We start from the raw sequence: 57671 nt of genomic DNA on the forward strand, positions 1-57671 counted from the left end.
CCCTTCTGTTTCTGCCGGATGGCGGTTGACGGAAGAAGCATTCTTCAAGAAATGGTTGGGCAGTAACAGCATCCTCACGGAATTGAAAGTCCGTGGTTCTTATGGAGAACTGGGTGACGATGATATAGGTATTGGCGCATACGATTACCTGCCTGGATATACCTATGCTACTTCTACCGTGATACTGGATGGTACTGTAATTAAAGGTTCCCGTGATAAAGGCGTACCTAATAACCGCCTCTCCTGGTTTGTCAGCAAGATCGCGGATATAGGCCTGGATTACCAGTTGTGGAATGGTAAAGTATACGGCTCCCTGGATTTCTTTAACCGTAAACGTTCCGGGCTTCGTGGTCGCAAGTATGACGTGCTGGTGCCCAGTGAACTCGGCTACAGTTTACCGGATGAAAACGTAAACAGTGATCAGCAGAAAGGTGGAGAATTTTCTGCTGCCTATACTGCCAATGTGGGTAAAGTGAATTTTGTGATCGGCGGTAACGTGTCTTATTCAAGAAGTAAATTCCTGGAATCTTACAAACCGGTATGGGGTAATTCGCTGGATCATTACCGCTCTTCTATTGAAAACAGGTGGAATAATATTTACTGGGGATATGAAGCCATCGGGCAGTTCCAGTCACAGGAAGAAATCAACAAATATCCTGTCAACGTAGATGGAAAGGGAAACAAAACATTACTGCCGGGAGATATTATTTATAAGGATTTAAACGGCGATAATGTAATTGACGGCTATGATGAAAGACCCATCGGGTACCAGACAACGGGTAATCCTACGGTGAACTTTGGTTTTAACCTGGGAGTAAGATGGAATGGATTTGATTTTGCAGCCGACTTCTCCGGTGGTTCTATGTATTCGTATAATCAAAACTGGGAGATGAGATGGCCTTTCCAGAATGGAGGTAATCTGCTGAAACAGTTTTATGATGATCGCTGGCATCGGGAAGATCCTTTTGATGTAAACAGTAAATGGATACCCGGAAAAAATCCGCCGTTACGATTCAATAAAGGAGATCACAGCAACTACAACAAAGCGTCTACTTTCTGGCTGCATAATGTGCATTATATACGGCTGCGTACCATGGAACTGGGTTATTCCATTCCTCCGCAACTGCTCGACAGGGTGAAGTTTAAGAAGGCCAGGATATATATCAACACTTATAACCTGTTCTCACTGGATAATGTGAAAGACCTTGGGATAGAGCCGGAGATAGCGGATGAAAACGGGTTGCAGTATCCGCAGAATAAGCTGGTGAATATTGGCCTGAACCTTACTTTCTAAGTAATAAATAGAATCATTATGAAAAAAAGTTTGTTATATATATGTCTGGCTGTATTTGCTGTAAATGCAGGGTGTAATGATAAAGATTTCCTCAGTGTAGCACCTTCCAATGTATTGCAGAATGATCAACTATGGAATGATGAAGGATTAATACTGTCTGTGCTGGCCGATTTGTATGACCGGTATCCGGATCGTCAAACCGATGCCAACGCCACAGGCATTCCTTCTATGGTGACACAAACGATAGATAACTGGGGTGAATTTGCGCGGTTTGACGAAGCATTTGCCTCAGAGAACGGACAGTATTGGAGGCATGGCACTACCGAGTATGATTATGTGTTTCCGGGGATGATAGCCCGGAATACCGGAGAAATTACTTATTGGGACTATGCCTATATCCGGGAGTTGAATATTTTCATCGACAAATGTGGTACTTCTACCAAGCTGAAAGCGGATGTAAAGAACCGGTTTATTGCAGAAGCGCGCTACCTGAGAGCCGTGGTATATTTTGAAGAGGTAAAAAGAGTAGGAGGTGTACCACTGGTGTTAAAGCCTATGGAATATAATTATGAAGGTGATCCTGCTTACCTGCAACATCCGCGGGCAAAAGAATCTGAAATATATGATTTCGTGATCAGTGAAATGGATACCGTGAAGAAATACCTGCCTGTTAGCCCGATTAGTAAAACCCGTGCAACCGTGGGACTGGCATTAGCTACTAAAGTAAGGGCTGCGTTGTATGCAGGTGCAATTGCAAAGTATGGTGTTACAACGCCGCAGGTAACTTTACCAGGAGGAGAAGTCGGTATCCCTGCCTCCGCCGCCAACGGATATTACACAACGGCGCTGAAAGCGGCACAAGAGCTGATCAGCAGCGGTACTTATTCCCTGTATAAAAAGAACAGTGATAATCTTACGCAAAACTTTATCAGTCTCTTTATCGATAAAGGATCAAATCCTGAAGTGATTTTTGCAAAGGATTTTAAACTGCAAAGCGGAAGAGTGCAGCCGTGGACGTTATGGAGCCAGCCACGTTCCAATGCGGAAGAGCAGCAGGGCGGCCGCTTAAACCCATCGTTGAACCTGGTGCAGTCGTTTGAGTTACTCGATAACACTTTTGCGCCATTGCCCACCAATGCAGCAGGTGGCGGATATGTATATTATAATGATCCATTGGATCTGTTTGCCAACAGAGATCCACGTTTAGCCGCGACCGTTATTTTGCCCGGCGCTGAATTTAAGGACAAAAAAGTAGATATCTGGGCAGGATATATGTTGAAAGACGGAAAGATCATCACCGGAGATAATTTCGGAGCTAAAGGAAAGCTGGAGCCGAATGGTCCGGATGTGCAGGTAGTAGGTTACGATGGGCCGGTTAATAATCTTGAGTTTAGTGCGCAGTCTGGTTTTATTATCCGGAAGTATATGGACCCTACCGTTGGTTCGGGTCGTATTGGTACACAGAGTGAAGTATGGTGGATCAGGTATCGTTATGGGGAAGTATTGCTGAATGCGGCAGAAGCAGCCTTTGAACTGGGACAGCGTGACGTAGCTGCTGGTTACATAAACCAGGTACGTGAACGGGCAGGGTTTAAAATTCCATTGACAGCAGCAGATATTACTTTCGACCGGATTGTACATGAAAGAAAAGTAGAACTGGCTTTTGAAGGTCATGAGTTTTGGGATATGAAGCGCTGGCGTTTGGCGCATAAAGTGTGGAATGGGGTAAAGACCAACCTGACCACCCAGCCGGGAAAAAGTGACGAGTCCAGCACCAGGGTATTTGCTTTGTGGCCGTATAAAGTATATGACCCGGGAAGTCCCAATAATGGCAAATATGTCTTTAAACAGGTATTGCCAGGTGCCGTAACCTCCGCACATTTATTCCGCCTCGGTAATTATTATGCGGCTATCGGAGATGATATCAGGAACAACAATCCTAAAATTGTTAAGAATCCTAACCAGTAAAGCGATGTATTATGAGAACTAATATTCAGTATACTTTATTCATGTTGGCGGGCTTCTTTTTAGCTTCCTGCAAAAAAGATAATTATAAAGCGCCTGCCAGTACATTCAGTGGGAGACTGGTATACCAGGGAGAGCCGGTGAATGTAAGTTACAACGATGTGTATTTTGAATTATGGGAGCCGGGTTGGGGAAAGCGTACGCCTATTAACGTTAGTGTAAGTCAGGATGGTAAATTTTCTGCCTTATTATTTAATGCGGCGTACAAGCTGGTTATTCCTGCTGCGCAGGGGCCATTTCGTTCGTTAACGGATAAAACCACCAATTCAGATACTATTCCGTTAACGATTTCGGGTAGTCTCACGCGTGATATAGAAGTATTGCCTTACTATATGATCCGCACACCGAAGTTTGTTGCTGCCGGCAGAAAGCTGACCGCTACGTTCGCGGCAGTGCAGATCATTAAGGATGCGAATGCGCGTAGTATAGAGCGGGTATCGCTCTATGTGTGTAAAACACAGTTTGTGGATGGACGGAACAGCATCGCCACGAAGGACCTGAGTGGTGGCAGTATTATGGATCCTGCGGGTATTAGTTTACAGGTAGATGTACCTGCAACAGTGCCTGAACAGAAAACAGTCTTTGCGCGTATAGGACTAAAAATTGCCGGTGTAGAAGATATGATCTATTCGCCGGTACGGGAAGTTACCTTGTAAAGGATGATGAATATTGACACGGCCCTCTGGTTTTCCGTAGGGCCTTTTTATGTACCCTATCTACACATATACCTACCTCATTTAACGCCCTTTCTGGCCCGTTTACGAATGTCATGCAATTGTGCCGTGATGGTTTCATGCAGGATGTCGATCAGTCGTTTAACCGCAGGAGAAGGCGTTTTTTTATGCGTGAGCATAAACACTGCAACATCCGGCAAAGCAGGCAAGCCGCTGGAGGGCGTTAATGCGATGCAGCCTGCCGGCATACCTATTTCGGTACGGATAGTAATACCCAGTCCGGCCTGGGCGGCTGCCCACATACCTGCTACGCTGCCGCTGGTGAGTGCAGGGCGCCAGGTACGTTTCACTTTTTCCAGTGCTGTCAGCCCGGTAGTACGGAACAAACAAGGGGCTTCAAACAGCAGTAGCGGTAAAGGTTGCTGTAATGCAGCTGTACTATTGGTACCACTTATCCACCGGATAGGAAGGGAGCCTACAGGCAGGGCATCTTCCGGTGTATCTTTTCCAAAGGAGATAATGACATCGAGTTTGCCGCTCTGCAACAGCTTTGCCAGCACAGCCTGTCGTTCCAGTGTGACTTCAATTTCCATTTGAGGATGTATGGCGGCGAAGCGGGCCAGCGCTACGGGAAGTCCACTCTCTGCAAAATCTGCCGGTAGTCCAAGTCTTACCCTTCCTGCTATATGTGTAGCCGTTAGCGCAGTAATAGCCTGTTGGTTAATCTCCAGCATCTGCCGCGCATAGCCGAGGAGCATCTCTCCATTAGCGGTTAACCGCCACCCCCGGCCCTGTTTCAAAAACAGCTGCTGTCCCGTGATTTCTTCCAACCGCTGCATTTGCAGGCTCACCGCAGACTGGGAGCGGGCCACCTGGTCTGCCGCCCGGGCAAAACTATCCAGATCCACCGCCAGCACAAAGGTGCGCAACAAATCGAGTTCCAGTAGGTCTGTTATCATAGTTTAGTTTTATTAAAGTGTAGTGTTAAATATTTCAATATTGCAAATGTATTAAAGGTTGGTAAGTTTGTCGTGAAATATTCTTTCGTATGAAAAAATTACTATTCATCATGTCCGTATTAATAGCAGGCAGCGCTGCGGCACAAACTCCGCCCGCACGTAAACAACTGTTACAGCAAATACTACCGGCAACCACCGTAGAGGAAGTACGGATGGATGAAATCACTTTTGCACCCGGGCAGGGTGCCCCGGTACATCATCATCCATGTGAAGTATATGGTTATATTGTATCCGGTGAAATATTGTATCAGCCCGCCGGAGAAGCTGCGGTGCTGCTGCATGCCGGCGATGCTTTCCGCGAAACCGCCGGCAGGGAAATCACCCTCTTCAAAAATGCACAGGACGACAAACCAGCTACGTTTGTAGCGGTTTACCTGTTAAAGAAAGATCAACCTGCTATCATCATTAAAAAATAAATTATGCCTTTCGTACAAATTTATCTCGGTCATCATCTCACCGCTGCCAATAAAAAAGATATTTCCCTGTCGGTACATCAAAGCCTGCAGGAACATTTCAACATCCCCGCAGATGACTATTTCCAGGTAATCCATACCATGCAGCCAGGAGATATCCTGTACCCGGACAGCTACTTTGATGTGCCGCACACGGACAACCTGATGTATATACGCATTACCGCCAGGGCCGGCAGAACGGTGGAACAGAAGCAGGCATTATATAAAAGTATTGCCACCCGCATAGCGGCTGCTACGCCCGTGAGTGCGGATGATGTGGTGATTATCCTGGTGGAAAATGATTTGGCCGGTTGGTCATTTGGCAGAGGAGAAGCGCAGATGGTGGTGAAGTAAATGATGTTTGTGTGGAGCGGCAACGCTCCACACAAACATTGTTATTTTAGTGAGCTGCTTTTTCATAGTGCAGTTCCAGCACACTGCTGCTGTAAGTTTTGGTAGCGCTTAGCTTAAATACTTTTTCCATCGGTATCCCTCCGAACAATGGTAAGCCATCTCCCAATACCACCGGTATTACATGGAGGATCATTTCATCTATCAGGTCTGCCTGTAATAGCGCACCATTCAGTTGTCCGCCTCCTGCCAGCCAGATATCTTTCCCGTCCGCTTTTTTCAGCCTGGCTACAAATTCAATGACGTCCCTGCTGATGAATTGTACAAACTCCGTATCTACATGTATGCTGTCGCTTGTAAAAACATAATTGGTTTTATCAGGGTAGGGGTATGTTTCACTGAGTGTCAGCACATCTTTATACGTATTGTTACCCATCAGTGTGGTGTCGATGGTAGCCAGGAATTCCGCATAACCGTAGTCGGTTCCCTCGGGATTGGGGAATCCGGTGAGCCATTCTATTTTTCCTTCCCTGGTAGCAATGTATCCGTCCAGGCTCACCGCAGTATAGACTTTGATTTTCCGCATGTTTTTTTTACAAAGGTGAGGCATTGGATGATAGGAAAATTGTACAAAATTTCCAGTTGTTTTGATCGGCGGAAAGTCAGTGTGAGAAATGGTTGTGTGAGATGATAGGGTGATAAAAAATATCTGATATCAGGTGTTTTTTGATTTTAGATAAGTATTAAATTTGAGGAATTAAAATTTTCTAAAGTATATGGAAACACAAGCTTTACAGGAGATTTTGGCGAGATTTGATGCCGTGGACAGAAGATTTGATGCCGTGGACAAAAGATTTGATGCCATGGACAAAAAAATTGATGCCATGGATGAGCGACTCGATGTAATGGAGGAGAAAATTGATCACAGGTTTGATTTGGTAGACCTGAGATTAACATCCATTGAGGAAAATATCGAGAAAATTGCGGAATGGGTACCTTTCAGGACACCTCCTTTTAAAGGACTTCCGAACGGCTAACCAACAAAACTGTATGTACTCCCCCTGTTAGGTGATTAATAGCCTTGCTGTTTTACAGTAAGGCTTTTTTATTACATGAAAATTGTGTTGGGAAAGGTCGTATGCACCCGTTGTTCCCTCACCGCTGATCTGTACGCGGACGGCGTCATCCCGGCAAATGATTTAAACACGCGGATAAAATGTGCCTGATCATAAAACCCATTATTATAAGCCACCGTTGTTAACGGCGTGTCTGGCGCAGCTGCTATTTGTGTCACTGCGGCATTCACCAAAGAGAGCTGTGTATATTTTTTCGGTGGCATGGCCAGAATGGTGCCACTGGTTTGAATATATTTTTTAGAAGAAATCAGTTTATCGGAAATATGTGATTTGATAAATCCCTTATGCAAGGATGGTTGCTGTTGCAGGGTCAGGATTTCTTCCGGAATAATATGTGGCCGGGCCATGTGCAACAGGAATTTTTCCAGGACACGGATTTTTTCTGTGGGAGCGGGCGTTGCTTCCAGTTCCGTGACTAAAGCCAGCGCAGCTTCTCCCCATATGCTTTGTAGTGTTAGTGGTTGTCCCTTCAGTTTCGCAGCAGAAAAACCAAATAAACGATAAAGGCCAAATGGCTTCAGCATAATACCGAGTGCGGCATAATGTCCCTGTGCCCTGGTAACTGTAGGCTGGGAAAGTACACCGGTGACGCCACCGGCGCGGGGATAGCCAAATCTTTGCCGCTGCCGATTAGTAATAGAAAGATGTGCTCCAAAATTAATAATCAGCTCCTGGTGCAGAAAGGGAATGTTATAGGCTTTTAATTGTACAGTTGCGGCTTCATGATACCAGATATAATCGATGGCTTCACGTAGCTCATTTTTGGGTATGTATATATGCGCATTCATGCTTGACAAAAGTAAGGATTTCGCTACCTGGTTTTACATTTTTAAATAATGACCAAATAATCAATATCAGCGTAATGAGCGCTGAAGGAAATTAATCAGTAAATTGGGCCTTAATCGGGCAGGCATGGAAACGGTTACAACAGAGAAAATTTTACCCCGCTGGCAGTTATTTCTGCTTTCTTTTAAAGACGCATATAAGGAGCTACAGGCGAATGACCCACTGCGTATGGCAGGAGCAACAGCATTTTTTACCACATTTGCTTTGCCTGCCATTCTTATTATTATCATTCAACTATTACGTATTATTTTCCGGATACAGCATCCCGGCAGGCGGTTGATGGTACAGTTGGAAGGTATGTTTGGTGTAGAAACTACGGAGGCTATCCTGCAAACGCTGAAGGCGTTCCGGAGCATTGCACAAAACTGGATTATTGCCATCTGCGGTTTTATTTTTTTACTATTTGTAGCCACCACACTCTTTAAAATTATTAAAGGTTCGCTCAATGAATTATGGAAAGTAAGAGCTATTCACAAAGAGAACTTCGGCCAGATCATGTTGTCCCGGCTGAAAGCGGTGCTGGTCATTATTTTTGCCGGCATATTATTTATCATTGACCTGGTAGCCGAAGCAGCCCGGATTTTTCTGGGTAAGTACGTTACACTGTATGTCCCGGCGCTGGGTATTTATTATGACAGTGCACTCAATTACGTTATCTCTATCATCATCGTTACCATTTGGTTTTTCCTGGTCTTTAATTTTTTACCAGATGGACGCCCGCAGTGGAAAGTAGGGATTACCGGCGCATTGGTAACCAGTATCCTGTTTAATATCGGTAAAGCCATCCTGAAGGTAATGCTTACCTACAGCAGTATCAACAGCATCTACGGCGCGTCGGCATCTACMGTTTTACTTCTGTTGTTTATGTTTTACTCCTCACTGATCTTTTATTTCGGGGCTTGTTTCACGGACTCCTGGGGAACCCGCACGGACCGCCCCGTACATCCACTGCACAACGCCAGCCGATATGAAATTACGGTAGCGGAAGAGTAATCCTTACCAATGCAGGCCCGCCTGGAGAAGAGGACAGGATGAGGATAGCTCGCGATTTTTTGCTTTGTTCAGTATAATCCTGAACAATGACAAAATTCGCTTCCGATACATAATTCACATTTTTTAATGGCTAATTCGCAATTCGCCTTTCCCGCTCCCGCTGCAACATTATTTTATATATCTTGATGCATATGAACTGCAAGCTATATTCCACACTACAAACTGCACTTTTATTGGGCGCATTGACGTTGTCTGCACAATCTGATGTAACCATACGTTTCAACGAACCTGCCAGTCATTTTACGGCATCTGCTCCCTTGGGCAATGGACGTTTAGGGGCTATGGTATTTGGAAATACCAACAGGGAACGTATTGTATTAAATGAAATATCTATGTGGACTGGCGGCATCCAGGACGCAGATAGTAAGGAAGCGGCGGCCTACCTGCCACAAATCCAGCAACTGTTATTACAGGGTAAAAATATTGAGGCACAGAAAATGTTGCAGCAATACTTTATCTGCCAGGGCCCGGGCTCCGGCAGTGGTAATGGCGCGAATGTAAAATTTGGTTGCTATCAAACGCTGGGCGATCTTTTTATTCAATGGAAAGACACGGTGTCGGCTGTACGTAATTATCAGCGTCAGCTGAAACTGGATAGTGCCATCAGTACCCTGAGCTGGGAGCGGAATGGCGTAGCGTATAAAGAAGAAGTACTGGTATCTGCCCCGCAGCAGGTAACGGTGGTACGTTTGCTGGCTAACAAACCTGGCAGCCTGTCGTTTACCACAGGATTATACCGTAAAGAACGAGCCAATATCAACCTCGTGAATGGTGCATTAACCATGAGCGGCACCTTAAATGGAGGCAATGGAGATGCGGGCGTAAAATATGCCGCTGTACTGAAAGTGATTTCCAAAGGCGGTACCAGGGCAGAAAACAAAGATCAACTAACGATTAATGGCGCAGATGAATGTATTTTGCTGATCGCTGCCCGCACCAATATGAACTGGCCCAATGTGGAAACACCGGGACCGGATCCGCTGCCGAAAACAGTGGCCGATATTACAAAAGCAGCTACTGTATCCTGGCAGGCACTGGTACAGTCGCATGTAAAAGACTATATTTCTTTTTTTAACCGCTGTCAGCTTTCCTTTACGGATAACAGCAACGATGCGGTAAAAGGCTTGTCTACCATTGATCGCCTGCAACGTTTGCAGCAGGGCGAAAAAGATGCTTCGCTGGTATCGCTGTACTTTAATTTTGGTCGTTACCTGCTCATCAGCTCTTCCCGTAACGGTGGTATGCCAGCTAATCTGCAGGGACTGTGGGCAGAAGAATACCAGACACCCTGGAATGGAGATTATCATCTCGACATTAACGTGGAAATGAATTACTGGCCGGCAGAAGTCACCAATCTGTCCGACTGTCACCAGCCGTTATTTACCCTGGCTTCGCAAATGGCCAAATATGGTGAGCGTACCGCCCGCACCTATTATAGAGCTAATGGATGGATGGCACACGTTATCAACAATCCCTGGGGATTCACTTCTCCTGGTGAAGGAGCCAGCTGGGGATCAGCATTAACCGGTGGTGCCTGGGTAGCTTCCCATCTCTGGAAACATTACCAGTATACCAACGATAGAAAGTTTTTGCAGGAAATATACCCGATATTGAAAGGGGCTGCCACCTTCTTTAAAGAGATCCTGATTACGGAACCTTCTCACCAGTGGCTGGTAACGGCGCCTTCCAACTCACCGGAGAATTCTTATATACTGCCCAACGGACAGGAAGGACAAACCTGTATGGGCCCTACTATGGACATGCAGATTTGCAGAGACTTGCTGGGGTCTAACCTGGAAGCAGCCCGTATCCTACAGACGGATAAAGCCTGGGCCGATAGTCTGAAAACAGTATTGGCCAGGCTGGCGCCTAATCAGATCAGTCCTACTACTGGTGGCGTACAGGAGTGGCTGGAAGATTACAAAGAAGCAGACCCGCATCACCGTCACGTATCCCCCTTATACGGCTTGTATCCTTACGATGAAATTACACCGTGGGATACCCCTGAAATGGCTGCTGCTGCGAAGAAAACGTTACTCAGAAGAGGGGATGGTGCTACCGGATGGTCACGTGCCTGGAAAGTGGCCTTCTGGGCCCGTTTGGGTGATGGTAACCATGCCTATAAAATGCTGAAAGAATTATGGGTGCCTGCTGCCGCCGGTAGCGATATCAGTATGAGTTCCGGCGCGGGTACGTACGCGAACCTGTTCTGCGCACATCCACCTTTCCAGATAGATGGTAACCTGGGTGCTACTGCAGGCATTGCAGAGATGCTGTTACAAAGCCATGGCAAAGAAAATGTTATCCGCTTATTACCTGCCCTGCCGGATGGAGAACAGTTTGCCGCCGGTCGCATTAAAGGACTGCGTGCGGTAAATGATTTCGTGATAGATTTTAGCTGGAAAAACAAAATAGTGCAGGAGGTAAGTATCCATTCCGGTAGCGGCGTAGCCTGCAAATTGTTGTTGCCAGAAACTGCTGTGGTAAAGGATCGTAATGGAGTGGCTGTGCCACATCAGTATAAAAACGGGGTGTTAAGCTTTAATACAACCAAGGGCATGAGCTATCGGATAAGGGTATAATCCTAAGAAAGACAAAAAATCGCATAATTAAAAAAAACAGATCTTTGCCATTCAATATCCTGACATGGAAGATCTGAAACAAGTGGCTGCAAAGGCAGCAATGGACTTTATAAAACCTGGTCAAATTATAGGTTTAGGTGCCGGCTCTACAATTGCGCACCTGGTTAATTTTTTGAAAGAAGAGGTAACATTAGCTAAAAGTATTACTACGGTTACCTCTTCTTTTAATACCCGGCAACTCCTGCTGGAGAATGGTTTTCATACCAAAGATATCAGTGAGGTATCCCAACTGGATATTTATTTTGATGGCTGCGATCAGTTTGATCATCAGCTGAATGCCCTGAAAAGCGGAGGTGGTATACATACCCGTGAGAAGCTGCTGGCGGCTATGGCAGATAAATTTATCCTGATTGGTGATGGCGCAAAATATGTAGGACAGTTATATACTACTTTTCCAGTGGTGATAGAAGTGATACCGGAAGCCATACCATTTGTACTGCAGCAACTGAAGAAAATATTTTCACTGGCCAATCCGGTGATCCGGATGAGTAACAAAAAAGATGGAGCCGTGATTACAGAAAATGGCAACCTGCTCATTGATATCTGGTTCCGTTCTTTCCCGCCATTAGACAGTCTTAATCATCGTTTAAAGGAAATTCCCGGTATCCTGGAAACTTCGCTTTTCTATAATATGGMGCATGCTGCCATCATAGCGGGAAAGAAAGGAATAGAGATTATCAGAAAGGATCCTGCTTATTTAATCTGAAACGTTTTTGTTCCAGCGGTAATATGATAGCGTAATCCTTTGTCGGTGTTTTGTGTAATCACCGGTCGATCATTTTCATATATTTTTTGTTTGGGAGAGATGTGAAAGTAAATGTCTGCACTGGCATTTGCAGGCACTGTTACATGGTAGCTGATCGCGTCGCCTTTTCTTTCCCAGGCAGAATTAACCGTGCCATAGGGACTTTCGTGGCTGGCTTCAAAATGATCGAGGCCATTTACAAAATTGGGTGACAGCAATATGTTTTTAAATCCGGGTGCAGCTTCATCCGGTTTAATGCCGGCAATGCCTTTATACATCCAGGCGCCTATTTCGCCGAACATAATATGGTTGCGTGACAGATCGGAGGCGGCGTTGATATCCCAGTTTTCAAACAGCGTGGTAGCGCCATTCATGATCCACCAGCCCCATGAAGGGAAACTGCGTTGAGCCGCTAATTTGTATGCTACATCTGCATATCCGTTTTCACTTAAGGCATTAAGAATACTTTTAGTTCCCAGCAAACCTACGTCCAGGTGGAAGTTATCTGCTGCAACTCTTTCTGCGAGTTTGGCGGCTACTTTACTTTTCATATTATCAGGAACCAAGCCCCAGTACAAAGCAACACTCTGTTCTGTTTGTACACCTTCTCCATAAATACCGGTAGTGGTATTCAGGTATTTGGCATTAAAAGCATTTTTGATCTTCGCTGCCAGTGCACTGTATTTCGTATAGTCAGCAGCGTTACCAAATAGTTTCGCGGCTTTTGCCAGGATTAATGCATCTGCATAGTAATAAGCAGAGGAGGTGAATTCTACCGGCGACTTTGATTTCACTGGTACCCAGTCGCCCAGGCCCCAGGTAGTTAGGCCGGATGGGCTGATTTCCGTGATATGATCTACATAGCGGCGTATGTGATCGTAGGAAACGGATAACAGGGTAGTGTCGCCGTAAAACAAATAGATGTTCCATGGAATAATGGCAATGGTGCTGGTCCAGTCGGGACCATTACCCCATTCATAACCCCAGCCACCGGTGGGAATAATAGAAGGTAACACGCCATTGGGTTGTTGCTCATCGCGATGATCTGCCAGCCATTTTTCATAGATGGTGATACCGTCAAAATTATACAGACCTGTTTCTATGGCAATCTGTGCATCGCCGGTCCAGCCATTTTTTTCACGTTGGGGGCAATCGGTCGGATAGCCGAACAGGTTGGAGAGATAGGCATTGTTGGTGGCCCACCATAATTTGTTGATCATGGTGTCGGAGCTATTTATTTTCCCGGCAGGGGGTACGTTGCTGTGCATGAAATAGCCGGTAAGACTTTCCTTCGTCAGCTTCACCGGTTTGTTACTGCTTACTTCCACATATTGAAAGCCTTTGTAGTTAAAGCGGGGCATAAAGGATTCCTCGCCTTTGCCGCTCAGGGTAAAGATGTCTGTTTGAAAAGGATCAGTATCATCAGTAGGGCGGTAATGCACTATGATGTTGGAAAGATCGACGAACCCTTTTTTATCCAGCTGTTCGCCGTGCTTGAGTTTAATGACAGTGCCTTCTGCGCCGCTCACCCGAATTTTGCTGACGCCGGCAATGTTTCTGCCGAGGTCAAACACCCAGGTACTGTCGTTGAGCTGGGTCATATTCGCCGCCGGAATTTCTTCCACATTTTCTATGGGATATAATTGTTGGGAAACAATATTTTTAGAAGGAGCAGAACGGAAAATAACGTGCTGCCATTTTTGGTCATCGAAGTTGGGGGTATTCCATCCTGCTTGTTCGCGGCGGGCGTCGTAATGTTCTGCTGTGTAGATGCTGTTGAAAACGATAGGGCCTGGTGCTGTTTTCCAGTCTTTCCCCGTGGTGATGGTTTCCACGCTGCCATCGGTGTAGGTAATGCGGAGGTCCATGCAAAAAGCGGGTCTGCCGCGCCAGGGGGCGTTGTGGAAGTTCCATACGGCGGTGGACTGATGATTATACCAGCCGTTGCCCAGCATTACGCCAATGGCGTTTTTGCCTTGTTGCAGGAGTGGGGTTACATCGTAGGTAACATATAGCGTGCGGCGGTCGAATCGTGTGTACATGGGATCCAGGCGATGGTTACCGGCTTTTTGTCCGTTGATATATAGCTCATATAATCCGGCTACCGCAATATAGGCCCGTGCTGACTGAATCGATTTAGCTGCTGTGAAATTTTTTCGGAAGTTGGCGGCGGCTTTCAATTTTACATTGTCGTCATCACTGATCCAGGCGCCTTTCCAGTTGCTGTTGTTCACCATGCCTGTTTCGAACCAGGAACGGGTAGCGGGTAGCTTGTGGCCGTCCTTATCCCATACTTCCACGCTCCAGTAGTATCTTGTAAAGGGCTGTAAAGTTTTACCGGTGTAGGCTACCAGCATGTCGGCAGTATTCACCTTGCCGGAGGTCCATACAGGTGCTGATTCCAGTTTAAGCGAGTCCGTTGCTACGCGGATCAGGTAAGCTGTCTGGCGTGCGCCGCTGCGGCTGTCTGCCAGTAACCACGACAGGCGCGGATGAACGGCGTCTATTCCCAGCGGGGTAGGGAGGTGTTCGCATTTTAAGACTGCAGGAGTGGCTGCAGCGTTGTTGTCCGGGGGAGTTTCCCGACCTGTCAGCGTACAGGCATCCAGGAATGTGTATCTGGCGGCCGTGAGTGCATGGCCACGTGCCTTTAAACCAACAAAAAAGATTAAAATAAAAGGAAGAACCAGGTTCCTGAATGTTGAATGCATGCTCGGCTTATGTTTAATTAATATTAATCTGCGACAAGATAATACAAGTCGCCCTTTTTTTACCTGTTTTATGTAAATGAAAATAAAGATAGATCGATCTGTCTTTTATGTACCTTTGTGAGATGAAAAAGAAGATAAGCGATCCGAAACAGCGTTTATTGGAAACTGCCACTAACCTGTTCTATAACCAGGGGTATCACGCCACTGGTATTAACCAGGTAATAGAAGAAGCAGGTGTGGCCAGGGCTAGTTTGTATATGCACTATGAATCCAAGGAATCCCTGCTGCTGGCATTTTTAAATCAGCGTCATGTGGATTGGATGGCGGGCTTAAAAGCTTTCACCGATAAGGCCACCAAGTCTAAGGAAAAGATTCAGTCGGCCTTTGATTTCCTCGCTGATAATAATGAGAGAGAGCATTTCAGGGGATGTGCTTTCCTGAATATCCTGTCGGAAACAACGGACAAAGATACAGCGGTGCTGACCGTGATCCAGGATCATAAAAAAGACCTGCGTGCTTTTCTGGGGGATATTCTTACCAAAGAAAAACAGGTCGTGAAGGATCATGTTTACCTGTTGTTCGAATCTGCGATAGTGGAAAGTCAGCTTTACCGTAGCCAGTGGCCGGTGCAGGAGGCGAAGAAGGTGGTGAGCGGTTTGTTGTAAGCAACGGGAAAGATTTGCTTCTTCCAAAAAGAAAAATAAAAAGATAGATCGATCTGTCTATTTTTAAAATATTCGCTTTATCTTTGTGAAGGAAATGAGCAAGAACGGATGACGCAAGGGACTTATTGATCGCCAGGATATAGGCGTATCAGCAGACATACAGATACATGCACAAAACCAAAAGATGCTATGGTGTCTTTTTTTAATCATCTTAAATAGACAGATCGATCTATCTAAATATTCACTACTTAAATTAAACTATCATGGAACAGAAATTCCCCCTTCCCCCATTTACACGCGAAACAGCCCTTCAGAAAGTACAGCTGGCAGAAGATGCCTGGAACAGCAGGGATCCGCAAAAAGTTTCATTAGTATATACACAGGATACGGTGTGGCGCAACCGCGATCAGTTTCTCAACGGCAGGGAAGAAGTGGTAGCTTTTCTCACTAAAAAATGGGAAAAAGAACTGGACTATAAACTGAAAAAAGAACTCTGGAGTTTCACAGATAATCACATTGCAGTATGCTTTGAGTATGAATGGCATGACCATGCAGGTAATTGGTTCCGGTCTTACGGCAACGAGCTCTGGGAATTTAATGAAAATGGTTTGATGCAGCGGAGATTAGCCGCCATCAACGATGTAGCGATCAAAAGCACCGAACGGAAATTCCGGGAACCGGAAGATATGGTGCTGGCCTGTTAAGTAAATGGAATATTGCCACGGGCCAGGCAGGAGCTGATATCCTGTCTGGCCTCTTTATAAACCATCATCTGTATCTCTATCATCCAGGGCAAGACAAAATCCGCATTGAATTTTGTAACTTTGATAAATGAGTAAGACAGAAACGTTACAGGAGTTTTATCAACACAAATTCAGTGCAGTGCCTGAAACGCTGCAGCAGGATATCGGTCATTTTAATGTGTTCCGTATGGAAGACTGTATTATTGACGGGCGTGTTATGGTGAAATACAGTCGCCGCGACTTCTATAAGGTAAGTCTGGTGAGAGGACATAACCTTTTCCATTATGCCGATAAAACGGTAGAAGTAAAGGGTAGTACACTAATATTCTTTAACCCACAGGTGCCTTATGCCTGGGAATCCTTGTCAGGAGAAAGCCAGGGCTATTTCTGTATATTCAAGGAGTCGTTTTTTACAGGTGCTGGCAGAAGTAATATTCATGACCTGCCTATGATGGTGCCGGGCGGAATTCCATCTTACCAACTTAATAAAACACAGGACAAAGAAGTAGCACAGTTATTTAAAAAGATGTTGTCCGAAATCAGCTCTGACTATGTGTATAAGTATGATCTGTTACGGAGCTACCTGACGGAAATTATCCACTATGCGCTTAAAATGCAGCCGTCTGAAATGCTGTACCAGCATGCAGATGCCAGGTCCCGTATCACCTCGGTATTTACCGATTTGCTGGAACGACAGTTCCCGATTGAATCGCCTGCACAGCGTTTTGCGTTGAGGTCGGCCAACGACTTTGCGAGGCAGTTATCCGTGCATGTAAATCACCTGAACCGTGCCATCCGGGAAACCACTGGTAAAACCACCACAGCACATATCGCAGAGCGGCTAACCAGCGAAGCCAAGGCCCTGCTGAAACATACCAACTGGAATATTTCAGAAATCAGTTACGCCCTTGGTTTTGAAGAACCTGCCCATTTCAATAACTTTTTCAAGAAACAAACCAACATTACTCCCGGTGCATTCCGAATTGTTTGAATTTTGCAATGAATGGTTTGATTAGCGTAACAACCGGGAAGTGTTCCTGATCTACTTTTGTGTTAACAAAAAAAGCACAAAGATCATGGACAACAACAAAATATGGTTTGTAACCGGCGCTTCCAAAGGATTAGGCCGTTCGCTCGTTCTTCAATTATTAGATCAGGGATATAAGGTAGCTGCTACTTCCCGTAGCATCGATGACCTGCGCAAGCTTTCTACTGCTGCCGATTTTCTCCCGCTGGCAGTAGACCTGAAAAGTGAAACCAGCGTAAAAGAAGCCGTAGCAGCTACTATCCGCCAGTTTGGCCGTATAGATGTATTGGTTAACAATGCCGGCTACGGACAGGTAGGTGCCCTGGAAGAACTGTCTGATGCTGAAGTACGCGCCAACTTTGACGTGAATGTATTCGGACTCTTAAATGTAACCCGTGCGATATTACCGCATATGAGGGCGCAACAATCCGGACATATCTTCAACATCTCCTCTATTGCAGGTTTCACCGGCGCTTTCCCTGGATTCGGCGTGTATTGCGCTACCAAATTTGCTGTAGATGGATTATCTGAATCATTGTCTGCCGAAACAAAGCCATTCGGTATCAAAGTAACCATCGTATCACCGGGTTATTTCAGGACTGATTTTCTCGCTTCCGGCTCACTGGGTGTGCCTGCACAGCCAATAGCTGCTTACCAGGCGGTACGCGATGTACAAAACGCGCATCAGCATGAGATCAATGGTAATCAGGCCGGCGATCCTGAGAAAGCAGTAGCTGCTATTATTAACGTAGCCGCTGCTGAAAATGCACCATTGCATTTATTCCTGGGTGAAGATGCTTATGGTATGGCTTATCAGAAAATGGATGCCATAAAAGAAGATCTGGAAACGTGGAAAGAAGTGACCGTGAATACGGCGATTTAAACAGGATAGGTTTTTGATAAAAAAAGCAGCGGAAAACTCCGCTGCTTTTTTTATTCTATACTGACATTAAAATCTGTTCCAAGTACCAGCTTCCCTTCTTTCTCCTCGCTGCTGCCGGGCATTTTCAGTCCCTTGATCTTAGCTGTTTTCCCTTTGCTAACCAGATCGGCTACCTGTTTGTCGTTGAGTTTTTTGCCCAGCATTTCAAAAGGAAGTTTGAATCCACATTCCTTGAAATTAGCGCAGCCGTAGGCCGTATTGCCTTTTTTGAGTAAATGTGTTTTGCATTTTGGGCAAGACATTTCTTCGATGACTACCACTTTTTTAGGCTTGGGTTCTTTTTTTACCTTTTCCTTTTCCGGTGGCGCCGGTGGCGGATCGGGCGCAATAGTGATGAACTTATAACTGGATGTTTTTACTTCTTTGGTCAGGTCTACCACCATCTGGATCAATTCATCCTTGAAGGTTTCCATAGCATACTCGCCTTTTTCTATGAGGCGGAGTTTGCGTTCCCACTGACCGGTGAGTTCGGGACTTTTCAGCAGTTCCGTTTGTATGGTATCAATGAGGTCTATGCCTGTTTGGGTGGCATAGATGTTCTTCTTTTTCTTTTCTATATATTTTCTGCGGAACAGGGTTTCAATAATATTGGCGCGGGTAGAAGGCCGGCCAATACCATTATCTTTCAGCATTTCGCGCAAATCTTCATCATCTACCTGTTTGCCGGCTGTTTCCATTGCTCTCAGCAAAGTAGCTTCTGTAAAGGCTTTGGGAGGAGTGGTTTTTCCCTGGTGTATCCTGGGGGTATGCGGACCACTTTCTCCTACTTCGAAGTGAGGCAATATTTTTTCTTCTTCTTCGCCTTCTTTTTTCTCTTTTACATCGTTGGCATATACTTCTTTCCAGCCGGGTTCCAGGATTTGTTTACCAGTTACTTTAAAAGGTACCTGCCCTACTTTTCCGAGTACGGTGGTGTTGGAGATTTTACATTCCGGGTAAAAAGCGGCAATAAAGCGGCGGGCTACCAGGTCGTAGATACGTTTTTCCTCCAGTGGCAAACCACCGGGGTGCATACCGGTAGGGATGATGGCATGGTGATCCGTTACCTTTTTATCATCGAAAACGGTTTTCAGCTTAGGGATAGGATTCGCCAGCAGCGGTGCGGTAAGCGCACTGTAGGGCGTCATATCTGTTAGTATCCCGGCAATTTTCGGATGCAGGTCTTCCGAGAGGTAAGTGGTGTCTACTCTGGGGTAGGTAGTCAGTTTTTTCTCGTAGAGGTTCTGGATATATTTTAGTGTATCGTCTGCAGAGAAACCGAATTTTTTATTGGCTTCTACCTGTAGGGCAGTGAGGTCAAACAGGCGGGGATTGCCTTCCTTACCATCTTTTTTTTCGAAAGAAGTGACCTCAAATGGATGCTCCTGCAGATAGGCCAGCCCTTTGGCGGCTTTATCCGGACTTTTGAGCCGGTCAATGGCGGCGGTGAACTCTGTCTCCCTGTAGATGGTTTTGAGCTCCCAGTAATCCTCCGACACAAACGCATTGATTTCCTTTTGCCGCTGTACCAGCATGGCCAGCGTGGGTGTTTGTACGCGACCGATGGACAATACCACTTTTCCCTGAGCAAACTTTTTGGTGAATAGCCGGGTGGCATTCATACCCAGTAGCCAGTCGCCGATAGCACGGGCACTGCCGGCAGCATAAAGGTTATTGTATTGTTCTGATTCCTTCAGGTGCAGGAAGCCGTCGCGGATAGCCTCTACGGTGAGGGAGGAAATCCAGAGTCTTTTAATGGGGGCTACACATTTTGCTTTCAGCAGTACCCAGCGTTGTATCAGTTCTCCTTCCTGGCCGGCATCCCCGCAGTTGATGACTTCTTCACATTGCTGTACCAGGGTTTCTATAATCTTAAACTGCTTTTGTACGCCTGAATTTTCAATTAGCTTAATACCGAAGCTGGGAGGTATCATGGGCAGATCTTCCAGTCGCCAGAACTTCCATTGCTCGTAATAATCATGTGGTTCCTTCAGAGTGCAGAAATGTCCGAAAGTCCAGGTTACCTGGTAGCCATTGCCCTCATAGTAGCCATCTTTGCGTTGTTTAGCTCCGATCACTTCTGCAATATCCCTTGCCACGCTTGGTTTTTCAGCAATGCAAACTTTCATAATCGATTAAAATTGGGTAACAAATGTCGGATAAATAGTTCAAATGAATAGGGTACATCGTTAAAGTGATCATGATATCATTTTAACTTCTTTTACTCAATAATACCCACTAATTTAAGGTTGAAAGACAAATTTAAAAAACGCTTTTTTGTTATGCGCCCATTATTGTTAATCCTGTTCCTGTTTTTTTCTATTACTGTTATCGCACAAACGCGTCTTGATTTTGACGGAAGTTTTGAAGGCAAAGCAGCTTACGCCGGTTTACCAAATGGTTGGATGAAGTGGGGGACCGGATATCAGGTATCTATAGATGATTCCATCTATCACAGTGGGCACCGGTCGTTGCGTATCACCTCCGTGGGAGATAAACAAAAGAGTGATTTTGGCGTTGGTGCTATTGCCATCCCGGTGGACTTTGCCGGTAGTTCCGTGACATTGAATGGCTATCTGAAAATGGAACAGGTGGAGAATGGAGAAGTAGGGCTTTTTATGAGGATAGATGGAAAAGGGAGAATACTGGAATTCAATGATATGAAACGCGAGCATATCCGTGGCACTGCCGACTGGAAGAAGTACAGCATCACGCTACCATTAAGGAAAGACGCCAGAACTATATATGTAGGTGCGGTCAGCAATGGCACCGGCAAACTGTGGGCCGATGACCTCGAAGTACTGGTAGATGGCAAACCGTTGAAAGATGCTCCACCAGCAGCGGTATACAAAGCAGATAGTGATACCGCTTTTGATAAAGGCTCCGGTATTCAGATGGCATCTCTTAGTCCCGAACAACTGCAGCATATGGAGGTATTGGGAAAAATGTGGGGCTTCCTGAAATATTATCATCCTGCAGTAGCCGCCGGCAATTATAACTGGGATTATGAATTGTTCCGGATTTTGCCAGCGATATTAAATTGCCATAGTAAGGCCGAACGAAATAATATCCTGCTCGCTTGGGTCGATAAATTGCCCGTGCCGGCTAATCGAAATAAAACCGCCCCTATTGCTAAGGATAAAATAAAAATGCCCGCAGACCTGGCATGGATAGCGGATGAAAAAGAGCTGGGTGTCGCTTTAACAGTGGTGTTGAAGAACATAGCAGACTTTAACAGAAGCGATGAGCATTATTACATTGGCACAGAATCCACAGGGAACGCGGAATTTAAGCATGAACGCAGCTATGGCGACATGCTGTACCCGGATGCAGGATTCCGCCTGCTGGCATTATTCCGCTATTGGAACATGATTCAATATTTCTACCCTTATAAATACCTGATCACCGAAGGATGGAATAATAAACTGGGGGAATATCTTCCTTCCTTTGTTGCGGCAACCGATGTAGAAGATTATCAAACTGCCATGCTGCGGCTGATTTCAGATATACATGATTCTCATGCTGGTTTTTTCGGCCCTAATCTGTTTATCCGCAATCCCAATAAAATGAAAAACCTGCCAGTGTTGGTGAAGTTTGTAGAAAACAAACTCATCATCATAAAAACAGGTGCCGGTGCAGGTGACCTGCGCAACGGAGATGTGATTACTGCAGTAAACGGGAAACCAGTAGCAGACATGATAAAACAACTTTTGCCGATAACGCCTGCTTCCAATTACGCTACGCAACTAAACAGATTAGAACGTTCGATTTTCAGAACAAAGGATAGCATATTGCAACTGGAATATGACAGGGACGGAAGTCTTCATACCACGATGATTACAACACTTCCTTCTGTACAGGCTACGGTGCTTCCTGATCGTCCGGCCAGCTCCTGGAAACTGATCAGTAATGATGTAGGGTATATTTACCCGGGACTTTTCAAAAATAACCAGATGGATAGTGTCATCGCAGCTTTTGCAGCAACCCGTGGGATGGTGATCGATTTGCGTTGTTATCCTTCAGATGATATGCTGAGTTCCCTCGCAGAATATGTATTGCCTGAACCGCAATCATTTGTAAAATTCACCGAACCCAGTATTGAGTATCCGGGCGTATTTGTGAATACATTTGATTCGAAAGCGGGACATAAGAATAAAGACTATTATAAAGGAAAAGTGATTATACTGGTAAATGCCAGCACACAAAGTAATGCGGAATTTGTGACGATGGCGCTGCGGCTGGCCCCTAAAGCGGTGGTGCTGGGTAGCACTACCGCCGGTGCAGATGGTAATGTTTCCTACATCAAATTGCCCGGAGGAGTAGAAACTATTATCACAGGCTTAGGCGTGTATTATCCCGATGGCAGGGAAACGCAGCGTGTAGGCATCATACCGGACATTGCAATGGAACCCACGGTGAAGGGTATACGTGAAAACAGGGATGAGTTGCTGGAAAAAGCATTGTCGCTGATCAGGGAGTAGCATCTTCTTTCGCGCTATCGTTTCGGCAAGGAATATTTCTTAGCCACCTTATTATACTTCTTCAGGTACTTCCGGTCTTTTTTAACACCTACGGCTGTTACGATGCCGGAAGTTTCTGCTTTTACCCAATAGTTAAAAATAAACTTTTCCCGGTCGCGTATAAAAAACATCCGCGTAGGCCGGTGATTGGTATTTCTAAGGAAAGCATTTGCCAGCAAAGTTTTCAGGTTAGCCATAAAACCTTGCCGGGTGGAGTCCTTTTTATTCAGTACCTGTACATTCAGGTTACGATAATAGAAATTCATATTGCCCAGTGTAGCATATTTATTCCCGGACCAATTAGAATAGATGGTATCAGCATAGCCCCGTCTTACTTTCACAGCGGCCATAGGAATGGATACCTCGTTGAATCTTTTCAGGTCCATTGGTGCCAGATAACTCTGTGCGTAAAATCCGGAAAGGGAATCACTGTACGACTCGTTATACGAAAAGTAATGAATAGGGCTGCCCAGTAATTTGCCGCTGGCCTGCACCCTTAGACTGTCGCCGTTAGGATGTACATTGCCAAAGTGCGTGATCAGCGCATTGATATCTGTAATGGGTACGGCCGACCACTTGTTGGTGGATTTAGAAGACTCATTCACTGTAACGGCGGCCTGCTGCAATACGATAGAATCTACCTGCAGCGCCCATGGTAAGGTGTTGATTAATTTGGTGGGCATGAATTTTTCTATGCCATGTTCAAAAGGAATTCGTTTATCCCTGGCCGTTGTCAACAACGTATTGGTAGCAGTAATCCTCCGGATATGCAGCGTGGTGTCTCCCGGCAGCAGGTTATTGGCGATGCCACTCAGTTGTAGCACATCTCCTTTTACAGTGATATAATCCCGCTGCCAGCGCGCCATACGGAAGGTTTCTTCAGCAGAGAGATTGGGTGTTACGCTGAAATCATTAACAGATAAAGTACGGTCGGTTGGATCCATTTTAATGCTGCCGGCCTGTGCATGTAGTTGTTTGTTCCGGTAAAACATACCACCTTCACTAATGGTGGTGTTGGCAACAAATGACTGCCAGGCCATTTTATGCTTCTGCCGGAACGTGAAAGCCGCATCATTGAACATGCCCGATAGCTTATTCACTGTCAGCTCCATGGTATCTCCATGATGCAGTGCCAGCTGTACATCCTGCCATTTCAGCGCCAGCCTGGAATGGAGACTCATCTGAGTTGACTTGTCTTTGCTGAGTAGTCCTTTTGTTAGTTGCAGCGACAGCCTCGGAATGGAAAGAGCGGTGCCTGTGCTATGGAATTGCAATGGTGTTGCTTCCAGTTGTATATGATCGTAATGCAATAATTGCTCACTACCGGTATGCAGGGCGAGTTTAGTGGCTGCCAGTTGGATATTCGTATGTAGCGTGTTGCTATCTTTTCCATTCACTTTCGTGTAATGTAATTCCGCATCGTTGACATTAAGTTGCGCAATGCTGGCCTGCAGTGGGGTAGCGGTACTTTGTTTTTGGCTTCCTTTTCCATTGCTGAATATATCTATCTGCGGATGATCGGCGGTGAGAGACTGTACCATCACGCGACTGAAATCTGTGCTGTGGATGCCTGTTTGTACGCTCAGGGAGGGCAGTACTATTTTAGTATATCCGTGTTCGTTATGCAGGGTGGCATGAGTATTTGTAAACGTAGTAGCGCTGTTGCTGTTAAGTGAAACAGCCGCCATGTCCAGCTCCATTTTTTGGCTGTGATGATGAATGTTGTAAAACTGCCCGGTTGCCGCTCCCCAGGTAATGAACCGTTGGTTGGTGCGCAGATCCCGGAAAGCTATTTTATTAGCGGTGAAACTGCTTTGCAGGACAGGTCCATTGCTACTGAATTGCAGACTGCCAATATCCAGACGGGCAATGCGTATTACCGGCAAATCTTTAGGAGGATTGTGTTTGGCTGCTGTTGTATTGTGTAATTGTATATTTAAGGCGGCGAAGCGTAACACGTCTACCTGTATATCCTTTGACTGCTGAAATACATCCCAGTCAAATACTTCCCAGTAAAGAGCGGTACCGGCAATGCGGCTGCCATTCGAGAGTGTTACCAGTAGTTTATCTGCTTTATTATGCCGGTGGGTGCCGTCAAAAGCATAATTGTTCACGGTGATATTTACTTTGTCGGAAGCTACGCTCATTTCCCGGATATGCAGATTGGGCATGGCATGTTTTATATCTACCAAAGAATCACTCAGAAAGAAATTATGTAACAGGATATCTGTGTTTACACTCTTTAACTGCAGCGTTAGCGGTGATTTTCCAGTGGACCTGAAGTTTACATTACCATCTGTGATACGGAAAGTATTCACCATGATCAGTTCACTCAGGCCGTGCAGGGTTTGATAAAACGCCGGCATCTTAATGGCGGTGCTGTCTATCGGTGGTTTCCCTTTAACGCCTTTTTTTCCTTTTGTCAGGAACGAAATGCGGGGGGAGTACAACTCCGCATCACTGGCTTTGAGGTGCTTTCTCAGCAGGTCTTCCAGGCTCACATTATTCAGTCGCAGGGAGGGTCCGGTAAAGGTTAGCCCTTTACCGGAGTGGTTTTGCGGCGTAGGTCCGTATTCCACATTGTTGAAAATAACATCATTTCGTTGCAGTATAAATTCGTCTACACTCAACTGGAACATGCTGTCCAGCGAGTAGAACTTTATTTTATTTAAGTTGAGAGCAATGCTGTCGGTAGTAATGCCGGGCGTAGTATCGTGTGCAATTGTGAGATTGTAAATCCGCAGGTTTGTTTTTTGAGTGGTACCGGTAGATACATTTCCTTTGAGTAACAGTTCCCCGTCTTTTACCGCAATATATTTGAAGTTCATTTTTTTGAACAGTGTATTGGGCAGACTGTCCAGCACTACCTGTTTATCTTTGACGGTGGCCTTTCTGCCGGGAAGCTTCAGTACCGGTCGTATACACACCAGGGTGTCGATCAGCAGTTCCTGCCGCATATAAATAGCGGGCAGGTGATGGGCATTGAAATAGAATTTATCTGCCTGCAGCGACATCTCGCCTTTGTTGGCTGTAGCCGCGCTGAAAATGGTACAGGAGTCCAGTTCAAAGACTTGTTTTTTTCCGGAGAAATGGAGGCGTTTAAAACTGATGGTATTCCTGCCATCGGGTAATATCCAGTGCTGTTGATCGAAGGAGAAGTCCACATCTTCAGACCCTAAAATATGGTTGTCGGCGTTGGTGACTTTGGAAAAATTAAGGATAGAGAAATTAAAGTGATCCACGCGTAACGGCGGTGGTCCATTTACTTTGCTGTATACAAGAGCTCCTTCCTGCAGATGTACGATGCGCGCGTTTACATATTGTAAAGTTTGTTCCAGGTGTTCCACGATAGAAGACAGTTGAAAGGTTTCCTGCCGCGGGCCGGGTGCCACGTGCTCATGAACGAAGAGGGATGGGCTGATCACAGAAAGACTGTCTACCAACAGTTTTTTATGCAGGATCAGGGCGCGCCAGGACTGTATAGATAAATAGATCCGGGGTATTTTTACATCGTAGTGAGCGTTGACGTGTACGGTATCTTTTCCGGTGAGCCGGGCGCCATGTACCACGATATTTTTTTCCCACAGAGAGAAATTGATATCATCCGCATCAAACTGGTAAGTGCCGCCGGACTCTTTGTTAACGATGTATTGAACAATTTTTACAAACTTATGCTGCACCAGGTAATAGAGCAAACCGCCGATGACTATCCTCGCTATGAGTAGAATCAGCAATATTTTGAACCATTTTTTATACCTGGGATTTAGTTTCATGAATTTGATTAACGGATTTACCTTTTGCTAACATATCTCCGGCGCTTCTGTTTAAAATTAAGCGACCAATCTGGCAATGCCGAAGGCCGCAGCAGCAGCCAGTATCCCGATCATGGTGACCTTCAACGCGCCCTGTACAGGCGGCTGACCAGTTACTTTGCTTTTGAAATAACCAAATACAAATAAGCAGATAATAGTGAGTGCCGTAGATCCGATCAATCCGCGTTGAGGCGTATCCGTGAAAAGGTAAGCCGATAAAGGCAGCAAGCCCCCCACAAAATAGGATGCACCAATGGTAAGGGCGCTCTGTCTGGCCCTGTTGGGATTAGGGGCTTCCAGTCCCAGCTCAAACTTCATCATGAAGTTAACCCACTTGGTTTTGTCTTTAGACAGTTCCGTTGCGATGATCTGCTGTGCCTCCGCACTTAATCCATATTCTGCAAATACCTCTTTTACTTCTTCCATCTCTTTTTCAGGCACCGTTTCAACTTCTGCATATTCTCTTTTTAATTCGCTTTCGTAGTGCTCCAGTTCTGTTTTGCCGGCAAGGTAGCCACCCAGGCCCATGGCAATGCAGCCGGCTACTATTTCAGCAATGCCTGCCGTAAGAATAATGTTGTTGCTGCTCACCGCGCCGCTGAGTCCTGCTGCCAGTGCAAACGGTACTGTTAATCCGTCGCTCATGCCGATGACCATGTCAGTGATAAAGTCCGAGCTTTTTAAATGTTCTTCCTGGTGCATTTTTTCCGGGTTTATAGGGGGTGTTAATGATATAAATATAAGTGCTTTATCGTACTTTGTATGGATTGTAAAGGTAAGCGCAGTTGATCATCACTGCTAATCAAAGTTGGAAAATTATGGCAAACGAAATAGTATGTTTTGGTGAAATGTTATGGGACATCCTGCCAGAGAAGGAATTGCCCGGTGGTGCTGTGATGAATGTTGCGTATCACCTGCAGAAACTGGGAGAAACGGTATCACTGGTATCGCGGATAGGAAAGGATCGGCGGGGACAGGGATTGCTGGATATGTTGCATGGTTTTGGACTCAATACTGCTTTTGTGCAGGTAGATGAAAAACAGGAAACAGGAAAGGTATATGCAGACATGACCAATCCCAGCGAGGTACATTATGACATCGTATATCCGGCAGCGTGGGACTTTATCCAATGGGAACCGGCACTGGCTGCGCTGCTAAAACAAGCCGGTACCCGCTACCTGGTGTTCGGGAGTCTTTGTTCCCGGGACGCGGTAACCCGGCATACGCTGGAACAGGCGCTGCAGCACGATCTGGTAAAAGTGCTGGACATTAACCTGCGGGAACCTCATTATACCCGTGCACATGTGGAGTGGCTGCTGCAGCAATGTAATATACTGAAACTGAACTTAGCGGAACTGGAGCTGATCAGTGGCTGGTATCATCCGTTTGAAGATAAAGAACAGGCAGTGCGTGCATTGTCTGCGCAATTTAATATTCCTACCATTGTGGTCACCATGGGAGGCGAAGGGGCGTTGCTGTTTATGAACGATACCTGCTATGTAGAGCCGGGTATTACGGTAAAAGTAGTGGATACCATTGGTAGCGGTGATGCTTTTCTGGCGGGCTTTCTGCATAGCTTCACCAGGCAGCGGCCTGCGAGGGAGTGTTTACGCTTTGCAAATGCGCTGGGCGCGCTGGTGGCATCCTATGCGGGCGGGTGTCCGGATTATGCGCCGGAGCAGATAGCGGTTAGATAGGAGCGATTTTTTTGCCTTTGTCCAGGATTATACTGATTTTCCGGATTTTTATTTTCTGATTATAAAGATTAAGAGATTAGAGAAGATATAATCAAACATTATCCGCTTATATCTTCTCTAATCTTTTTTAATCCTGTAAAAACAAAATCCGGAAATCATCTAAATCAGTATAATCCTGGATAAAGACAAAAAATCGCAGTTTTATTTTTCTATTACGGCTTCCCGTGTTTTTACGCCCAATATTCTTCTGAGCGCCTGCTCCAGTGTGTAAGACGGATCTGCGGAATGCCAGGCAATAAATCCATCCGGTCTGATCAGCAGTGCCATTCCGGCTTCCAGGTGGGCGGCGGTTAACCATTGTTCGTCCGTGATCACTTTCACGGGGACGGGAATACGAAACAGGGTTTCCAATTTTGCTGCGGTGTCTTTCCAGGCTTGTGATGCATCCGCTGTTACCAGGGCAAAATGGGTGACGGCCAGGTCGAGCGTGGAGACACGCATGTTATTTTCCGTGAGCCATTGATGTGGTACGCGGGTGCCGGGTTGTCCTTCGGTTTTTATAGTATCTGGTGATGTAATGAGGGGTTTGCCTGCTATAGCGGTGGAAGTATAGCAATAATCGGGTAGGCCCAGCCGGTGAATCATCCCTGTTAAAGCTTCTGCCTCGGTGACATTAGTAAATTGTTTCATCAGGGTGCCGGGATCGACTAATCCTTTTTCATCAGCCATTTCAGCGGAGAGCAGGGCGTTTCGTAAGCCTACCGGTTGTCTTTCCGGGGAATAGGTGCCCAGTAAAGAAGGGTGTGCCTTGTGTTGTAGTACCAGCGCCAGTTTCCAGGCCAGGTTATGCACGTCCTGTATGCCGGAGGCAGCGCCTTTGCCGCCATATGGTGTCATTTGGTGGGCGGCATCACCGGCAATGAAGATGCGGCCATGTTGCATGTTGGTGACTATATTCGCGGTGGGCTTCCAGGGCATCATGCTAATAATGCGTACGGGTATTTCCGGCATATTGATCACCTCACGGATAATGCTTTCCAGTCTTTCGGTAGTATAATCTTCCGGTTTATCCTGCTGTGGATCATAATGGAGGTGCATCACCCATTTGTCGTTATTGTTGATGGCGGTGAACATACCGGTAATGCCGGTTTTTTTGATGATACCGATGCTGAATTCGCGATCACGTACGGCTTCTCCCAGCGGGGCTTCAAAATAGATATTCAACAGGTTGCCAAGTGGACCGGGGCCGGTGGTTTCAACACATAATTCCCGGCGAATGGGGCTGCTGCCACCATCTGCTGCAATCATATACCGGCAGATAATGGTTTCATTGATACCGGTATCACGGTTACGGATATACGCAATTACATGATCATCGGTTTGAGTGAACGACAATAGTTCCGTATGAAAGCGAACATCTGCGCCTCTGTCGATGGCTGCCTGCTGTAAAAGGGGTTCAGCCAGGTCCTGGGTGCAGCGGGCGCCGGCAACGGGGCTGAGTGCCGCTATTTTTTCCAGGCCGGGGAGTTCTATGGGATGCTTTACTTTATTGTAGGCAGCGCCTACCTGGCTGAGGATATCGGGTAAGCTATCGCCGGTATAAATGCCCCAGGCCGCGGCCAGTGCTTTGCCCGCTTCGCGGATGACCCCATCCAGCTGCAATTCCCGGAACAGTTCCATGGTACGCACATCGAAGCCCCGGGAACGCGGATGTACGGAGGTGGTAGGGCGCTTCTCTATCAGCAGGGGCCGTATACCCTGTTGCAACAGGAACAATGCGGCCGATAGCCCCGTTAATCCGCCGCCCGCAATTAATACCGGTGTTTGTTCGTTATTCTCACTAATTTTGTTTGACATAGCCATCTGTTATTTTTGATAAAATTGGCCTTTTATTGACCAGGCAGATGGCATATAACGGATAACTTTGTACCATCAGTGAAAATTAAACTACACCGGTATGGAAGCGCACACATTACCTCCTGCCCCCGCCACATATGAACAGATTTTTTCACCTGACAGGGGCGTGGTGCAGCAACTGGCGTTGCCATTCGAAAATAAAGCAGGCACGGTAACCATTGCCCTGGTAAATAATATAGGGATTGTTGACAGTCGTTTGCATACCGACTGCCTTACGCCGTCCTGGAAACATTTTAACAGTAAGCCATTTGTGGAAATGAATTTCATGGTGGAAGGAGATATCTATCAGACCATGGAAGGATTTTCCGGACGGAAACTATGTGCCCGGGGATCGCATAACCTGTTGTTCAACCCGGGTACGCTGGAGGAAAACCAGTTGGTGGGATATGGCAATTATCGCACATTCGGTGTGCATATCTGGCCTGAGAAAATGTCCGAGTTGCTGAGTGCATATGTACCGGAACTGGAAAAATATTCGGAGAAAATATACGCCGGGCAACCTTTTTTGCTGGAATCTCCCACGCCCATGCTCACTGCAAAAATGAAGTATATCTTTGATACCATCTGGGAATACCCGGATCCGGATGGCTTAAAGAAGTTATATCTCGAATCAAAAATACTGGACCTGCTCTCCCTGCAATGTGAATCACTGTTGCAGGCACCCGCCAAAAAAGGAACCACTATTCCCACTGCCGACATCGATAAACTGCATGCTGCAAAAGTATTGCTGCAACAGCGGCTGGAGCAGCCACCTTCCCTGGCTGAATTATCGAAGTTATGCCAGTTGAATGAGTTCAAATTAAAGAAAGGATTCCGGGAATTATTTAATACAACCGTATATGGTTTTATACACGAAACGAGGTTAACACGTGCACAGCAAATGATCCGTGAAGGGCAACATAATATTTCTGAAATAGCTTACCAGCTGGGTTATAGCCATCCGCAACATTTTCAGCGGGCTTTTAAGAAGCAGTTTGGTATTACGCCGGGTAGCCTGCTGCGTTAATACCAATTTTCCTGCTCAGGACGGGACTAATCCCGAGCAGGAAAAAATACTTTATTTCCGCGTCAGCGCGATCTCCATTTCTTTCACTTCTTTACCATTCTGCGTACGGTACATTTCCATGAGCTGATGATCTTTATCCTTCCAGGTGGTCACCTGCCGTAGCCAGCAGTCTTTTCCACTCATAGGATCAACAACTTTGCCTTTTAATTCCATGGAATGAGTGGCATCGTCCCAGGTACCTTCCATTATGGTGATACCAGTGCCCATATTGTCAATCCAGGTGTCGATAAACACTTTCCGCTGATTGTCGTACGCCAGGGTACCAATGCCTTCAAAAGGCATTCCCATCATATTGGCGGTATAACGGCTTTCACAATAGCGGCCACCCAGGATCATTTTGTTGACGCAGCCACCAGTCGTTTTGGTAGGAGGGGCGTCCGGTTTTTCCCACATGGTCATATCGGCGGTCCATTCACCATCGCCCATGGCCATTTTCTGGTGAACAGGCCCTGGTGTCATATAGTCCATCCAGGCTTTCATCATAGCAGCAGAGTCCTGCTGTGCATAAGTGTTGGAGGTAATTAACAGGCATAACGCAGCCGTTAACAGGTAGATTGCTTTCATGATGCGTAGTTGTTTAGAAATGTTATAATCGGGGTGAAGTAGAATTACAGGATAACAAGTTAAGTTATTTATATTAGCGGGCCATGCGTTGTGTGTTACACCTCCCAAATTACATACCTTTGGTAACGAAAGAATAATCCCATTTTATGCAAACAACCATACTGGATGTGTCGGGAAATAGGGCACAGCCACTGGCTATTGATGCAGCCATTTCCTTTGAACCGTTTATCACCTGGCTTAAAAGAAGGATCAGTGAAGAACAAACCGTGAAAGCCCGATTGTACGCTGCAACGCTCGAAGAATTTGAAGCATCAGATATTGGTCACCGGGATATTGCCGTAGAAGATACCCCCGGCTATGTTAAACAGCTGGAATACGTGTACGCTTGTCTTTCTCCCGCCATGAGATCAGAAGAAACCCTGGCCTGGGGGCTCAGCTTTCCGTTTAAGCCTATTACCTTTTATGGCACGGATCAATTATATGCCCTGCTGGGACAAAGAGGAGAGAATACTGACTATGAGGTAAGCCGTAAGCCGGCAGACTATCACCTGGATCGTTTACAGTTGCTGTACTCTTTCCTTCTGCAGCGACTCTATAATTTTTTTGTACCTGTTAAAAGAGAACAATACCACGCGGGAATCAATAAGAGCACGGGTTTACTGCAGTATTATGCGGTGAACTTCAATACCGATTTTGTAGAAGTAACTGCCAAAGGCCCCTTGCCGGAAATAGATATGGGGCAGCTTTATACACATCTGAGTGAAGGTGGCGGATTTGAAATACTGGAAGAAATGCTGCCGCTGGAGTTGTTCCGTTTCCGCGGATTTTTTGTGATCACAGTAACAGATGTCACTGCACAGAAGGCGGTAGAAAATATTCAGAAAGTAAGACTTTCCCGTACGGCGTTAGTTGCCGAAAAAAGTTTCAACGAGGTGATACAATCACTCAAATCGTTGGTCCGTAACAGTAAGATAGAATTTGACCTGTTTCCTTTCCTGCGGGTAAACGATGTACCGGTGTATAGTTTCGAAAAAGGCGGTACCGGCATCCTGTTTGAAGTATGGGGCGAAGACCGGCTGACGCCGGAAGAATTTGGTCGCCAGGCGAAAGCATTCGCCAGTAAACCCATCTTCTTTTTTTCTGCTGATATTTTCCTGGTAACCCAGAAAGAATATGCCTTCCTTGAGCATTTCCGTAAACAGGGGGTGAAGTCGCTGGGACTGATGCCCATTTTTTATGCACACGAGCTGGTAGGTATTATGGCCGTGCATACCTGGGGCGAAGATACCTTTGACGATAAAACACTCGCTCTGCTGGAACCCGCCATTAGCCCCATTGCACAGCTATTGCAGATTTATATAGAAGAGTTTAACCTGGAGATAGAAAATGTGATCAAAGAAAAATTCACGTCCATACAACCGGCGGTACAATGGAAATTTAATGAAGCTGCGTGGCACTATCTCTATAACACGAAGAAGAAACTGCCGGTGACCATTCAGAATATCCTGTTTGAACAGGTATATCCCTTGTATGGTGCCATCGATATCAGGAATTCTACGGTAGAAAGAAATAAAGCTATTATCGCTGATCTGGACAGTCACCTGAGTATTCTGGCCGCGACGCTGGATAGTCTGCAGCAGTACCAGCAAAATGACCTGTTGAAACAGATGATTTATCGTTGCCAGCAATGGCAACAGGCAATTTTACAGGAACAACTGAGTCCTTCTGATGAAAATGAACTGAACAGATTCCTGGAAGTGGAGGCCGTGGAATATTTACGTCACATCGCTATACAGTTTCCCAAAACGGCGGAGGCAATTGAATCCTGTCTGCAAAGCCTGGCCGGTGAGGTGAACAAAGCCGCGCTGGAAGCATCTATGCAGCTGATCAACGGTACCGTTAACCAGTATTTTGAATCAGAGAAGAATAAATTGCAGGAATCCTATCCCTGCTATTTTGAGAAATTCAGAACGGACGGGGTGGAATATGATATCTATATAGGACAATCTATTTCGCCGGATAAACCCTTTAGTCATTTCCATTTGAAGAATCTCCGTTTATGGCAGCTTTCTTCCATGGTTACCATAGCTGGACTCACCCATGGGTTATTATCACAGATGCCCAGGGAACTGCATACCACACAGCTCATCTTTGTGCATAACCACCCGATAGATATCAGCTTCCGGGCAGATGAACGGAAATTTGATGTAGAAGGTGCTTATAACATCCGTTACCAGATGATTAAGAAACGGATTGATAAAGTACATATCCGGAATACCGAAGAGCGGTTAACCCAGCCTGACAAAATCGCATTGATTTATTCTGACCGGAAAGATGTGGAAGATTACCTGCCTTTTATCCGTTATTTACAGGATACCGGGGTGTTGTTGCCAGAGATGGAAGAACTGGAACTGGAAGATTTGCAGGGGCTGACTGGTTTACAGGCCATCCGGATGGGAATCACGCTGCCTCCGGAGAAATAAACTTATTTTAAAAATTATTTGCATTCCCGTTAATAGTATACTAAATTTGTAGACTATTAATGCGTCGACCAACGGTAGTAAGTTTAGCTCATGGATAAGAAAGATTTCGATGTAATCATAGTAGGATCGGGGCCCAACGGCTTGTCTGCCGCCATCAGGTTGCAACAGGCGGGGGTATCTGTATTACTGTTGGAGGCAAAAGACACAATTGGTGGTGGTATGCGTACGGAGCAGCTTACCCTACCGGGCTTTTATCATGATGTATGTTCGGCAGTACATCCTATGGCAGTAGGTTCTCCCTTTTTTTCCAAGTTGCCTTTGGCGGACTTCGGGCTGGAATTTGTGCATTCGCCGCTGGCGGCAGCACATCCGTTTGATAATGGCACCGCAGCTATCCTGGCGCGTTCGCTGGATGATACCGCCCAGGCACTGGGTGTGGATGCAGACGCGTACCGCCGGCTGATAAAGCCGGTGGCGGATCATTGGGAAGCGGTAGCAGAAGATAGCCTGGGACCATTTTCTTTTCCACGGCACCCATTGATCATGGCACGCTTTGGGTTGAATGGCCTGCGTTCTGCTGCCGCGATTGCAAAAAGATTTTCCACTACCGCCGCAAGAGGCTTGTGGGCAGGCATGGCGGCCCACTCGATTCAACCGCTCACCAATACCGCTTCTGCAGCGATTGGTATTATATTATCGGCTGTAGGCCACCGTCATGGATGGCCTGTTCCCAAAGGAGGCTCACAAGCCATCGGGAATGCCCTGGCGCAGTATTTTATTTCGCTGGGAGGCGAAATTCAGACAGGCGTGCACGTTAGTTCGCTGTCTCGCCTGCCCTCGCATCACGCGGTGGTGTTTGATCTCACCCCTAAGCAATTACTGACGATTGCAGGAGATCGGTTTTCTCCGCATTATAAGCGACAGCTATCACGCTACCGGTATGGTCCCGGTGTATTTAAGGTGGATTGGGCATTAAGTGGCCCCATTCCTTTTACCGCAGTGGAATGCCGGCAAGCGGCTACGGTACATCTGGGTGGCACCTTTGAGGAAATTGCACTGTCGGAGCAACGGGCTTATGACGGACAGCACAATGCGGCTCCGTTTGTGCTGTTAACACAGCAAAGCCTGTTTGACGAAAGAGCGCCGGCAGGTAAACATACCGCCTGGGCCTATTGCCACGTACCCAATGGATCTGAAGTAGATATGACCACGATTATAGAAAACCAGATAGAACGTTTTGCGCCTGGTTTCCGTGATCTGATCCTGGCCAAACATACCATGAATGCACAGCAGATGGAAGTCTATAATCCGAATTATGTAGGTGGCGATATCAATGGTGGTATTATTGATATCCGGCAGTTGTATACCCGTCCTGCTATGCGTATATCTCCTTACCGGACATCTGCCAAAGGGATTTATATCTGTTCCTCTGCCACGCCTCCGGGTGGTGGCGTACATGGCATGTGTGGTTATCATGCTGCCAACGCCGTGCTGAGAGATATTTTTTAGAGTAGTCACTATCATTAATGAATCTATATGCCTACAGTAAAGTCTTATTTACAGGAAGACTGGGCCATTGTTACGCTTGGTTTCCTGATCATTCTTCTTTCAATGGCCGGTGTGGTGGTAGCTATCCCGGAATACAAATGGAGTAGCAGCGCAGATCTTACCGGTAAAGTATTAGCCGGCGCCAACTTACTAAAGATCGGTGCACAGTTTATTTATGTAATCGGCATCGCCCTGTTGGGATCTTTTCTGACCGGGAAATCACTGAAAAATACGCTGCTGGTATTCCCGGTAGTTTTTATACTGACTACCCTGGCCCTCATCATCGCTGGTAATGCCACACTGAACGGATATGGCCTGGAAGCGGTTATTTTCAGTCTCATTATAGGCTTATTGATAGGTAACCTTTTTAAACTCCCCACCTGGTTCCGTGAAGCACTGACCTCTGAATTTTTTGTGAAAATAGGACTGGTGTTACTGGGTACTACCATCATTTTTTCGGATGTGCTGAAAGCCGGTGCCCTGGGCCTTATCCAGGCATTGGTAGTGGTGCTGTCTGTATGGTATTTTTCCTACTGGGTATGTAAACGCCTGAAGATAGATAATGAACTCACCATGATGCTATCCAGTGCGGTATCCATTTGCGGGGTATCTGCCGCCATAGCTACTTCCGGTGCCATTAAGGGAGATGCAAAAAAGCTGTCGCTGGTAATTTCCCTGGTACTGATTACAGCTATCCCGATGATGATTTTTATGCCGATGATTGCGCACTACTTTAACTTCCCGGAAGCCGTAACGGGCGCCTGGCTGGGAGGGAGTATCGACACCACCGGAGCGGTAGTGGCCTCCGGATCGCTGGTAGGCGAAACCGCCCTGAAGATCAGCACCATAGTAAAGTTTTCACAGAATGTGCTATTAGGGGTAGCGGCATTTGCCATCTCCGTATACTGGACCTATACCAAACATCCCAATGCCGGTGATGCCAATACCAAACCCACTTTAAAAGTGATCTGGGAGCGGTTTCCGAAATTTGTGATTGGATTTATTCTCGCTTCGCTGATATTTTCTTTTTTCATTTCTCCGGCAGCCATTGCACCGCTGAAAGCGCCCTTGAAAAGTTTACAGGGGCTGTGGTTTGCACTGGCTTTCACCAGCATAGGACTGGAAACGAATTTCAAAGACCTGATTGGTACGGAAAGCAGGAAGCCCGTATATGCGTTCCTGATAGCCCAGTCGTTTAACGTAGTGGTGACGCTGGTGCTGGCTTACCTGTTATTTTCATAAACCGGACGAATTACTTTTTTTAGTATTTTGCCGGCATATGAAATACCGTAATCCCCTTGCCTTCCTGGAAAAAATGAATGGTGCTGCCATCGACTCAGCAGATACTGCTGCTGTGTCACTTCTCCGGAAAAAAATACTGGCAGAGCTGGAACTTACAGCTGATAAGGGATTACAGATCAACGGAGAATGGTGTAGCAAAAATGACCTGCTGCTTTTTTTCGATAGCTTACAAAATACAAAAGAGTTACATTTTCATCAGGAAATAAAATCAGATCCTGTTTTATCCGAATTCCTGGCAACAGGTATTATCACAGGACTGTTTGCAGATAAGGCGCTATACAAAGACAAATCATTCCTGTCTTTTATAGCGCCTTTTTATGAGCCGTTGTTTACTACAGCGGTACTGAACAGCTTACTGCAACAGCAGGTAGTAACATTGCAATATTTGTTTAATAACCCGGTACTACTGGATGGCGAAGCGATGAAGCGGTGTTACGATAAAGTATTCCGTTTGTTGAAGGGACAATATGCAAGGGTAGAAGAGGTGCGGGCAGCATTGGCAAAAGATTCGAGGGGAAGATGGGAACAAGTGGATATTTACGTCGGAGCTACGCAGCTACAATTATTGAATGCCCTGCCGGATGCCTTTCATATGCAAAGAAGTGATTACGGGATTCTCCTCATCAACTTTGCGTTGGTACTGAATACCAACCATTATAAGGAAGAAGCATTGGAGATATTAGGCACGCTGCAGCAGCTGAAAAGTGTTTCCTATGTGCAGGAAAATGTAGAAAAATATATCCGGTATGTAAAAGAAGAGCAGGCTGCTTTTCGGTCTGTTTTTTTCCGGAAAGAACCCACTACATGGCTGGGCAAGCTGTTAGCTCAAAGAGGATTGACAAACGATCGCCTTATACAAATAGGGTGCAGCATTTTTATAGTACTGGTAATTATGCTGGGTAATTACTATGGGAGAAAGGAAACACACCAGGAGCTGTTTACTCCTGTAGTGGAAGAAAGCACTTTTTCCGGTTCCCGCACTTACTGGACTATGCAATACTTGTTGTCTCAGTTGGCAATAACGCCCCGTGATCCGGTAGAAAGTATTCAAAAGCATCCTGCGATTGCCCCTCCTGCTACCGGTGACGACTTGTATGGCCCTGCATTTATGGAGGCTATCAGAAAACAAGGGAATGTTGGTGCTCAATTTGTTCAGCCACGATATAACAGGAGTTTGCCACGGATGCGGGAAGATGGCAGCTGGGAGGATTCACTGCACCGACAGAGTCTGCGTGTTTTTAACCGGCAGGATGCGCAATTGATTACGCTGATTCAAACACCCGATTCTTTTTACTCTTGTTATATAGCTCCCCGCGATAGTGCATTTATCCCTTTACCATTATCGCTCAGCAAGGTATATTTTTATGTGGGGCTTTTATGGAACCCGGATTGGCTCGGCTACTGGGCTATGGAATATGTACCTTCATATACCGTGAAAGGGTTTTTTATGTTACCGGGGTTTAACCACGATATTTTTTTACGGAAATCTGCGGTCCGGCTTATCCTGGATACCACCTACTGGAAAACATCTAACCGCTATATCCCAATGGAAGTATCAGCTTCTGCTGAGCAGGTACTTCATTTGAAACAACTATCGGATAATACCAATGGGGTAGATATGAAGATAGGAGAATAGATTTTCCGGGCAGCTGTGGATGGTAACATCTACCAAAGTTTTACTTCTTTTTCCTTATTTTGCTGCCAGATGAAATACCTGAACCCCCTGACTTTCCTGACGAAAATGAATGGTGGTCCCGTAGATTTGCGGGACAGTGCTGCGTTATCCCTTCTCCGGAAAAAAATGCTGGCAGAAGTAGAACTCTCAGATGATAAGTTGCTAAAAGCGAATGGACAATTATTCAGTAAAAATGACCTGCTGCAATTTTTCGATCAGTTGCAATCTTCCCATGAACTCATCTATCATCAGCAAATAGCGGCAGATCCGGCATTATTACATTTCCTGGAAACAGGAGAAATGAAAGGAAGGATAGCGGATCATGTGTTGTATAAAGACCCATCGTTCCTGTTTTTTATTGCGCCTTACTATGAGCCATTGTTTACAGTAGCGATACTGAATAGCCTGAAAAATCAGGATGTGCGCACAATGGAATACCTGTTCGCCGGTCCGTTGCTACTGGATGGTGCATATACCACGGTCAGTTACCAACGGGTGCTGCGTTATCTGACAGTGATGGATAACGAATTGAAAGCCGTTGTTGATGAATTAAATAATGGCGGGGCATATATCTGGAAGTACCTGGTACGCTTCGCTAATCCCACGGTTATCAGGCAACTGAATACTTTACCGGAAGAATTTAATAAATGGAGAAGTGACTATGGCATCAGTATGATTAACCTGGCACTGGCTGTTTATATGAAGGACTTTAAGCGGGGGCAGCAAGTGTTGGAGTTAGTGGAGCAGCTACATACCACCGATTATGTGCAGGAAAGGGTGCAGGTCCGCAAAAAAGAATTGCTGGATTACCGGAAGGCAAAGTTGAACAGGCATCCGATAGAAACCTTGATAGGAGACTCATTAAATCCCATCTTGCGGCGTTGGGTGAGGTTCTTCCTGATTTTGATGGGCACGGCTGTTGTATTGACACTTGCGGTGAGTATAACAAACAAATTCAATAAGAATAAAAAAAGCGGAGGAATACATGCTGTTAACGTAGAAGGATTTTTCACCAAATCCCGTACCGCAACGCAGATGAAGTTACTGATAGCGCAACTGGAATATACGTTATCCCGGAAAAGCATGGCCGTCACGGTGTATGATACAGTACCTGTTTCACCCCATACCGGTGATGATGTGTATGGTCCCGGGTTTATGACCTCGTTGAAGGGCGCTGCCTATACGGTTCCGGCACAAATGCCGAAACCACCCGCAGACAGCAGTGCAATCAATACCGGCGACTTTACCGATCCATTGCATAAACAAAGTCTGCGTATTTTTAATCGGCTGGAAGTAGCGATGGTAGCCTTGTTACAAACGCCTGATTCTTTTTATTCCTGCTATATATTACCACACGACAGCACCTTCCTGCCGCTGCAGTTAACTGCCAATCGGGTTTACTTTTACGCAGGGCAACATTGGACGATGGTAAAGGAACCTGACACGTCGGATGTGATCTATCGTGCCAAGGGCTATTTCGCGGAGAATTACAAAAATGCCAACACCTTTTTACGGGATGGTGCATTATCATTTGTGCTGGATTCTACATACTGGCAGCACTCTAACAGGTATATTCCTGTGGAGATTGGTACCGATGGCACTAATCTATTTGTGAACCTCCTCGACAACAATGCGGAGGGGGTAGACCTGTATTTAGGTGAATAACGTTTACCCGATACCGGTACCTTTCAGTTGTTGATCTGTTTTCTTATCATCCGGCATCAGGTTGTGAAGCTGGTATACGGCGGCTTTCAGCTCTTCGTAATTTTGTCGCTCCAGTGCTTTTTCGCCTATTTCCATGAACCGGGCAGCCATTTGCGGGTTGGTATAATCGTTTGGTGGAATATTGGAGTAGAAGTAATAGTTGTTGATCCAGGTAGATGGTTTATTACGGACAATTTCCCAGCCCAGGTTAATCAGTTCGTCGGTTTTAGCTTTGATAGTATAGTAGCTTTGAGAGGAAAGATAAGTGCTTTCTTCTTTGATGATTTGCTCGAACCTGGTAAGTCGCGCTGTGTCATTTTCCTCGCGGATATTTCGCAGACAATAGTCTTTTTGCCTGAAATAGTTTTCCGTCACTTCCACTATCTGCTGATCTTTACCGGTGCTGTCCAGTAGTTGCGCCAGTTTCCGTTTCCTTTCTTCCAGTTGGTATTTTTCGTCTGTTACATCATCGGTGCTGATCAATTCCAGGCGGCCGCTGATATAGTCGAGGTCGGATTGTATATCCTGCACGGTGGCTGCCAGTTCGTACTGCTGGCTGTTTTTGAAGGTCTTCAGTTTTTCTGTTGCCTGTATTCTCAGTTGCCGGATATCGTCCTGTAGTTTACCCATATTGATTTGCCTTACCATGGGGTTGAACACTTCAGAAAATTCCTGTTCATTCATCAGCAGCACTGCTTTTACGGAGAGGTCTCTGCTTTCGCTGATCTGTAAGGTGATTTCCACATCAGAGCCTTTTACGAGGTCTGTCACCAGGTCGGTGCTTTTGATTTCAATCATGCCCAGTGGTACACAGCTGCCGGGGATCGCATAACGACTGCCTTCTACTACGTTGATGAGTAAGCTATCCTGGCCACTGCGCAGAATGGTTTTCATCACTTCTTTGATAATTGTTTTGCGCAGCGGGAGGATGGCATTTTTTTCAAAGATGAGTTCCAGTTTGGTGGTGTTATTTTCCAGGTCATCTATTTCTATGCAGATGTCGTTGGGCAGCGGTTGTCCGTGGATATTKAATTTCCCTTGTGTAATAGCGATAACGGGTGCCTGCACAGCCACTTCGTTGTGGGCTGCATCAAATACCAGGATGTTGAAAACATTGTTGTTGTTTTCTGCCAGCAACAACATTTCAGAGATACGTTCCTGCAGGGGTTTGATGCCGCTGTCGTAGCCGCCATCTGCCCGCACAATACGGTAGCTCAGTCCTGCTACGGGGCCTGTTACAATCGCGGTGAAATACTCTTCTTTGTCGGCGGTATTTTTTTGATAAGCTGTTTTAAATTGGATATTCAGTTCACCGGCAACGGCAGGCTTGTTTTCAGGCGATTTAAGCGCCGAAACGGATCGGGTACCTGCATACCATGCGGCGCCCACAGCTACGGCCGTAGTGGGGTCTACACTGCAGTTTACGGCAATGCCCAGTTGTGCTGCTACCAGTTTTTTTACCAGTGGGATGTAGGTACTGCCACCAATCATCACAACTTCCATGATATCGGCAGCAGCTAGGTTATTACGGACCAGTATTTTTTTGACGAGATCCACAGAGTACTGGATGCTGTCGTAGATAACGGATTCAAACTGATCCCGGGTGATGGTGAGGTATATATCCTCTTCGTTGATTTCGAATTCTATTTCAGCGGCGGTGCTGTTGGTGAGTTGTACTTTCACCTCTTCCGCTTTTTTTAGCAGGATATGATACAGGGTATTGTATTTCCCGCGGGCGCTGCGCAGCTCTGTGAGCAGATCGGGATATTGTCCCTGTTGCTGCAGTTGCGGAACCACCAGTTTTTCTATGATGGCAATATCAAAATCCACTCCGCCGAGGTAGTTGTCGCCTTCATGATCTGTTACGCGCATTTCGCCGTCAATGATCTTCACCAGCGCCACATCGAAAGTGCCGCCGCCGAGGTCATACACCAGCCATTGTCCCTGTAAGCTGCCGGCATCCGTTTGTTTGTTGGCAAAAGCGAGACTCGCAGCAATGGGTTCCTGTAACAGTTGTACCTCTCTGAAGCCGGCATCATTACCTGCTTTTTTGGTGGCGTTGGATTGGATGGTATCAAAAGAGGCGGGGATGGTAATGACCACCGCATCCGGCTTTTCGCCGGTATATATAAAGTTTTTGAGCTCTCTGAGCACCATGGCAGATAGTTCTACCGGTGTTTTAAAGTCGCTGGTATTGGGCACAAAAAAAGATTCCGAGGTCCCCATTTTTCTTTTGAAAGAAGAAAACACATTTTCCGGATCTTTCTCTATCAGCTCCCTGGCTTTATCGCCCACAATGATCCTGTCTTTCCTGAAGGCTACCACGGAAGGCAACGTTTCTTTCTGACCGAATGGATTCTTGAATATTTCTACGGTACCGTTCTGAAATTTGCCGATCAGGGAGTTGGTCGTGCCCAGATCAATGCCGAAATTAATTTGGTTGCTCATAGGTTTATTTTGCAGCGGCGATGACTACCCCTTTTTGTAAAATGGATTTTTGTCCGCCTTCGGTATAATATACGACTGGTTTGATAACATTCACAATTTCCATTTCCGGGGCCATATCGCCGGTAATGCTGGCTTCGTAATCTATTCTTGTTTCATGATACGCTTCTCCCAGCGGATTCAGAATAGTATAACCGGCTTCCTCGAAGTGTTGTTTGATACGGTCTACATTGCGCTGCAGCGACAACAGCTCCGGTTTGGCAGCGGTTTTCTTATCCAGTTCAAATACCTGGTTAATGATCCTGATGTGAAGGGTTAATAGTGGGTCCATTCGGTAAATTGTGTTATCAGCAAATATATTGATTTGGAAGCAGAAAGCGGAAGGCACAGAGCTATTGATGCGAATGAGTTGAGCGGGTATTATTTTCCGCTTTGATCATTCGCATCAATAGCTCTGTGTTTTCCGCTTCGGGTAAATTTTGTTTTTCCGGAATTAGATATTATCTTAAAGCTATTCCGTATTCCACATTAAACATACCCAGACGTTATGAAAACATGGTTGTTATTCACCTTTTCCATACTCTCAGGCGCATTTTTGCAATCGAATGCACAGACGCCGTTACCTGCCATCGGGATCTGTACTTCTTTTTCCAACGACAGTATCGCCGCCAGCAGCGGGTTTACTTACCTGGAAGAAACTGTGCGTAAAATCCTGTCGCCCTCTCTGAGTGAAGCACAGTTCCGGGAGCAGCTGCATGCCCTGCGCAACAGTCGCTGTAAAGTCCAGAGTTGTAATGTATTTGTGCCGGGGTATGTTAAACTCACCGGCAACGAAGTAGATGAAGCCAGGGTGTTAGGTTACGTGGATTCTGTGATGCAGCGCGCTAAATTAGCCGGGGTAACGCTCATTGTGCTGGGCAGTGGAGAAGCCCGTAAAATACCGGAAGGGGTAGACCGTCAGCAGGCAGTGCAACAGTTTATTTTGCTGGGCCGCAAGATGGCCGTGATTGCTGCCAAATATGATTGCGTTATAGCCATGGAAAACCTGAATAAAACAGAAACCAATTTTGTGAATACCCTGGCGGAAGGCTATGAGGTGGTAACGGCGATTCATCATCCTAATTTCCGGTTAACGGCAGACATCTATCATATGCTGCGGGAAAATGAGCCAGCTGTCAATATTGAAAAGGCCAAAGGACTACTGGTGCATTGCCATATTGCGGAAAAAGAAAAGAGGGCAGCGCCAGGTGTTGCAGGAGATGATTTTAAGCCTTATTTCGCCGCTATGCATAAAATAGGCTACACCGGTCATATCATGATGGAATGTCGCTGGGATGATCCTGCTAAACAATATAAACCGGCATTTGATTACCTGCAGGGGCAACTGAAAGAAGCCTGGGGCATGAAATAGCCAGTAATAAATAACCAAGTAACAAAAACAGAAAACTCCTTTATATGTCTGCATCAAAAAAAACAAGGCGGGAATTCCTGCAACAATCATTACTGGCAGGAGCCGGTATTACTATCAGCGCCATGGGCATGCCTGCGAGCAGCTATGCGCGCATCATGGGCGCCAACGACCGCGTGAACGTAGGACTGGTTGGATTTTCCGATCGTGCGAGACAGGCATTGCTGCCTTCTTTCTTCAATAATAACAAGGAACTGAATTTTGACCTGATCGCAGTATCTGATATATGGAACAGGCGCCGGGATGAAGGAAAGGCTTTTCTGCAGCAGAAAACCGGGCATAACGTACAGGCCTGTATGAATAATGATGAGCTGTATAATATCAAGGGACTGGACGCGGTATTCATTGCCTCCGCCGATTTCCAGCATGCTTATCATACGATAGAAGCGGTGAAGAACAAGTGCGATGTGTACAGTGAAAAGCCTTTTGCCGAAACCATGGAAGATGCGCGTAATGCACTGAAAGCCGTGAAAGCATCGGGCCGCATCATGCAGGTGGGTACGCAGCGCCGTAGCGGCCCCAGTTATCATGCTGCTGCCAATTTCATACAACAAGGCAAGTTTGGTCCTATTACCATGGTAGAAATGACCTGGAATGTAAACCAACCTGGTCGCTGGCGCCGTCCGGACCTGGTACAATCGATCCGCGAATCTGATACCGACTGGAAACGCTTCCTGGCAGGCCGTCCGCAGGATAGCTGGGACCCGCGCAAATACCTGGAATACCGCTTGTTCTGGCCTTATTCTTCTGGAATCTTCGGTCAGTGGATGACTCACCAGATAGATACGGTGCATTGGTTCAGTGGCCTGAAACACCCACGTAGCGCGGTTGCCAACGGTGGCATTTATATGTGGAAAGATGGCCGGAAAAATCCGGATACCCTCACTGCCGTATTTGACTACGGTCCTGAAAATGATCCTGCCAACGGATTCCAGGTAATGTACAGCAGCCGTTTTCATAACTCTGCCGGCGGCACCAAAGAAATCTATTATTCCAATGGTGGTACCATCGACATGTCTACCAACAAAATAAGCTCCACCGGCGGTCTTACGGAAAAAGAAGCGCAGGAAATGGGGATGCATGCTAACCTGCTGACTGCCCAAACGCTCAGTAATGAAGATGCAGCTACTACCAGTGCCAACACCGGCGGCGATTCACTCACGAATGCGCATGTACGCAACTGGATGACGTGTGTGCGTGAACGTAAGCAGCCCAATGCACCTATTGAAGCCGCTTACTCACACTCTATTGCACTGATCATGGGCAATGCCGCCTATCGTACCGGCATGAAAGCCACGTTTGATGAGGCTACGCAGGAAGTAATGGTGGGGGGTAAAGTGTTTAAGATGTAGTTCGCAAATGACAAGATAAATGCTCCTGGCAGGTACCCGCAAAAAGCTGTTGATAACGATGGCTTTTTGCGGGTACCGTCGTTTCTGACATTATCTATTACATCATAGGTTTATGCGTGCAGTGATAGTCACTATGGCGGCGGGTTTTACCCTGCCGGCCTTCTTGTTGTGAATACTTCCGGAATACTTTGTATTTTGGACAGCTTAGAACAACGAACTATGAACAGGAACATTTTGACAAAACTGCTACCCGCGGCAGCAGGACTTGCATTGTTGGCGCTACCCGTTAAAGCGCAACAAAAAGCAACGACTACTCCAAACATCGTTTTTATTCTCGCAGATGATTTAGGCTATGGCGACCTCAGTGCTTATGGTCAACAAAAATTCACTACTCCACATATTGATCAGCTGGCGAAGCAAGGCATGCGTTTTACGCAGTTTTATGCCGGTACTTCCGTTTGTGCGCCCTCCAGGGCATCGCTCATTACCGGTTTACATACGGGGCATACTTTTATCCGTGGTAATAAGGAAGTACAGCCTGAAGGGCAGCAACCTATAGCCGACACCGTTATAACGATCATGGAAGTACTAAAGAAGGCTGGGTACACTTCCGGCATCTTTGGTAAGTGGGGACTGGGGCCGGTAGGCTCTTCCGGTGATCCGATGAAACAGGGAACCGATCGTTTTTATGGCTACAACTGCCAGCGGCAGTCGCATCGCTACTTTCCCACACACCTCTGGGATAATGATACTAAAGTGGTGCTGCCGGAAAACGGACAGCTGGAACACATGAGTACTTATGCACCAGATATGATCCAGGCACAAGCGCTCCGCTTCCTGGAAGAAAATAAAAGCAAACCATTTTTTCTTTACCTGACTTATACCCTGCCACATGCAGAGCTGCAGGTACCAGATGATAGTCTTTTCCGGCATTTCAAAGGTAAGTTTGCAGAGAAACCATACAAAGGCAACGACTATGGTCCTAAAGCCACTGTACCCGGTTATGCCTCTCAGGTCTATCCACACGCCACCTTTGCTACCATGATGACCCGCCTGGATAATTATGTAGGCGAGGTGATGGCACATCTGAAAGCATTGGGATTAGACAAAAATACCCTGGTGATATTCACGAGTGATAACGGTCCACATACAGAAGGTGGTGCAGATCCGGCTTTCTTTAACAGCGCCGGTGGTTTTCGTGGTGTAAAAAGAGACCTGTACGAAGGCGGTATCCGTGAGCCCTTTATTGCCCGCTGGCCTGGCAGAATAAAAGCAGGCAGTACCAATTCATTCCAGGGCGCTTTCTGGGATATTATGCCTACACTGGCACAACTGACCAAGGCGCCATCTATGCCCCATACTGACGGTGTATCACTGCTGCCAACCTTAACAGGTGGTAAAGGACAACAGCAACATCCATATCTCTATTGGGAGTTTCATGAAGATGGTGGCCGTCAGGCGGTGAGACAAGGTAATTGGAAGGCGGTAAGACAACAGGCGCAACAGCATCCGGATGCAGCAGTGGAATTATATGATTTGGCTACAGATCCTGCGGAGACAAAAAACGTAGCGGCAGCACATCCCGATATTGCGGGTAAAATGGCTGGCTATATGAAAGAAGCACACGTGGAAACAGCGTTATATCCGTTTTTTAGCTTTTAGCCATTAGCTTTTAGCTTTTAGGAAATGCAGCGAAGACTAACATTTATTAATCTTCGCTGCATTTCCTAAAAGCTAAAAGCTAATGGCTAAAAGCTGTTTCAGCTTCTATCTACCAGCTTGTTCATACTTTCATTATACCTTTCACCTGTATTCGGATATTTCTTCAGCAGGTCTTCCAGGTTTTGAAGATCGGTAGCTGTTAAATGAACGTCTACAGCGCCGGCATTATCCAGCAGGTATTTTCTTCTTTTAGTACCGGGGATGGGGATAATGTTATCTCCCTGTGCAAGTACCCACGCCAGTGCCAGTTGAGCGGGTGTACAATTTTTTCCGGAGGCCAGTTCCGCAAATCCGGTGGCCAGCAGCTTATTGTTTTCTGCATGTTCACCCTGGTAACGGGGCAATTGTTTTCTGAAATCATTATCCCCCAGTTTGGCTACATCCAGGTCGTTGATAACAAGACCACGGGCCAGCGGGCTGAAAGGGACAAAGGAAATGCCCAGTTCTTTACACACCGGTAGTATCTCTTTTTCCACATCCCGGGTAAGGAGGGAATATTCACTTTGTAACGCACTGATGGGGTGTACCGCATGCGCTTTACGGAGCGTGTTGGCGGAAGCTTCCGAAAGGCCCAGGTAGCGTACTTTACCTTCTTTTACCAACTCAGCCATCGCACCCACCATCTCCTCTACCGGCACGTTAGGATCAATGCGGTGGGCATAGTATAAATCGATTACATCCGTTTGTAGTCTTTTTAAGCTGGCTTCCACGGCCTTTCTCATATAGGCGGGAGAACCATCGAAGTTGCCGGCGCGCACGTCCGTATTCATCGAAAAGCCAAATTTGGTGGCAATGAAGATTTTATTACGGTTGGGCTTCAGGACTCTGGATACCAGCTCTTCATTCTTGCCGGCTGCATATACATCTGCGGTATCCCAGAAGTTAATACCTATTTCCAGGGCTTTTTCAAGTGTGGCAATAGATTCCACATCATCGGGTACGCCGTAGGCGTGACTCATTCCCATACAGCCCAAACCAATGGCAGACAGCTGTACGTCTGTTGTTCCTAATGTTCTGTATTCCATAAGATAATCTGCTTTTATATTTGATAATCTGATTACGCAAAGATATGCTGGCGATACGGCCGGAAAATTGTATTAACAACAGAAATAGTTGTGGATTTCAAAGAAGGGGAAAAATAAGGCACTTTTTTAAAGGTAGTTATTATTCGTAATTTTAACGTGTATGACGAACCACGATAAACAATTTCAGTTAACAACCCCCAACAGTGTAACCACCGTTACAGACTGGTTTTGTGATGACATCAGGTTAACACATACGGTGACGGATTACCAAAAAGCAGATCATATGCGTACCAGCAACGATACCGATGTGGTACGACTGCATTTTGGATTGAAAGGGGATTACGCTTTTTCCTATAAACAGCTGAACCGTTCCTTTGACCTCATAGGTGGTCATCACAATATTATGTACTCTAACGGATTTGAAATTGAAGTACAACCGAAAGCCGCAGAGATAGAAACTTTCGGGATACAATTCCCCAAAAACCTGTTCATCGAGTTTACACAAACGGGCAATGAATACCTGCAACGATTTTGTGAGCACGTAATGGCTGGAAAAGAGGCCCTGCTCTCAGAAAACTGGGGACCTATTGATGCTGCCACACAACAGGTAATAGGGCAGATCATGAACTGCCGCTTTACGGGACAACTGAAAAAATTATTCCTGTTATCAAAAAGTATTGAATTACTGGTATTATCTGCGGAAGCATATAACTACGCGGCAGCTAAAAAGGACGTTTTTATAAAAAATAAAACAGACAAGGAAAAAATAATTGCTGTCAGAGATCTCATCAACGAACGCTTAAATGATCCGCCGGGCCTCACGGAAATCGCACAACTGGTAGGGCTGAACGAATACAAGTTAAAACGCGGGTTTAAAGAAACCTTTAATGCCACCGTGTTTGAATATTTAACCGGGCAGCGGTTGCAATTGGCTAATCAATACTTACTGGATACAGAGAAAACATCAGCGGAAATAGCATATGAACTGGGTTATTCCACACCTCAGCATTTTAATAATGCTTTTAAAAAGAAATTCGGGGTCACCCCCAATTCGGTTAGAATTAATCCGTAAAATGCAATCCGCTCCCTTAGCAACTGCCTAATATTGTAGTACAATTTAAAACACTTTATTATGGACAAGCAATTGACAGTAACGGAATCTATCAGTATTCATGCTCCCGCTTCCGAAGTGTGGACCGCGATCACGGATAAAACAAAGATTAAAAGTTATTTTTTCGGAACAGAAGTGGACAGCGACTGGAAAAAAGGTAGCCCGGTGATCTGGTCCGGTGAATGGGAAGGAAAACATTATGAAGAAAAAGGAGAAGTGTTGGATGTAGAAAAAGGAAAGTTATTATCGTACAGTTATCTAAGCTCCGGCAGGGAAGATGTACCGGAGAATTATTCGACGATTGTTTATCGCCTGGAAGACAAGGGAAGTGATCATACCCAGTTTTCTATCACCCAGTCGAACTTTGCCAACAAGGAAGCCTGTGATCATTCAAAGGAAAACTGGAAAACGGTATTGACCGGCCTGAAGAAGGTAGCAGAAGGCGTTTGATATTTGTCTTTACCAGGATTATATTGATTTAGATGATTACCTGATTTTATTCTATAAGATTAAGAAGATTAGGGGAGATGTAGGCGGATATCCGCCTACATCTCCCCTAATCTTTTTTTAAAATCTTACAAAATCATTAAAACAAAAATCTGGAAAATCATCTAAATCAGTATAATCCTGCCTCACGACAAAAAATCGCACGCGAACAATAATTGGGCTTCTGGTGTTCTAATATCCTGACAATTCCTACCAAACAATCTAAAGGTATTAAAAGCACTACATATGAGAACCTTATGTACTTTAATCGTAGTATTATTTGCTTGTGTTACCTCCTTTGCCCAGAAACCACGCATCATCATTCTGGCTACAGGTGGTACTATTGCCGGAGAAGGAGCCTCCGCCGACAGGGCGGCTTATACAGCCGGCAAGGTACCTATTGAATCATTACTGAAGGCTGTTCCAGGTATTGAAAATATTGCAACTATTACCGGTGAACAGATTGCCAATGTGGGTAGTCAGGATATGACGATCGGGATCTGGCAGAAACTAAACAGGCGTATCAACGAAATATTTGTCCATAATGAAGCAGAAGGAATTGTGATTACACATGGTACCGATACCCAGGAAGAAACTGCCTATTTTCTGAACCTGACCGTGCGCAGTGATAAGCCGGTAGTACTCACCGGGTCTATGCGTCCTTCTACCGCTATCAGTGCAGATGGTCCCAAAAATTTATATGATGCCGTTACCGTGGCAGCCAATACCAAATCCAATGGACGCGGCGTGATGGTGGTTTTCAATGAAAGCATTTTTGATGGCCGGGATGTATCCAAAGGAAGTACGACCAAAGTAGATGCTTTCCGCTCTCCCAACCTGGGGCCTATAGGACAGGTATATGACGGCAAAGTGATTTACTACATGAGCCCTATGCGCAAGTCCGACAAAGAAACCCCCTTTAATATTACCGGAGATAAAACGCTGCCTAAAGTCGGGATCGCATATATGTATGCAGATGCCGAACCAGTGGCCATCGACAACTTTGTAAAAGAAGGGTATAAAGGCATCGTGATTGCTGGTGTAGGCAATGGCAATTTCAACAAAGCTTTTTATGATGCCATTGCGGCGGCGGTGAAAAAAGGACTTGTAGTGGTAAGGTCCAGCCATGTGGGATCCGGCAGGGTAACGCAATATGATGAAGTTGACGATAAAACACTGGGTACTATTGTCAGCGATGACCTGAATCCCCAGAAAGCAAGGATACTGTTAATGCTGGGACTTACACAAACCACCAACAAAGACATTTTGCAGAGTTATTTCTTTAAATATTGATCCTCCAAACATAAGCTATGGCGCTGTCTTATATTAAAACCACGGTAGCAGAGCAACGTGCGTTACAAAAGCTAAGTCCGTTTGAACTGAAGGATACCCTCATTTCACTGGCGAAAAGTAAAGCAGAAAAAAGTACGGAGATAATGTTGAATGCAGGTCGTGGTAACCCTAACTGGGTAGCTACCGTACCAAGGGAAGCTTATTTCCTGCTAGGGCAATTCGGTATCGCAGAATGCAGGCGTAATATGGCAGACAACCACGGCTTTGCCGGCGTTCCGGAAAAGAGTGGTATCAGCGACCGCTTCAAATCTTTCCTGGCCCTGCATAAAAGTGTACCCGGCGCCAACCTGCTACAACAGGCATACCTATACGGTATTCAGCAACATAATTTCGGAGAAGATGAATTTGTTTTTGAACTGGCAGAAAGTATTATCGGTAACGAATACCCGGTGCCAGGCCGTATGTTAGCTCACATGGAGCCAATTGTACATGATTATATTGTACAAGAAATGTGCGGAGGAAAGGTGATCAAAGGAAAATTTGACCTGTTTGCGGTAGAAGGCGGTACCGCCGCCATGTGTTACATCTTCGATTCGCTGATGCAGAACAAATTGTTGAAACAAGGTTCCCGTATCGCTTTGATGGTACCCACGTTTACGCCTTACCTGGAAATTCCCGAACTGGAACGTTATCAGTTTGAAGTAGTATACATTAACGCTATCGGCCAAACGAAAGAAGGAAGACATACCTGGCAGTATCCGGATGAAGAATTGAAAAAACTAAAAGATCCGGAAATTAAAGTATTGTTTACCGTGAACCCCAGCAATCCTCCTTCCAGGGCCATAGACCCTGCTATCATGGATAAGCTGGCCGCTATTGTGAAGAAAGATAATCCCAATCTGATGATTGTTACAGATGATGTATATGGTACTTTCGTCAATGGATTTCATTCTCTCTTATCAAAAATTCCATTTAACACGATCTGCGTATATTCGTTCTCGAAATACTTTGGTTGTACCGGTTGGCGTTTAGGCGTGATCGCTATACATGAGCATAACGTATACGATAAGCTGATCAGTGAATTGCCCGCCACGGCGAAGAAAGGGCTGGCCAAGCGCTATAACACTACCACCCTGCATCCGGAGCAGATGAAGTTCATTGACCGCATGGTAGCCGACAGCCGGCAGGTAGCACTGAATCACACTGCCGGATTATCTTTACCGCAGCAAACACAAATGACGTTATTCAGCCTGTTTGCTTTGCTGGATAAAGAGAATAATTACAAAAAGATTGCGCAGGAACTGGTACACAAACGCCTGAAACTATTATGGGATCAAATAGAGCTGGAACAAATAGATGATCCATTGAATACAGGCTACTATTCCGAAATAGATATTGCTTCCTGGGCGAGTAAAATTTATGGAGATGATTTCTCCAAATGGCTGCAAAAGAAAATGCAGCCTACAGATATCCTCTTCAGGCTAGCAGAAAAAACTGCTATAGTTTTACTCAATGGTGGCGGATTTGGTGGTCCTGAATGGTCGGTACGGGTATCACTGGCTAATCTCCCTACAGATGCTTATACGCTGATAGGTGAAAATCTGACCGAAATTATGCACGAATATGTGAGCGCCTATAAAGAAGAAACAGGCAAAAAGTAGCTTTTTTTATAATGATAGATGTACAGCGGGTAGCCATGCAAGGGTGGCCCGCTGTTTTTGTAAGTACCCCGGAGACTTCCACAAACGTGGTACGCGATTTGGCGGAATCATTGTAAACAAACAACTTTGTATCATGAAAGCTCCTGTATCTACCCTCCGTCTTTTGCTATCTTCTTTGCTGGTATTATGTGGTACCACACTACAGGCACAGCAATATACAGCTGCTGATGATGGGGCCACCGTTAAATTTACGATCGTCAATCACCTTGTCTTCACCAGTACGGTGAATGGCTATTTCAAAGGATTGAAAGGTAATATCCGTTTTGATCCGCATGATCTGAAGTCCGCCGTAATAGATGCCACCGTAGCCGTTAATACCATCAGTACCGGTATTGGTAAACGTGACAGGGATTTGCTGGAAGAGAAATATTTTAATGCAGGCAAATACCCGGTGATGCGGCTGCTTTCCACTTCTGTAGCGGCTACCGACAAACCCAATACTTACCAGCTCACTGGTGCACTAACAATTAAAGGGGTGACCAAAACGATCTCCTTTCCCTTTACGGCCGTGGTAGCAGCCAACAGCTGCCAGCTGAACGGGCAGTTTGTCATTAACCGTAAAGATTTTGGTGTAGGACCAGATAACGCAATTGATGATAAGTTAACTGTGGTGTTGAAGGTACTAGCTAAAAAACAGTAACGACTATACGATATCGGCCCGTTGATATCGTATAGCCCGTATGCCGCTACTGACCTTGTTTATAAGGGTTGTGAAAAATGATGCGCAGAAATATGAAATCCCTGCCGGTGATACACCCGGTGTGCCGGGTGCAGCGAATGACCTGAGTCCAGTTGCACTGAGCGCAATCCTTCAGCTTTCGCCAATGCTTTAATATGATCCAGGAGCAATCCTGCATAGCCTCTTCCCTGATACGCGGGCAAACAGGCCAGATCATCTATATAAATCACCTTACCGCTATGTAATTTGTTCATATGCCGGAAACCCGCAAAAGCCACGGCTTTGGATGGATCTTCGTCTGCTGTGATATATATCATCTGGTAGTCTTCCTCCTGCATTTCCTTTATCTGCGCCAGCAGATTTTCCTTTTGTAAATGTGGGCGCAGGAAAAGGATCACTTCTGTACATGCCTGGAAATCGGCGTCAGTATTGGCTTTTTGAATAGAGGGCATATAAAGAATTTCAAATTACGAATTACGGATTGGCGGGAAGGTTATTTACCTGGTATGCGGCGTGTCGATATACCGATACGATCCCAGGCGTTAATAACATTAACGGCCATGATCAGCTCAGCCGTACCTTTTATACCGAAATGCTGTACTGCTTTTTGATAGGTGACTTCTGTAAGTCCCTGTTGGGTGATGAAGGTGACTTCTTCAGTGATGGCCAGGATGATTTTTTCTTCTTCGCTGAACTGTGGTGCTTCGCGCCAGGCGTTGAGCAGGTATAAGCGCTGCTCTGTTTCTCCCATTTTACGGGCATCTTCTGTATGTTTATTGATGCAATACGCACAACCATTGAGTTGTGATGCTCTTACCCTGATTAATTCGTGGTGGAGGGGTGAAATACTGGTGGAGGACAGGTAGCTTTCCAGTCCCAGCATCGCTTTGAATGCAGCCGGATCTACTTCTTTCATTATAAAACGTTCCGTCATAATGCTTCTTTTTAACTTAAAAATTATACTACAAAATTACTTTGTACTGGAGTATCTTAGTAGTCCACTTAACAATTGATGAGTAGTCCAGATGCTTCCATTTAAAACGCTTATAGAAATAGATAAATCACTGAAACTGCCGGTGTATCAGCAAATCGCCAACCGTTTGATAGGGTTGATCCAGGAAGGCATCCTGAAGCCGGGGCTCTTCCTGCCCGGCAGCCGGATATTGGCGGAGCAACTGACGTTGCATCGTAAAACCGTGATTGCCGCATACGAAGAGCTGATCAGCCAGGACTGGCTGGTAGCGGTGCCCCGAAAAGGGGTGATGGTCGCTGCCAACTTACCGGTGATCCGGCCCCGTAGTTTTCGGAAAACGGTATCACCTTATGGAAGTGAAGCAGCATTTGCATTTCATGGAGTACCTACGGTGCCGATGCCTTTACAGCCTGCCACTACCGGCAACCCACTCGTGGTCAATGATGGATTTCCTGATGCCCGCCTGGCTCCACTCAGCGCCTGGGTGCGGGAATGCCGCTCCGTTATAGAGAGCCCCCGCTATTACAAGCTCCTGATGTATGGCAATGCTACCGGCAGTGATGCCTTGCGCCGGGAAATGCAAACCTATCTTACCAATACTCGGGGACTCAGTATCACCATCGACAATGTGATGATTACCCGGGGAGCACAAATGGCTATTTACCTGGCCGCTGCCATGATCATTAAAAAAGATGATTATGTAATTGTTGGCAGTCCGAATTATTTTTTCGCCGACCTGTGCTTTGAACAACTGGGTGCCCGATTAATATATGTACCGGTAGATGAAGATGGTATTGACGTAGATGCCATTGAACAGTTATGCAGCAGCAAAAAAATAAAGATGTTGTACCTGGTTACCCATCATCATCACCCTACTACCGTTACGCTGAGTGCTGCCCGCCGAATGAAGTTGCTGGAGGTGATACGGAAATATAAGTTGCCTGTTATTGAAGATGATTATGACTACGATTTTCACTATAGCTCTGCGCCCATTTTGCCTTTGGCTAGTGCAGATCATGGGGGTAATGTGATTTATATTGGCTCTTTTACCAAATCATTGGGCTTATCTATCCGCATCGGTTTCATGATTGCACCAGCTGATTTTATTGCGGGATCCGCGTCCCTGCGCCGCCTCATGGACCTGCGTGGAGATAACCTTACTGAACTGGCACTAGCCAATCTGCTGGCAGATGGTACTATAGAAAGGCATCTGAAAAAGTCTAATAAAGTATACCGGGAGCGGCGTGACCTGCTTTGTGAACTATTACAATCGCGCCTGGGGGATGCCGTACAATTTACAGTGCCTACCGGCGGTATGGCCATCTGGTTACGCTTCTCCAAAAAAATATCCCTAAAAAAATTATCGGAAAAAGCAGGCAAAATGGGAATGCGGATTACTTCCGGCGAGCAATATCATTACGGTACTACTTCGCAGAATGGCATACGGTTTGGTTTCGCGTCGCTTAATAATAAAGAGTTAGCTGAAGCGGTTGCGATATTAGAGAAGCTTGTTAAGTGAAGTTTTTGTCTTACTCAGCGTTACATTGACTTCTTAAATCTTAATACTTCTCTATCATGTTCCATGCCCGAAAGTTTTTAAGAACTCATCTTTCTTACGCCGGGAAACCGTTACACAACTGCCATTTTGGAGTTCAATCTGTCCGCCATCTCCTTTTATATAACGTTTGATATAGTTAAGGTTAATGATATGAGAGTGGTGCGTACGAAAAAAAATATCGGTAGGCAATAGCTCCTCAAATTCTTTAAGTGTACGGCTGGTGAGTAATTTGGGCTGATTAGTGAAATAGAGGCAGGTGTAATTACTTTGGGCCTCCAGGTGTATGATATCACTTGTGTTGAAGAATAGAAGTCCGTTAAGGGTTGGGATGGCGATCTTACTGAGAGGATATGCAGCGCCAAGGTTTAGCTGCAACACTTCCAGCTTTTTTTCTGTCGGTCCCTGCGATTGTCCATTTACTCTTTTAATAGCTGATCTCAGTTCTTCAATATCAATGGGTTTAAGCAAATAGTCAAATGCTGCATATTTGATAGCTTTGATGGCATATTGATCATAAGCTGTAGTAAAGATGAGATTAAAATTTTTATGTGGTAGTTGATTAAGCATTTCAAAACCGTCCATGCGGGGCATTTCAATATCCAGAAAAACAATATCCGGTTTTTGTTCTTTGATCAGATGGAGTCCATTCAATCCATCAACGGCCTCTCCAATAAGTGCTACATCCGGGCAATAATTAAGCAGCTTTTCCCTGAGGGCAATGCGACCTTTTTGTTCATCATCAATGATAATTGCTGTATGCATTATTGTATTTTTAAAAGGACTTGTACCCTTGTACCAGCTGCTGCTCCCTTGTGCCTGAGATCAGTTACTACTACTGAAGCATTGTCTTCGCTATTAAAAAATCTGACCCTGTCCTGGCTCATTTCCATACCATAAGATTTAGCTCCCCTGGGAGATCCGCTTTTGAGGAAATTCCGGCCAACACCATTGTCTTCAATCACGTACTCAATGTACTCTTGTTGCTTGGTAATTGTAATCGTCAGGTTGCCATCGTTATCTTGCCGGTTCTTCAGGCCATGCAAAATTGCATTTTCCACATAGGGTTGCACAATCAGGGGGGGCACCTTATAATCATCCTGTAATAGCGCTTCGTCTGTCATTATAGAAACCGTAAATTTATTTTCATACCTGAGTTGTTCCAGGTCGATATACAGTTGCAGGGTTTCCAGATCCCGGGTGAGTGTGACGGTATTCTGTTTCGAACTATCGAGAATATTACGGAGG

46 protein-coding genes (2 of these 46 only partly in view) are annotated in these 57671 nt (G+C 45.8%); 30 read left to right on the forward strand and 16 right to left on the reverse strand.

Going from position 1 to position 57671, the window contains the following annotated elements:
* The 3 genes in view from AC1DCV_RS04085 to AC1DCV_RS04095 are tightly spaced (at most 18 nt apart) and all read left to right on the forward strand, a layout consistent with a single transcriptional unit that may run on beyond the window.
* Nucleotides 1-1294 carry the end of a SusC/RagA family TonB-linked outer membrane protein gene (locus tag AC1DCV_RS04085; RefSeq protein ID WP_477021962.1) on the forward strand. It extends 1868 nt beyond the left edge of the window, so only the last 1294 of its 3162 coding nucleotides appear in the window; the start codon falls outside the window, past its left edge; the stop codon is at nt 1292-1294.
* A gap of 18 nt (nt 1295-1312) precedes the next feature.
* Nucleotides 1313-3262 carry a RagB/SusD family nutrient uptake outer membrane protein gene (locus AC1DCV_RS04090; protein WP_477021963.1) on the forward strand — a complete coding sequence of 650 codons (1950 nt, stop codon included), beginning with the start codon at nt 1313-1315 and terminating at the stop codon, nt 3260-3262.
* A gap of 11 nt (nt 3263-3273) precedes the next feature.
* Nucleotides 3274-3975 (forward strand): DUF3823 domain-containing protein, encoded by a 702-nt coding sequence (locus tag AC1DCV_RS04095; RefSeq protein WP_477021964.1) that lies wholly within the window; start codon nt 3274-3276, stop codon nt 3973-3975.
* 77 nt (nt 3976-4052) lie between these two features.
* Here the strand turns inward: AC1DCV_RS04095 and AC1DCV_RS04100 are convergent, their stop codons facing one another.
* Nucleotides 4053-4952 (reverse strand): LysR substrate-binding domain-containing protein, encoded by a 900-nt coding sequence (locus tag AC1DCV_RS04100; protein ID WP_477021965.1) that lies wholly within the window; start codon nt 4950-4952, stop codon nt 4053-4055.
* Nucleotides 4953-5041: 89 nt separating this feature from the next.
* On the opposite strand from AC1DCV_RS04100, the gene AC1DCV_RS04105 reads away from it, so the two are divergent.
* Both AC1DCV_RS04105 and AC1DCV_RS04110 read left to right on the forward strand, forming a co-directional pair.
* Nucleotides 5042-5428, forward strand: a complete 387-nt coding sequence (locus AC1DCV_RS04105) for a cupin domain-containing protein (protein WP_477021966.1) — start codon at nt 5042-5044, stop codon at nt 5426-5428.
* Between the two features lie 3 nt (nt 5429-5431).
* Complete coding sequence (locus tag AC1DCV_RS04110; RefSeq protein ID WP_477021967.1) at nt 5432-5818, forward strand: tautomerase family protein; 387 nt, start codon at nt 5432-5434, stop codon at nt 5816-5818.
* A 46-nt stretch (nt 5819-5864) separates the two neighbouring features.
* Here AC1DCV_RS04110 and AC1DCV_RS04115 read toward each other — a convergent pair whose 3' ends face one another.
* A complete protein-coding gene (locus AC1DCV_RS04115; protein ID WP_477021968.1) occupies nt 5865-6401 on the reverse strand; it encodes a dihydrofolate reductase family protein in 537 nt (178 codons plus the stop codon).
* A gap of 190 nt (nt 6402-6591) precedes the next feature.
* Between AC1DCV_RS04115 and AC1DCV_RS04120 the strand changes: the two genes are divergently transcribed.
* Nucleotides 6592-6852, forward strand: a complete 261-nt coding sequence (locus AC1DCV_RS04120; RefSeq protein WP_477021969.1) for a hypothetical protein — start codon at nt 6592-6594, stop codon at nt 6850-6852.
* Between the two features lie 71 nt (nt 6853-6923).
* Here the strand turns inward: AC1DCV_RS04120 and AC1DCV_RS04125 are convergent, their stop codons facing one another.
* The gene (locus AC1DCV_RS04125) at nt 6924-7739 is read right to left on the reverse strand and encodes a DUF6597 domain-containing transcriptional factor (protein ID WP_477021970.1); all 816 of its coding nucleotides are present in this window, start codon (nt 7737-7739) and stop codon (nt 6924-6926) included.
* A 124-nt stretch (nt 7740-7863) separates the two neighbouring features.
* Between AC1DCV_RS04125 and AC1DCV_RS04130 the strand changes: the two genes are divergently transcribed.
* From AC1DCV_RS04130 to rpiA, 3 genes are all read left to right on the forward strand, one after another.
* Nucleotides 7864-8790, forward strand: a complete 927-nt coding sequence (locus tag AC1DCV_RS04130; protein WP_477021971.1) for a YihY/virulence factor BrkB family protein — start codon at nt 7864-7866, stop codon at nt 8788-8790.
* Between the two features lie 191 nt (nt 8791-8981).
* On the forward strand, nt 8982-11432 hold the full coding sequence (locus AC1DCV_RS04135; RefSeq protein ID WP_477021972.1) for a glycoside hydrolase family 95 protein: 2451 nt from the start codon (nt 8982-8984) through the stop codon (nt 11430-11432).
* 64 nt (nt 11433-11496) lie between these two features.
* Complete coding sequence (gene rpiA, locus AC1DCV_RS04140; RefSeq protein WP_477021973.1) at nt 11497-12198, forward strand: ribose-5-phosphate isomerase RpiA; 702 nt, start codon at nt 11497-11499, stop codon at nt 12196-12198.
* Here the strand turns inward: rpiA and AC1DCV_RS04145 are convergent.
* The gene (locus AC1DCV_RS04145; RefSeq protein ID WP_477021974.1) at nt 12186-14948 is read right to left on the reverse strand and encodes an alpha-L-rhamnosidase; all 2763 of its coding nucleotides are present in this window, start codon (nt 14946-14948) and stop codon (nt 12186-12188) included. The two genes, rpiA and AC1DCV_RS04145, sit on opposite strands and share 13 nt — an antisense overlap.
* A 122-nt stretch (nt 14949-15070) precedes the next feature.
* Here AC1DCV_RS04145 and AC1DCV_RS04150 point away from each other — a divergent pair, with 122 nt between their 5' ends.
* The 4 genes from AC1DCV_RS04150 to AC1DCV_RS04165 all read left to right on the forward strand — a co-directional run bounded on the left by AC1DCV_RS04150 (nt 15071) and on the right by AC1DCV_RS04165 (nt 18266).
* On the forward strand, nt 15071-15613 hold the full coding sequence (locus AC1DCV_RS04150; RefSeq protein ID WP_477021975.1) for a TetR/AcrR family transcriptional regulator: 543 nt from the start codon (nt 15071-15073) through the stop codon (nt 15611-15613).
* 263 nt (nt 15614-15876) lie between these two features.
* Entirely contained in the window at nt 15877-16317 is a 441-nt protein-coding gene (locus tag AC1DCV_RS04155) for a nuclear transport factor 2 family protein (RefSeq protein ID WP_441572067.1), read from the forward strand.
* A gap of 127 nt (nt 16318-16444) precedes the next feature.
* Complete coding sequence (locus AC1DCV_RS04160) at nt 16445-17347, forward strand: AraC family transcriptional regulator (protein WP_477021976.1); 903 nt, start codon at nt 16445-16447, stop codon at nt 17345-17347.
* Nucleotides 17348-17432: 85 nt separating this feature from the next.
* On the forward strand, nt 17433-18266 hold the full coding sequence (locus tag AC1DCV_RS04165) for an oxidoreductase (RefSeq protein ID WP_477021977.1): 834 nt from the start codon (nt 17433-17435) through the stop codon (nt 18264-18266).
* Between the two features lie 50 nt (nt 18267-18316).
* Here the strand turns inward: AC1DCV_RS04165 and AC1DCV_RS04170 are convergent, their stop codons facing one another.
* Nucleotides 18317-20434: a DNA topoisomerase 3 gene (locus AC1DCV_RS04170; RefSeq protein WP_477021978.1), complete on the reverse strand. Its 2118-nt coding sequence runs from the start codon at nt 20432-20434 to the stop codon at nt 18317-18319.
* A 153-nt stretch (nt 20435-20587) separates the two neighbouring features.
* Here AC1DCV_RS04170 and AC1DCV_RS04175 point away from each other — a divergent pair, with 153 nt between their 5' ends.
* Nucleotides 20588-22786, forward strand: coding sequence for a S41 family peptidase (locus tag AC1DCV_RS04175; RefSeq protein WP_477021979.1), 2199 nt, complete (start codon nt 20588-20590; stop codon nt 22784-22786).
* A 14-nt stretch (nt 22787-22800) separates the two neighbouring features.
* On the opposite strand, the gene AC1DCV_RS04180 is transcribed toward AC1DCV_RS04175, so the two are convergent.
* The gene (locus AC1DCV_RS04180; protein ID WP_477021980.1) at nt 22801-26598 is read right to left on the reverse strand and encodes a hypothetical protein; all 3798 of its coding nucleotides are present in this window, start codon (nt 26596-26598) and stop codon (nt 22801-22803) included.
* Between the two features lie 57 nt (nt 26599-26655).
* Nucleotides 26656-27339 carry a VIT1/CCC1 transporter family protein gene (locus AC1DCV_RS04185; protein WP_477021981.1) on the reverse strand — a complete coding sequence of 228 codons (684 nt, stop codon included), beginning with the start codon at nt 27337-27339 and terminating at the stop codon, nt 26656-26658.
* A 116-nt stretch (nt 27340-27455) separates the two neighbouring features.
* Between AC1DCV_RS04185 and AC1DCV_RS04190 the strand changes: the two genes are divergently transcribed.
* A complete protein-coding gene (locus AC1DCV_RS04190) occupies nt 27456-28334 on the forward strand; it encodes a carbohydrate kinase family protein (RefSeq protein ID WP_477021982.1) in 879 nt (292 codons plus the stop codon).
* Nucleotides 28335-28535: 201 nt separating this feature from the next.
* Here AC1DCV_RS04190 and AC1DCV_RS04195 read toward each other — a convergent pair whose 3' ends face one another.
* Nucleotides 28536-30191, reverse strand: a complete 1656-nt coding sequence (locus AC1DCV_RS04195) for an FAD-dependent monooxygenase (protein ID WP_477021983.1) — start codon at nt 30189-30191, stop codon at nt 28536-28538.
* Nucleotides 30192-30291: 100 nt separating this feature from the next.
* On the opposite strand from AC1DCV_RS04195, the gene AC1DCV_RS04200 reads away from it, so the two are divergent.
* The gene (locus tag AC1DCV_RS04200) at nt 30292-31257 is read left to right on the forward strand and encodes a helix-turn-helix transcriptional regulator (protein WP_477021984.1); all 966 of its coding nucleotides are present in this window, start codon (nt 30292-30294) and stop codon (nt 31255-31257) included.
* A gap of 51 nt (nt 31258-31308) precedes the next feature.
* Here AC1DCV_RS04200 and AC1DCV_RS04205 read toward each other — a convergent pair whose 3' ends face one another.
* On the reverse strand, nt 31309-31881 hold the full coding sequence (locus AC1DCV_RS04205) for a DUF1579 domain-containing protein (RefSeq protein WP_477021985.1): 573 nt from the start codon (nt 31879-31881) through the stop codon (nt 31309-31311).
* Between the two features lie 146 nt (nt 31882-32027).
* On the opposite strand from AC1DCV_RS04205, the gene AC1DCV_RS04210 reads away from it, so the two are divergent.
* The 5 genes from AC1DCV_RS04210 (at nt 32028) to AC1DCV_RS04230 (ending at nt 40554) form a co-directional block, all read left to right on the forward strand.
* Nucleotides 32028-34364, forward strand: coding sequence for a GAF domain-containing protein (locus tag AC1DCV_RS04210; RefSeq protein ID WP_477021986.1), 2337 nt, complete (start codon nt 32028-32030; stop codon nt 34362-34364).
* 90 nt (nt 34365-34454) lie between these two features.
* A complete protein-coding gene (locus AC1DCV_RS04215) occupies nt 34455-35873 on the forward strand; it encodes a phytoene desaturase family protein (RefSeq protein WP_477021987.1) in 1419 nt (472 codons plus the stop codon).
* A gap of 27 nt (nt 35874-35900) precedes the next feature.
* Complete coding sequence (locus AC1DCV_RS04220; RefSeq protein ID WP_477021988.1) at nt 35901-37154, forward strand: YeiH family protein; 1254 nt, start codon at nt 35901-35903, stop codon at nt 37152-37154.
* A 37-nt stretch (nt 37155-37191) separates the two neighbouring features.
* Nucleotides 37192-38850 carry a hypothetical protein gene (locus AC1DCV_RS04225; protein ID WP_477021989.1) on the forward strand — a complete coding sequence of 553 codons (1659 nt, stop codon included), beginning with the start codon at nt 37192-37194 and terminating at the stop codon, nt 38848-38850.
* Between the two features lie 69 nt (nt 38851-38919).
* A complete protein-coding gene (locus AC1DCV_RS04230; RefSeq protein ID WP_477021990.1) occupies nt 38920-40554 on the forward strand; it encodes a hypothetical protein in 1635 nt (544 codons plus the stop codon).
* Between the two features lie 3 nt (nt 40555-40557).
* Here the strand turns inward: AC1DCV_RS04230 and AC1DCV_RS04235 are convergent, their stop codons facing one another.
* Both AC1DCV_RS04235 and AC1DCV_RS04240 read right to left on the reverse strand, forming a co-directional pair.
* Nucleotides 40558-43041: an Hsp70 family protein gene (locus AC1DCV_RS04235; protein ID WP_477021991.1), complete on the reverse strand. Its 2484-nt coding sequence runs from the start codon at nt 43039-43041 to the stop codon at nt 40558-40560.
* A gap of 4 nt (nt 43042-43045) precedes the next feature.
* Nucleotides 43046-43369: a hypothetical protein gene (locus tag AC1DCV_RS04240; RefSeq protein ID WP_477021992.1), complete on the reverse strand. Its 324-nt coding sequence runs from the start codon at nt 43367-43369 to the stop codon at nt 43046-43048.
* Between the two features lie 216 nt (nt 43370-43585).
* Between AC1DCV_RS04240 and AC1DCV_RS04245 the strand changes: the two genes are divergently transcribed.
* From AC1DCV_RS04245 to AC1DCV_RS04255, 3 genes are all read left to right on the forward strand, one after another.
* Nucleotides 43586-44449: a sugar phosphate isomerase/epimerase family protein gene (locus AC1DCV_RS04245; protein ID WP_477021993.1), complete on the forward strand. Its 864-nt coding sequence runs from the start codon at nt 43586-43588 to the stop codon at nt 44447-44449.
* Nucleotides 44450-44493: 44 nt separating this feature from the next.
* Nucleotides 44494-45858 (forward strand): Gfo/Idh/MocA family protein, encoded by a 1365-nt coding sequence (locus AC1DCV_RS04250; RefSeq protein WP_477021994.1) that lies wholly within the window; start codon nt 44494-44496, stop codon nt 45856-45858.
* Nucleotides 45859-46077: 219 nt separating this feature from the next.
* The gene (locus tag AC1DCV_RS04255) at nt 46078-47520 is read left to right on the forward strand and encodes an arylsulfatase (protein WP_477021995.1); all 1443 of its coding nucleotides are present in this window, start codon (nt 46078-46080) and stop codon (nt 47518-47520) included.
* Between the two features lie 98 nt (nt 47521-47618).
* Here AC1DCV_RS04255 and AC1DCV_RS04260 read toward each other — a convergent pair whose 3' ends face one another.
* Nucleotides 47619-48605 carry an aldo/keto reductase gene (locus AC1DCV_RS04260; RefSeq protein WP_477021996.1) on the reverse strand — a complete coding sequence of 329 codons (987 nt, stop codon included), beginning with the start codon at nt 48603-48605 and terminating at the stop codon, nt 47619-47621.
* Nucleotides 48606-48765: 160 nt separating this feature from the next.
* Here AC1DCV_RS04260 and AC1DCV_RS04265 point away from each other — a divergent pair, with 160 nt between their 5' ends.
* The 5 genes from AC1DCV_RS04265 to AC1DCV_RS04285 all read left to right on the forward strand — a co-directional run bounded on the left by AC1DCV_RS04265 (nt 48766) and on the right by AC1DCV_RS04285 (nt 53856).
* Entirely contained in the window at nt 48766-49677 is a 912-nt protein-coding gene (locus AC1DCV_RS04265; protein WP_477021997.1) for a helix-turn-helix domain-containing protein, read from the forward strand.
* A gap of 60 nt (nt 49678-49737) precedes the next feature.
* Complete coding sequence (locus tag AC1DCV_RS04270; RefSeq protein WP_477021998.1) at nt 49738-50166, forward strand: SRPBCC family protein; 429 nt, start codon at nt 49738-49740, stop codon at nt 50164-50166.
* Nucleotides 50167-50448: 282 nt separating this feature from the next.
* Nucleotides 50449-51495 carry a type II asparaginase gene (locus AC1DCV_RS04275; RefSeq protein WP_477021999.1) on the forward strand — a complete coding sequence of 349 codons (1047 nt, stop codon included), beginning with the start codon at nt 50449-50451 and terminating at the stop codon, nt 51493-51495.
* Nucleotides 51496-51512: 17 nt separating this feature from the next.
* Complete coding sequence (gene aspD / locus AC1DCV_RS04280; protein WP_477022000.1) at nt 51513-53156, forward strand: aspartate 4-decarboxylase; 1644 nt, start codon at nt 51513-51515, stop codon at nt 53154-53156.
* A gap of 133 nt (nt 53157-53289) precedes the next feature.
* Nucleotides 53290-53856 (forward strand): YceI family protein, encoded by a 567-nt coding sequence (locus tag AC1DCV_RS04285; RefSeq protein ID WP_477022001.1) that lies wholly within the window; start codon nt 53290-53292, stop codon nt 53854-53856.
* Between the two features lie 59 nt (nt 53857-53915).
* Here AC1DCV_RS04285 and AC1DCV_RS04290 read toward each other — a convergent pair whose 3' ends face one another.
* Nucleotides 53916-54347, reverse strand: a complete 432-nt coding sequence (locus tag AC1DCV_RS04290) for a GNAT family N-acetyltransferase (RefSeq protein ID WP_477022002.1) — start codon at nt 54345-54347, stop codon at nt 53916-53918.
* Nucleotides 54348-54388: 41 nt separating this feature from the next.
* The gene (locus tag AC1DCV_RS04295; protein ID WP_477022003.1) at nt 54389-54829 is read right to left on the reverse strand and encodes a carboxymuconolactone decarboxylase family protein; all 441 of its coding nucleotides are present in this window, start codon (nt 54827-54829) and stop codon (nt 54389-54391) included.
* 91 nt (nt 54830-54920) lie between these two features.
* On the opposite strand from AC1DCV_RS04295, the gene pdxR reads away from it, so the two are divergent.
* The gene (gene pdxR / locus AC1DCV_RS04300; RefSeq protein WP_477022004.1) at nt 54921-56387 is read left to right on the forward strand and encodes a MocR-like pyridoxine biosynthesis transcription factor PdxR; all 1467 of its coding nucleotides are present in this window, start codon (nt 54921-54923) and stop codon (nt 56385-56387) included.
* Between the two features lie 54 nt (nt 56388-56441).
* On the opposite strand, the gene AC1DCV_RS04305 is transcribed toward pdxR, so the two are convergent.
* Together AC1DCV_RS04305 and AC1DCV_RS04310 are read right to left on the reverse strand one after the other, a co-directional pair.
* Complete coding sequence (locus AC1DCV_RS04305; RefSeq protein ID WP_477022005.1) at nt 56442-57188, reverse strand: LytR/AlgR family response regulator transcription factor; 747 nt, start codon at nt 57186-57188, stop codon at nt 56442-56444.
* Nucleotides 57188-57671: the 3' end of a ligand-binding sensor domain-containing protein gene (locus AC1DCV_RS04310; protein WP_477022006.1), read on the reverse strand. The gene runs 2555 nt beyond the window's last position; the window shows 484 of its 3039 coding nt (coding positions 2556-3039); its start codon lies off the right edge, out of view — the gene reads right to left on this strand; it ends in the stop codon at nt 57188-57190. The genes AC1DCV_RS04305 and AC1DCV_RS04310 overlap by 1 nt, the downstream gene beginning before the upstream one ends.

The sequence above is a fragment of the Chitinophaga sp. 10T418 genome (assembly GCF_056394125.1).

Coding starts and splice junctions, on each gene's coding strand:
- AC1DCV_RS04090 (WP_477021963.1), top strand. CDS start 1,313: ATGAAAAAAAGTTTGTTATATATATGTCTGGCTGTATTTGCTGTAAAT.
- AC1DCV_RS04095 (WP_477021964.1), top strand. CDS start 3,274: ATGAGAACTAATATTCAGTATACTTTATTCATGTTGGCGGGCTTCTTT.
- AC1DCV_RS04100 (WP_477021965.1), bottom strand. CDS start 4,952: ATGATAACAGACCTACTGGAACTCGATTTGTTGCGCACCTTTGTGCTG.
- AC1DCV_RS04105 (WP_477021966.1), top strand. CDS start 5,042: ATGAAAAAATTACTATTCATCATGTCCGTATTAATAGCAGGCAGCGCT.
- AC1DCV_RS04110 (WP_477021967.1), top strand. CDS start 5,432: ATGCCTTTCGTACAAATTTATCTCGGTCATCATCTCACCGCTGCCAAT.
- AC1DCV_RS04115 (WP_477021968.1), bottom strand. CDS start 6,401: ATGCGGAAAATCAAAGTCTATACTGCGGTGAGCCTGGACGGATACATT.
- AC1DCV_RS04120 (WP_477021969.1), top strand. CDS start 6,592: ATGGAAACACAAGCTTTACAGGAGATTTTGGCGAGATTTGATGCCGTG.
- AC1DCV_RS04125 (WP_477021970.1), bottom strand. CDS start 7,739: ATGAATGCGCATATATACATACCCAAAAATGAGCTACGTGAAGCCATC.
- AC1DCV_RS04135 (WP_477021972.1), top strand. CDS start 8,982: ATGAACTGCAAGCTATATTCCACACTACAAACTGCACTTTTATTGGGC.
- AC1DCV_RS04145 (WP_477021974.1), bottom strand. CDS start 14,948: ATGCATTCAACATTCAGGAACCTGGTTCTTCCTTTTATTTTAATCTTT.
- AC1DCV_RS04150 (WP_477021975.1), top strand. CDS start 15,071: ATGAAAAAGAAGATAAGCGATCCGAAACAGCGTTTATTGGAAACTGCC.
- AC1DCV_RS04155 (WP_441572067.1), top strand. CDS start 15,877: ATGGAACAGAAATTCCCCCTTCCCCCATTTACACGCGAAACAGCCCTT.
- AC1DCV_RS04160 (WP_477021976.1), top strand. CDS start 16,445: ATGAGTAAGACAGAAACGTTACAGGAGTTTTATCAACACAAATTCAGT.
- AC1DCV_RS04165 (WP_477021977.1), top strand. CDS start 17,433: ATGGACAACAACAAAATATGGTTTGTAACCGGCGCTTCCAAAGGATTA.
- AC1DCV_RS04170 (WP_477021978.1), bottom strand. CDS start 20,434: ATGAAAGTTTGCATTGCTGAAAAACCAAGCGTGGCAAGGGATATTGCA.
- AC1DCV_RS04175 (WP_477021979.1), top strand. CDS start 20,588: ATGCGCCCATTATTGTTAATCCTGTTCCTGTTTTTTTCTATTACTGTT.
- AC1DCV_RS04180 (WP_477021980.1), bottom strand. CDS start 26,598: ATGAAACTAAATCCCAGGTATAAAAAATGGTTCAAAATATTGCTGATT.
- AC1DCV_RS04185 (WP_477021981.1), bottom strand. CDS start 27,339: ATGCACCAGGAAGAACATTTAAAAAGCTCGGACTTTATCACTGACATG.
- AC1DCV_RS04190 (WP_477021982.1), top strand. CDS start 27,456: ATGGCAAACGAAATAGTATGTTTTGGTGAAATGTTATGGGACATCCTG.
- AC1DCV_RS04195 (WP_477021983.1), bottom strand. CDS start 30,191: ATGTCAAACAAAATTAGTGAGAATAACGAACAAACACCGGTATTAATT.
- AC1DCV_RS04200 (WP_477021984.1), top strand. CDS start 30,292: ATGGAAGCGCACACATTACCTCCTGCCCCCGCCACATATGAACAGATT.
- AC1DCV_RS04205 (WP_477021985.1), bottom strand. CDS start 31,881: ATGAAAGCAATCTACCTGTTAACGGCTGCGTTATGCCTGTTAATTACC.
- AC1DCV_RS04210 (WP_477021986.1), top strand. CDS start 32,028: ATGCAAACAACCATACTGGATGTGTCGGGAAATAGGGCACAGCCACTG.
- AC1DCV_RS04215 (WP_477021987.1), top strand. CDS start 34,455: ATGGATAAGAAAGATTTCGATGTAATCATAGTAGGATCGGGGCCCAAC.
- AC1DCV_RS04220 (WP_477021988.1), top strand. CDS start 35,901: ATGCCTACAGTAAAGTCTTATTTACAGGAAGACTGGGCCATTGTTACG.
- AC1DCV_RS04225 (WP_477021989.1), top strand. CDS start 37,192: ATGAAATACCGTAATCCCCTTGCCTTCCTGGAAAAAATGAATGGTGCT.
- AC1DCV_RS04230 (WP_477021990.1), top strand. CDS start 38,920: ATGAAATACCTGAACCCCCTGACTTTCCTGACGAAAATGAATGGTGGT.
- AC1DCV_RS04240 (WP_477021992.1), bottom strand. CDS start 43,369: ATGGACCCACTATTAACCCTTCACATCAGGATCATTAACCAGGTATTT.
- AC1DCV_RS04245 (WP_477021993.1), top strand. CDS start 43,586: ATGAAAACATGGTTGTTATTCACCTTTTCCATACTCTCAGGCGCATTT.
- AC1DCV_RS04250 (WP_477021994.1), top strand. CDS start 44,494: ATGTCTGCATCAAAAAAAACAAGGCGGGAATTCCTGCAACAATCATTA.
- AC1DCV_RS04255 (WP_477021995.1), top strand. CDS start 46,078: ATGAACAGGAACATTTTGACAAAACTGCTACCCGCGGCAGCAGGACTT.
- AC1DCV_RS04260 (WP_477021996.1), bottom strand. CDS start 48,605: ATGGAATACAGAACATTAGGAACAACAGACGTACAGCTGTCTGCCATT.
- AC1DCV_RS04265 (WP_477021997.1), top strand. CDS start 48,766: ATGACGAACCACGATAAACAATTTCAGTTAACAACCCCCAACAGTGTA.
- AC1DCV_RS04270 (WP_477021998.1), top strand. CDS start 49,738: ATGGACAAGCAATTGACAGTAACGGAATCTATCAGTATTCATGCTCCC.
- AC1DCV_RS04275 (WP_477021999.1), top strand. CDS start 50,449: ATGAGAACCTTATGTACTTTAATCGTAGTATTATTTGCTTGTGTTACC.
- aspD (WP_477022000.1), top strand. CDS start 51,513: ATGGCGCTGTCTTATATTAAAACCACGGTAGCAGAGCAACGTGCGTTA.
- AC1DCV_RS04285 (WP_477022001.1), top strand. CDS start 53,290: ATGAAAGCTCCTGTATCTACCCTCCGTCTTTTGCTATCTTCTTTGCTG.
- AC1DCV_RS04290 (WP_477022002.1), bottom strand. CDS start 54,347: ATGCCCTCTATTCAAAAAGCCAATACTGACGCCGATTTCCAGGCATGT.
- AC1DCV_RS04295 (WP_477022003.1), bottom strand. CDS start 54,829: ATGACGGAACGTTTTATAATGAAAGAAGTAGATCCGGCTGCATTCAAA.
- pdxR (WP_477022004.1), top strand. CDS start 54,921: ATGCTTCCATTTAAAACGCTTATAGAAATAGATAAATCACTGAAACTG.
- AC1DCV_RS04305 (WP_477022005.1), bottom strand. CDS start 57,188: ATGCATACAGCAATTATCATTGATGATGAACAAAAAGGTCGCATTGCC.